Here is a 57,671-nt window from a genome sequence, read left to right as displayed (position 1 = left end):
GTTGGGCTCTTGCCCCCGCCCCCGCCGGCCGGCACCGCCTTGCGGCCATAGTGGCGCCTGCCGATGATTTCCATCTGCGCGGTCGAGGTCTCCACGCCATAGCTGCGCCGTTGCAGCATCGCGTCGAGGAGGTTCCAGCTCGTGTTCGGCATCAGTTCAAGCAGCGCCTGGTCCACGGCGGCCAGCGCCACCTCGCCGTTGGCGGCCGGCTTGCCGTCCGGCAGCTTCACCTGCACCGTCACGCGCGCCTTGCCGCGCACCGGGTAGGTGGCTTTGTCCGGCGTCACGCTCACGTCGAGCCGGTGCGCTTCATTGCCGACGCGGATCTCGGCCAGTCCGAGCCGGAACGCCGGCTTGGACAGGTCCACCAGCGGCGACGGCGCCACGTAGTCACGCCCCTCGCTGCGGAAGGCGCGCCACCAGTCCACCGGCTGGCGCCAGCCCCAGGTGAAGAACGAGTACCAGGGCACGTCACGCAGCCGCCCGCGCACGCTCAGCACGGACACATAGACGTTCGGCCCCCACTCCGGCTTCACCTTGAGCCGCACCGTGGGATCGGTGCCGTTCAGCTCCACCACCTGCGTTTCGAGAATGCCTTCCCGTTCGATGGCGACCAGCGCCGTGGCATGGCGGAACGGCATGCGCACCTGAAACACGGCGGTATCGCCGGGCGCGTAGGCGCGCTTCTCCGGCAGCACGTCCATGCGGTCGTGGTTCTCGCCGCCGAACCAGAGTTCGCCCTGGCGCGTGACCCAGACCGTGGTGGAAGCCTGCGAGACGCGGCCGTCCGCATCGCGCGCATTGGCGATCAGCTCCACCTGCCCTGCCTGCGCCAGCGACACATCGCAGCGCATGCGGCCCTGCGCGTCGGTGCGCGACTCGCACACCACGCCCAGGTCCTTGCTCTCGGTACGGTTGTCATAGCGATAGAAGCCGCCCACCACGCGCTGGCGGGCGGACGTGGTGATGCGCGCACGCGCCTTCACCTGCACCGGCGTATCGGCCACCGGCTTGCCCTGGGTGTCGAGCACCACGCCCTGCACCGACAGCTTCTGGCTCACCGACACCCAGTTGGCCGCGCGGATGCCCGCCACCACGGCAGACGGCCACACCGGCACGGTCTGGCGCAGCGTCTGGATCTCGCCATTCGGGTCGGCAAAGCCGGCCTCCAGCACGAGGTCGCCCGGCGTGGTGATCTTCGGCATGTCCTTGACCGTGACCTTGCCGTTGCCGTCCTTGTCCAGCGTGACGGGCAGCTTGTCGGCGACGAGCTTCTCGCGGCTTTCGCCCGATGTGTCCTCGCTGTCTTCGTCATCGACGGTGGCACGCTCGTCCTGCGCGCGCGGCGGCTGGAACGAGAATTCGTCGAAGTCAGCGAAGTTGACCGGCTTCTCGCGCAGCAGCGCCGACAGGCGGACCGGCAGGCCGGCCGCGCCGCCACCGTTCAGGTAATGGATCTCCACGCCGACCGGCACCTCGGCCGGCGCGACCAGCGCGCTGCCCTTGGCCTTCGGGTCCTTGGCCGTGCTCAGCGTGCCGGCCAGCACCGGCAAGCGGAACGCCTCCACGCGGAAGGTGCCGCCGTCGAGCGTGCGGCCATCGGCATAGACCAGCCCCACGCTGTAGACGCCCAGCTTGGCCGCCTGCGGGATCTGGAAGGTGCTCTCGGCGCTGCGCCCGCCCGTGGCCGTGGTGCGCCAGGCCAGCGGCAGTTCGTAGGTCTGGCCGCTGCCGTCATGCGTGACGACGGCCTTCTCCGGCATCGACGCCGGCAGCGCAAAGCCCTGCGCGGTCTCGCTGCGCAGCAGGTGCTTCATCGACACCGTCTCGCCCAGGCGCAGCAGCGTGCGGTCGAAGATGGTGTGTGCGCGCACGGTCTGCTTCGGGCTCATGTCGGTGGGCACGTTGAAGCGCCACGTCTCGATGCCACGATTCCAGTTCGACATCACGAAGGCCATGTCGGCCTTGCCGCGCGCCTTCGGGTGGTCGGCGGCAATCCGGGCGGAGACGAAATAGCCGTCCATGCCGTTGCCGCAGTCCTGGTAGCGCTGGTCCGGCAGCTTGGCGAAGCGGGCGACGCCGGTGGCGTCGGTGGTGCCTTCGCCCAGCAAGGCGCCGTCGCAGCTGCGCACTGCGATGCGGGCGTTGGCAACGGGCTTGCCGTCGTCGAGGCCGGTGACCCAGGCCAGCCCGCTCATCTCGCCGTCGGCGGTGCCGCGCGCCAGCTTGAAATGGACGCCGAGGTTGGTCACCAGCGCCGCCGTGCGCACGTACATCGGCTCGGACTTGCCGAGCAGCGCGGCGCCCAGCATCGGCGAGGCGATTTCCACCACATGGAAGCCCGGCTCGGGCAGCGGAATGCCGACAACCTCGAAAGGCCGGGGGGAGGTGTCGGACGACTTCGGGATCGCCAGCGTCTGCGCGCCCGCCACGCCGCGCAACAACGGCACCGCGCGCGTCTCGATGGCCGGGGCGTTGCGCGGGCTGCGCACCGCATAGGGCGGCTTGCCGGCGCGGATCGCGTCGATCTGTTCCTTGGTCCAGGTGTTCTCGTGCATGCGCTTGACCATGCCGAACCAGCGCAGGATGGCCGTGTCGTCATCCACCTTGAGCCGCGCCACGGTGCCGGCTTCGGCGCGCACGGACGTGGCGGGCAGGTCGGCCTCCACGTTGCGCAGCGTCACGGGCAGCAGCGGCGGATAGTCGGCCGGCGACTTGCCGCGCGGCACATCGGCGAAACGCTCCACCACGCCAAACGGCGCGGCGGCGAACTTGGCCAGCGGCGGCAGCGCGCCGGTGGTCAGCTTGATCGGGAACAGGTCCGCATTGGTCAGCGGGCGGCCGCTGTCGTCCTTGATGTCACGCGGGGCCTCGATGGTCAGGCTGGCGCGCTCGGGGAACGGCGCGGTAAAACGGACCGACTCCACCGGGGCATCGGGCGGCTGGTCCGGGTCGAAGGTCGGCGCACGCGGGCCGGAGGGGGTCTTCAGGACGATGTGTTCGGCCACCTTGCGCGGAATCGGCGCGGTGAAGGTCACGGTCATCGGGCGCAGCGGCGTGCAGGGCGCCTCGGCCCGTTCGCGCTCGCAGGTGAAGCCGGCGGCGAAGGCTTCGCGCACGGTGTAGTCGAAGCGGCGCGGCGCCGTGGTGGCGATGCCGGAGGGCGTGGCGATGCCCGCATCGAGCACGAGCTGCATGCGCGCGCCGGCCGGCAGCTTCTGCTGGCAGGCCAGCAGGTGCACCGCCTCGCCTTCCCGTTTGGCGATCTCGTTCCAGCCGACCGCCGCGATCACGTCCGTGCGCTCCTTGCCGGCCAGCAGCCGCACCGGAATGCGCTCGCCCAGGCCCTCGGCCTGGCACCACGCGTGTTCGCGGATCGACCCGGCCGTGGCCGCGCCGTTGAAACGCAGCACGAAGACCTGGTCTTCCTCCACCTGTCCGCCGGATGGCCGGGCCGAGACCACCGTGGGCCCGCCGGTCTCGAACCGGTATTCCGGCTTGCCGGTGTAGGCCTTGCCGGCCACGCTCTTGAGCCCGCTGGAAATGCGCACCGTGCAGCGCATGCCGGGCGGCAGGTCACGTTCGAAGTCGAACACCCAGTTGGTGGCGTTGACCCAGCGCCCGCTGCCGGCGGCCGCGCCGCCGGTGCAGGACACCGCCGCGGGCGGCGCGGCGTTGAGGTCGCCCATCGGCACCATCGGCTCGTCGAACCGGATTGCCACCTGCCGCACCTGGGGCACCACCCCTTCGGGCGAGAAACGCGCGATCTGCGCGGCCTGCGCTTCCCCGGCGCCCAGGCCGACCAGCCCGCCCAGCCCCGCCAACGCGGCCAGTCCGGCCAGTCCCGCGCCCAGCGCGACCCGCCTGCCAAACGTGGTGGCGTACCCGCCGCTGCGACCCGAGGTGACAATCGTCCCCATCATCCTTTCCTTGTTGGATTTGGCTCGGGGCGAGGGTGACATGCGCGGATGGCAAGCGCAAGCCTCTGCACATTTTGGATTTTGGATAGGGCTGATTCAGCGCAAATGTGACAGCGGCAACGGTCCTTCGCGCTTCAGCGCGGTCAGCACGATGTTGGACCGCACGCTCTCCACGCCGGGCACGCGCATCAGGCGCTTCATGGTGAACTCGGCCAGCGTGGGCAGGTCCGGCACCACCACGCGGACGAGGTAATCGGCCTCGCCAGCCACCGAGTAGCACTCCTGCACTTCTTCGAGCAGCAGGATTTCCTCGCGGAAGCGTTCGATGATGGTATCGCCGTGGTGGGCCAGCTTCACACTAATAAAGACCAGCACGCCCAGCCCCAGCGCTTGTGGCGAAAGATTCACACGGTAGCCGGTGATCACGCCATCGGCTTCGAGCTTGGCCAGCCGGCGGCCGACCTGGCTGGGCGAAAGGTGCACCCGTTCCGCCAGTTGATGGTGGGTGGAGCGTCCGTCCGCCTGCAAGGCAGTCAGGAGGGCAAGGTCGTAGGGGTCGAGGCTGGCAGTGTTCATGGTGCGCAGGAAATCCGCATTTTGGATCAGAAATATGCAGGTTACCTGCATGCGCTGACGAAACCAAGCCGTTTATGCGGCCTGAATGCACGCCCACACGCCTACACTGTGCATAAATTCCGCATCGCTGGAGACGCACAGATGAACGCCACCCCGGACACCACCGCCGATTTTGCCGGCACGATGACCGCCAAGCTCAGGGAACAATTCGAGGCCGGCCTGCTGTCCGGCGACGAACTGCGTCCCGACTTCACCATCGCCCAGCCAGTGCACCGCTACACCAGCACCGACCACGCCATCTGGCGCAAGCTCTACGACCGCCAGGCCTCGATGCTGCAGGGCCGGGTCTGCGACGAGTTTCTGCAAGGGCTGGCCACGCTGGGCATGGAGCGCGACCGCGTGCCCGAATTCGACCAGATCAACGAGACGCTGATGCGCGCCACGGGCTGGCAGGTGGTGGCCGTGCCGGGCCTGGTGCCGGACGAGGTGTTCTTCGAGCACCTGGCCAACCGGCGCTTCCCGGCCAGCTGGTGGATGCGCAAGCCCGAGCAGCTGGACTACCTTCAGGAGCCGGACTGCTTCCACGATGTGTTCGGCCACGTGCCGCTGCTGATCAACCCGATCTTCGCCGACTATATGGAGGCGTACGGCAAGGGGGGCCTGAAGGCGGCCAAGCTTGGCGCGCTGGACATGCTCGCGCGCCTGTACTGGTACACCGTGGAATTCGGCCTGATCCAGACCCCGGCCGGGCTGCGCATCTTTGGCGCGGGCATCCTGTCCAGCCAGGGCGAATCGATCTACAGTCTGGATTCGGACAGCCCGAACCGGATCGGCTTCGACCTGCACCGCATCATGCGCACGCGGTACCGGATCGACACCTTCCAGAAGACCTACTTCGTGATCGACAGCTTCGAACAGCTGTTCGACGCCACGCGGCCGGACTTCACGGACCTGTACCCGCAACTGCGCGCGCTGCCGACGCTGGGCGCCGGCGATGTCGCCGAGGGCGACCGCGTGCTGAACATCGGCACCCGCGAGGGCTGGGCCGATAGTGACGACATCTGACGACCACATCCGCGCCGCAGAACATTCAAAACACGAGGCCATCATGACCCCTCTTTCGCAAGACGCCCGCGCCAGCCTGCTGGCCGGGCTGCCCGGCTGGACCCCGGTCCAGGACCGCGACGCCATTCACAAATCCTTCAAGTTCGCCGATTTCAACGCGGCGTTCGGCTTCATGACGCGCGTGGCGCTGCATGCCGACAAGGTCGATCACCATCCCGAATGGTTCAACGTCTACAACCGGGTGGACATCACCCTGTCCACCCACGACGCCAACGGCCTGACCCAGCGCGATATCGATCTGGCGCGCTTCATCGAGCAGGCCTTCAGCGGCCCGCCGGCGCGTTGAAGTCACGCTATAGATAACTGCTGCCCGCTGAAGGGCAACTGAAAGGCAGCGCGTGGGGCTGCCCTGTACAATCGGCGGCATTGCCCCACAACGCCGCCGAGCCCCCTGCCATGCGTATCCTGCTGATCGAGGACGACCGTCAAATCGCCAGTGGCGTGGAGGCGGGCCTGACCCGCGCCGGCCACCAGGTACGCGTGGTCCATGACGGCGTGTATGCCACGGATCACCTGCTGCGCGAGCAGCACGACCTCGTCATCCTCGACCTGGGCCTGCCCGGCATCGACGGCATGACGCTGCTGGCCCGCTACCGCGCCCGCAACCGCACCACGCCGGTCATCATCCTTACCGCCCGCGACGAACTCGAAGACAAGCTGTCCGGCCTCAACGCCGGCGCCGACGATTACCTCGTCAAGCCCTTCGCGCTGCCCGAGCTGGAAGCGCGCGTGCGCGTGCTGCTGCGCCGCAGCCAGCATGGCGAGGCCGCGCCCGAGCGCGACGTGCGCCTGGGCCGCCTGCGGCTGTCCGGCAACGACCGCCGCATGTTCGTCGATGGCAAGCCGCTGGAGCTGTCGCCGCGCGAGTTCGCGGTGCTGGAGTTGCTGCTCCAGCGCCAGGGCCGCGTGGTGAGCAAGGCGCAGATGCAGGACCACCTGGCCACCTTTGCCCACCCGGCTGGCGAGGGCGGCGATACCGTCGGCGACACCGCCATCGAGGTCTATGTGCACCGCGTGCGCAAGAAGCTCGAGGAAGCGGATGTCGAAATCGTCACCGTGCGGGGCTTCGGCTACCTGCTCCAGATTCGTGGCGGACACTGACTCTCCCTCCCCCGCGCGTTCGCGGCAGGTCCGCGCCTCGAACCCGAGCCTGCGTGTCCACCTGCTGCGCGCGCTGGCCACGCCGCTGTTCGCGCTGGTGCTGGTCAGTGGCTCGCTCTCCTACTGGCTCGCGGCGCACTACACCACCCAGGTCTTCGACCGCGCGCTCTACGGCGTGGCGAACAATATCGCCCAGCAGATCCGCATCGCCGGGCCGCGCCTGGATCAAGATATTCCGACGATCGCCCAGACGCTGGTCGAGGCCGAAGGCTCCGACCGCATCTACTGGCGCATCCACGGCCCGGACGGGCTGATCGGCGGCATGGACACTTGGCTCGGCTACGGCACGGGCCAGACCACGCTCCACGACGCGCGCCTGTTCTACGCGTGGTTCAGCGGCCGCCAGGTACGCGCCGTGCGGCTGCCGGTAACGCTGCCGAGCCCCGCCTCGGACGAGTTCGGCACAAGTAGCGAGGGCGCGCTGTCGCGCGGGCCCATCGTGGTGGAAGTCGCCGAATTGCTAGACCGCCGGGAGACGGCGGCGAACGAGATCCTGCTGTCGGTGTCGGTGCCGCTGATCCTGCTGCTACTGGTAGGCAGCCTGATCCTGTCGCACGTGCTCAAGGAGGAACTGGTGCCGCTCCAGATCCTGACCGACAAGCTCAACCGCCAGACCGCGCGCTCGTTGGCCGCGCTGGACGAGACCCAGGTGCCGGCCGAGGTCGAACCGCTGATCCGCGGCCTGAATGCACTGCTGGCGCGCCTGCGCGATGCGCTGGACGCCCAGCGCAAGTTCATCGCCGATGCCGCGCACCAGCTGCGCACGCCGCTGACCGCCGTGAAGCTCCATGCGGACCGCGCGCTCGATGCCGATTCCCCCGACGTGGCCCGCCACGCGCTGCGCGAGGTGCAGACCGCCGCCGACCGCGCGGTGCGGCTGTCGAACCAGTTGCTGTCGCTGGCCCGGGCGGAGCCGGGGCTGTCGCTGGAGCGGCTGGGCCCGGTCGAACATTTCGATCTGGCCGAACTGGCCTTCGAGATTGGCGCGGAATGGGTGCCGCAGGCGCTGGCCCGGCGCGTGGACCTGGGCTTCGAGATCCTGCCCGGCCCCACCTTCACCGGCAGCGCGCCGGCCACGGTGCGCGGCAACCGGCTGCTGATGCGCGAGGCGCTCTCCAACCTGATCGACAATGCGGTGAAATACGTGCCGGCTGGCGGACGCATCACGGTGCGCGCGGGCGGCGAGACCATGGGCCATCGCGGCATGGCCGTGGTGATGGTGGAAGACAACGGCCCCGGCATTGCGCCGGCGCGGCGCGAGGAGGTCTTCAAGCGCTTCTTCCGGGGCGATCACACGCCTGGCGCCCAGGCGGTGCAGCAGGCTGTGCCGAGCGGCGCGGGCCTGGGGCTGGCCATCGTGCATGAGATTGTCTCGCTGCACCAGGGCACCATCCGCATCGAGGATGTGCCCGCGCCCTCCCCGACGCCGGCGCCGTCGTCCGCCCTGTCAGCCGTGGCGGCTGGCCACGGGGATCACGAGGAACGGCGCGACGCGCCGGGCGCCGAGCCGGCCCCCCGGCGCGCGTCGATGCGGTTTGTGATCCGCATCCCCTGCGAAGCGCCCGGCACGCCTGCCGGCTGATTTTCCCGACTGCTTACTTGCGTTCCTTGGGTGCCAGCATGGTGCCCCGGCACTTCGGGCTGCCGCAGCGGCACTCGTATTCCTTCTTCAGCTTCTTGGTATAGCGCGCGTCTATCACCAGACCATAGTCATAGAACAGTTCTTCGCCCTGGGCGATATCGCGCAGCGCGTGGATGAACACACGGCCCTTCTTCTCGCGCGCCTCGCAGTTCGGCTCGCAGGCGTGGTTGATCCAGCGCGCGCGGTTGCCGCCGAACTTGGCGTCGATCACGTCGCCATCGTCCAGGCTGAAGTAGAAGGTGTGATTCGGGTCGGCCGGATCGTGCGGATGGCGCTTGAGCGCCTCTTTCCACGAGATGTGCTCGCCCTTGTACTCGATCACGCGCTCGCCCTCGGCGATGTTGCCGATCGCGTATACGCCCTTGCCGTGCACGCCTGACTGGCGCACCTCGATGCGGTCACTGGCGCTCTTCTTCTTGCCCGCCTTCTTTGCCTTGCCTTGTTCCGACATGTCGCTGTTTCCCCGTCAAACCGATGACTGCCGGCCCACCCGGCGCGCCCCGGATGATACCTGCCAACCATGTCGGCGCGACACCCCTTTTCGCCCCCGGTATACCGCCGCCCATGTGGATAAACCGGCCAAAATCTGTGGATAAGCGCGCGGGTTTGGTGTGGGCGGCAAGGGGGTGACATGGGGATGGCGCAGGAACAAGTCGACGAGGTATACGTCCCGCCCTCCTCCGGATGGTTGAGTCATCCACGCCGGCCAACACCCGCTCCCTGTGCTTTCGGTATACGTAAACATCTGATCCGATTGATGTATACGCGGTTATCCACAGAAACGGGCGCCCTCTATTGACTACTACTATTCGTATACATAAAAGAAAGATGTAAACCGAAAGCACGAGAGCTGGCAGCGCAGCGAGGTATACGTCCGACACCCTCCGACTTTTGGAGGAAGGCCGTTTTGGACGTCGATGAAAATTTGAGCAGCGCTCATTTCCCCGTATACCGGCAGACAGCGCGGCAGGCAGCGGCACGCGGACGCCCTGGAAGCCCCTCAGGCGCTTTTGGCCGCGTATACATCCCCGGCCCCCTGCGCGACGCGTATACGCCTCTGAGGGGCTCTCAGCGCTTCCAGACCCCTACGGCGTGATGCGTATACCGCTTCCAGACCGCCCTGGCGCGCCCTCTTGCCAAGGCCTGGCATTGGCTGACGTAACAATCTGTTCCCGGTGCGCCTTCCCCGACACGGTATGATGTGGCCCGCGGCGTCTTTGCCGGTGCGGGTTCCAGCGGAGCCGGCGCGGCCAGGACGTCAGTGTTTTTTCAACTCGAGACGGAGTGAAGCATGACGAAAACCGAACTGATCGACGCGATTGCAGCTGGCGTGGACGGTCTGACCAAGGCCAAGGCGGAACAGGCACTCAACGTGACGCTCACCGCGATCATGGATGCCGTGGCCAAGGGCGATACCCTGAGCCTGATCGGCTTTGGCACCTTCAGCCAGGGCGAGCGTGGCGAGCGCATGGCGCGCAACCCGCGTACTGGCGAAGAAATCAAGGTGGAAGCTGCCAAGACCGTGAAGTTCAAGGCGGGCCAGAAGTTCAAGGACGCCGTCAACCAGTGATGCTTGCGGGCCGATGAATCAGCCCGGTTTGCAAGACCCCGCCGTGCCGCCACCGGACGCCGTCTCCGGCGCAGGTGCGCGCCAGGCGGGGGACGTTATCCACAACCGTATTCCCGCCTCCGTGCGCGGCAAACCGCACAGCCGCAACGCGCCGTCTGACGGCGGCCGCAATGCTCCTCGAAATGGCGTCCGGACGTGGCCAGCACTAGGATCCTCGGGCGCCGCCCTCCGTGGCCCCGCCATGCCGTCCAGCCCGCTCGCACCCAGATTTCCACAGCGTTATACACAGCGCTTTCCACACAAGGCTCCACAGCTTTCTCCACAGGCACTGACTCGGCGTTTTCTGCGTGCGGTGACACTTACCGCGGTGGCCGTGCTATGGGGTTGCAGCGCCGCGCCGCCGCGCACGGCGCGTCCGCAGGCCGTGCCGTTGCCCGACCTCGAGCGCGTGATCACCACGCCCGGCGCCACGCCGCGCGAGCGCATTGTCGAGATCGCCATGCAGGAGTGGCGCAAGTGGGGCAGCCAGACCATGCGCATTGGCCGTGACGATGCCGCCTGCGTGACGCACAGTCCCCTGCCCGCACCGGTGGCCGCCCAGCCGTTTACGCCCATCGCCCCGGAAGGCGCCCAGTCGGCGGACGATGAAACGGACGAGAACGGGCATGCAACCGATTGCATACGCTTTCCCGATGGCACCGGCCTGGAAGCCACCGCGCAAGGCTGCCGGATGGCCCAACGCTACTGGGCCATCGTGGGCGAGGCGCCCGATTGCCGCCAGGTGACGCAAGGCGCGTGGGCGTGGTCGGCCGTGTTCATTTCCTGGGTGATGCGCAAGGCCGGGCTCAACAACGACCAGTTCCTGACCGGTCAGTCCCATGCGATGTATGTGGTGGATGCGCGGGACGGCAAGCTGCCGCGCCCAGCCTTCCATATCGAGCCGATGCCGGCGCTGCCGCGCCCCGGCGATGTCATCTGCGCGCCGCGCGGGCGTGACAAGTACCTCGAGAATCTGTCCGAGATCGGCTTCGGCACCACGCCGATGCATTGCGATATCGTCGTGGCCGTGGACCCCGCCGCGCGCGTGGTGCGGGCTATCGGCGGCAATGTGCAGCAGTCGGTGACCATGAGCGAGATCGACCTCAACGATGCCGGCCAGCTCGACGCCTTCACCAACTCCCACATGCCGTGGCTGCTGGTGATGCGGAACGATTTGCAGTGATGGGACGAATCACGCGGATAAAATTCCACGTAGATTCATCTGTCCTATGAATGATTAGGCCATCGGCCCCCATTCCAAACCCACGGTTCATTCACACCATCGCTGCCACGCGTTGATCGGCAGGCGCCGACGCGGAACACTGCGCGGTCCCTCTTTATCCCGCCTGCCGCGATGCGCCGCCTGCCTCCCAGCCCTCTGCCGTCCCTGCCCACCCTCGCCCGCCGGCTGGTGGCCGAAGGGATCGGCACGGCCTTGCTGGTCGCCATCGTGGTCGGCTCCGGCATCCGCGCGGAACGGCTGGCCGATGGCGATACCGCGTTGGCGCTGCTCTGCAACGCGCTGGCCACCGGCGCGGGTCTGCTGGCGCTGCTGGTTTCGTTTGGATCGATCTCTGGCGGGCACCTGAACCCGGTGGCCAGCCTGTCCGCCTGGCTGCAAGGCCGCCTGACGGCGCGCGAGGCGCTGCCCTATGGCATGGCGCAAAGCACCGGCGCCGTGGCCGGCGCGATGGCGGCCCATGCGATGTTCGGCTTGCCCGTGCTGGAGATGTCCACGCAGGTGCGTACCGGCGGAGGAATGTGGTGGAGCGAGTGCCTGGCCACTTTCGGCCTGGTCGGACTGGCAATGGCCACCGCGCGTACCCGGCCCGCCAGCGTGCCGTTTGTCGTGGCCGGCTATATCACGGCGGGATACTGGTTCACGTCCTCGACGTCATTCGCCAATCCGGCGCTGACGCTGGCGTGTGCGCTGACCGATACGTTCACAGGAATTCGTCCGGGCGATGTGCCGGCTTTCGTGCTGGCGCAAATCGGCGGCGCGCTGGTCGCCACCCGGCTGTTCCAGTGGCTGTGCCCGGCTGAGTATCCGGCAGAGTGTCCGGTCGAGGGCCTGTTACCAGCGGCGGTTGAGCTGCACGCCGAAGATCGAGCCGCTGGTCTGCGTGGCCCAGGCTTCGGCGGGCGTGGCGAACGTGATGCCATCGACGTCGCTGGCGCGGCTGTAGGTGTAGAACGCGCGTAGGTTGGCGTTGCCGGTGGACTTGCCGAGCGTGAAGGTCGGCGCCACGGTCAGCGCGGTGCGCTGGCCACCCACGCCAAACCCGGACGAGATCTGGTCGTGCGCGACCTCGAAGTTGAGCCGGAACTGGTCGTTGGCCACATAGGCCGGACGGAAGCGCGTGGCCGCCCATTGCAGCGTGCCAACCGGCGAGCGGTCCAGCTGCAGGCTCGATTCCACCGAGCCGCCGATGCCCGAGCGGCCCTTCCACTCCATCGATTCCGCCACGCGCACGCGCGAGAGCGATGCGCCCATGCCCGTGTAGCCGGTCATGGCCATCCGCGCCCCCTGTCCATACTGCACGCCCAGCCGGTTGGTGCCCATCAGCACGCCCTTCTGCTCGTGCATGGCCGAGGCCCACCAGGCGCTGCCGGTGTCCTCCATGGCCGAGAGCGGTTCCACGCGCGTGAAGCCCAACTGGATATTGCCCTTGTCATTGGTGTCGATCGGGGCGCTGCGCAGGCTGTGATAGCTGGGCAGATGGGCGCCGTTCAGATCGTTACGTGCGGTGTATTGATAACTGAGTCCGAAATCGCCCAGCTTGGCGTTATCCACCCCAAACCGCATCGAGGGCGAGTTGGGCGGCAGCAGGCCGGACGACATCAGGAACGGGTTGCTCTCGCGCCGGCCGGCCCAGACGCTGGCGCCATCGAGCACGGACACGCCCGAGAGGCCGGTGACGGCGGTATAGAACTGCGGCACCAGCGCGTAAGGGTCCACGGCGGCGGCGTTGCCGTTGACCGAGGTGGCGTTGGTGCCCTTGGCCTGCGCCACGAGCTGGACCTGGGTGCCGCCGCCGATGTCGGCCAGCGATTCGCGGATCTTCACCTCGCCGGTGCTGGTGCAGGCCAGCCCGCCCCCCAGCCCGACCGACGGCGTGCCGCCGCCGGGGCAGGCGCGCTGCGTACTGGCGCGGTCCTCGACCGCCGCGCGGCCGCTGTAGCCCATGCGCCATACCGTGTCGCCAGCGAGATCCTCGGCCGGCAACTGGGAGCGGAGCACCGGAGGCGCATCGGAAACCGTACCCGCTTCAGCGGTATCGACTTGATCGCCGGCGTTCGTCCCATCGGCGGCAGTCGCGCGTGCCGGCTGGACCGCCTGCGCCGGGAATTCACCCAGCCGATGCGGGAACAGGACCAGCGGCGGTGGCGGGGGCGGCGGGGCGGCGGCGGATTCGGGCGGACCGACGAAGTCGGGGTCCACGGTGTTCTCCGCCGTGACGGTTGCCGGGGCGTCGGCGGGTGCCGAATTCGCCTCATTCGCCCCATTCGTCGGATCCGTCGCATTCGTCACATCGGCAGGCTTGCTCGCGCCCGGGGCGATGGTGGGCTGGATCAGGTCGTACAGCGGGTCAGTCGCCGGCGCGGCGGCAGCCACGGGCGCAGCGGTAGGACCGCTCGCCGGGGCCGAATTCGACGCCGTGGCCGTCGACGGCACCGTGCTGGCCGATATTTGTGGCGGTGCCGCCACTTGATTGCCGGTCTGCGCGCAGGCAACCATGCCCCAGGCTGCCATGACGGCAAACGTGAGACGGCGGGAACGCAGGCGAGCGAATCGGGGTACAGGCAGCAGCATGAGGCGGTGACGGCGCGCGGAGCGCCCGATGGGGGCTCCGTTTTTTAACAGGCGAACTTTTTGACCGCAAGACGGGTTACAAAATCCATCAAACCGTGCGGCATCTCACATTGCGAAAAGATCACCTCGCGCCACCGCGAGGCAGCGCGCCAGTCTCTCCGTAAACCGTTGCAGAAGTGCGAATCCCTAGCGAAAACCCGCAGTCTGGAGTGTGGTCGTGCGCAAAACGCCACCGCTATAATCGACCGGCTGTTTTGGACTTGTCCTATGGGTGGGGCAGTCAACGCACATATATCTATAAGAGGAGATGTCATGGAACGTCGTTCCTTCCTGTTGAAAGCATCGGCTGTGGCCGCTACGGGGGCCCTGGCCGCGTGCGGCAAGGAAGACAAACCCGCCGCGCCCGCGGCGTCGGCCAGCGCACCGGCTGCGCCGGCCGTGGTCGGCAGCAACCCGGCGGTGGAATGGCGCCTGGCATCGAGCTTCCCGAAGTCGCTGGACACCATCTACGGCGCTGCCGAACTGCTGTCCCAGCGTGTGAAGGAGCTGACCGACGGCAAGTTCAACATCAAGGTGTTCGCCGCCGGTGAAATCGTGCCGGGCCTGCAGGTGCTGGACGCCGTGCAGAACCAGACCGTGCAGATCGGCCACACGGCCGGCTACTACTACTTCGGCAAGAACCCGACGCTGTGCTTCGACACCACCGTCCCGTTCGGCCTGACCGCGCGCCAGCAGACCGCCTGGATGATGCAGGGCAACGGCATGAAGCTGATGCGCGAGTTCTTCAAGGAATACAACGTCGTCAACTTCATGGGCGGCAACACCAATGCCCAGATGGGCGGCTGGTTCCGCAAGGAAATCAAGACCGTGGCGGATCTGCAGGGCCTGAAGTACCGCATCGCCGGGTTTGCCGGCGTGGTGCTGCAGCGCCTGGGCGTGGTGCCGCAGCAGATTGCCGGGGGCGACATCTACCCGGCACTGGAAAAGGGCACCATCGACGCGGCCGAGTGGGTGGGCCCGTATGACGACGAGAAGCTCGGCTTCTACAAGGTGGCGCCGTACTACTACTATCCGGGCTGGTGGGAAGGCAGCGCCCAGCTGTCGTTCTACGCCTCCGCACCGGAGTTCGAGAAGCTGCCGGCGCTGTACAAGCGCGCGTTGGAGACGGCCACCATCGAGGCTCACACCAACATGATGGCCAAGTACGACACCGTGAATCCGCAGGCGCTGGCCCGTCTGCTGGAGAACGGCGTGAAACTGCGCCCGTTCTCGAAGGAGATCATGGAGGCGTGCTTCAAGGCCACGCAGGACGCGTACGCCGAGGAAACCGCCAAGAACCCGTCGTTCAAGAAGATCTATGACGACTGGCGCGTGTTCCGCAACAACGAGGCCGCCTGGTTCAACGTGGCCGAGCAGGGCTTCGCGCAGTTCAGCTTCTCCCGCAAGCTGTAAGGCATTGCGGTGATCTGATGTGATGCCATCGCCTCTCCCACCCGGGGGAGGCGAGTCTCAACGCCAATTGCGGCGTCCCGGTAGAATCCGCGCACCTACCGGACACTCCCATGCAACTCGGCATCTTCTACGCGCTGCTCGCGTACGTCATCTGGGGCCTGCTGCCCCTCTATATCAAATCCCTCCACGGCGTGGCGCCGCTCGAGATCCTGCTGCACCGGATGGTGTGGTCGCTGGTCTTCCTGGGCGCAATCCTGCTCTGGCGGCGGCATTTTGGCTGGCTGCGCGAGGTCGCGGGCAATCCGCGCCTGATCCTCGGCTTCGCGGCGAGCGCCGCCCTGCTCTGCGCCAACTGGTTCCTCTATATCTGGGCGGTGTCGGCCGACCGCGTGGTCGATGCGAGCCTGGGCTACTTCATCAATCCGCTGTTCAGCGTGCTGCTGGGCGTGCTGTTCCTGCACGAGCGGCTGCGGCCGGGGCAGTGGCTGTCCATCGCCATCGCGGCGGGGGGCGTGGTGTGGCTGACCGTGAGCGCCGGGCAACTGCCGTGGATCGCGCTGGCGCTGGCGGCGTCGTTCGGCGGCTACGGGCTGCTGCGCAAGACCGGGGCGCTGGGCGCCCTGGAGGGCTTGTCGCTGGAGACGCTGCTGCTGTTCCCGATCGCGGCCACCGCGCTGGGCGTGATTGTCTTCACCGGCCAGGACACCTTCCGCAGCGCAGCACCGGGTACGCAGGTCCTGCTGCTGCTGGCCGGCCCGATCACGGCGGTGCCGCTGCTGTTCTTTGCCGCCGGCGCGCGCCGGATTCCGCTCTCGCTGCTCGGCCTGCTCCAGTACACCGGCCCGACGCTCCAGCTGCTGCTCGGCATCTGGCTGTGGCACGAGCCGTTCCCGGCCCAGAAGCAGCTCGGCTATGCGCTGATCTGGGTATCGCTGCTGATCTACGCGCTCGAAGGGGTGTGGGTTTCCCGCCGCAATTCCCTCAAATCCATCAGGGCGACAAATGAAGCGTAGGTGTAAATCGATGGATCAATTCGTCTGGGGAATATCGGGCTAACCCCCCTCTCGGCACGCGAGGGCCGACGCACTATACTGTACGTTTATACAGTATCGACGACACGCACGCCCCCATTCGCCATGTCCAGCCCCGTCCGGCGCATCGCCCACCTCGACATGGACGCCTTCTATGCGTCCGTCGAATTGCTCCGTTATCCCGACCTGCGCGGCCAGGCGGTGGTCATCGGCGGCGGCCGCAATGCCGTGCCGGAGACGCTGCCCGATGGCTCGCGCCGCTATGCCCGCCTGCGCGACTACGTGGGGCGTGGCGTCGTCACCACTTCCACCTACGAAGCCCGCGCGCTGGGCGTGTTCTCGGCCATGGGCATGATGAAGGCCGCCAAGCTGGCGCCAGACGCCATCCTGCTGCCGACCGATTTCGATGCCTACCGCCGCTACTCGGGCCTGTTCAAGGCCGCCGTGCGCACTTTCACCGAGCAGGTGGAAGACCGCGGCATCGACGAGATCTATATCGATCTGACCGAGGTGCCCGGCGAGCCGGCCGAGGTGGCCGCGCGCATCAAGGCGGCCGTCAGCGAGGCCACCGGCCTGACCTGCTCCATCTGCGTGGCACCCAACAAGCTGCTAGCGAAGATCGGGTCCGAACTCGACAAGCCGGACGGCCTGACCCTGCTCACCCCGGCCGACATCCCCCGCCGCATCTGGCCACTCGCGGCGCGCAAGGTCAACGGGATTGGGCCGAAGGCGGCCGAGAAGCTGGCCGGTATCGGCATCGAAACCGTGGGCGACCTGGCCGAGGCCGACCAGGGCGTGCTCCAGACCCACTTCGGCCGCAACTACGCGGGCTGGCTGATCGAGGTGGCCCATGGGCGCGACGACCGCCCGGTGGTGGTCAGTTCCGAGCCGAAGTCGATGAGCCGCGAAACCACCTTCGAGCGCGACCTGCACCCGCGCGTGGACCGTCCGCTGCTGTCCGAATCGTTCACCAGGCTCTGCATGCGCGTGGGCGAGGACCTGCGCCGCAAGGGCTATGTGGGCCGCACGGTGGGCATCAAGCTGCGCTTTGACGATTTCCGCACCGTCACGCGCGACCTGACCATGCCGGCCCATACCGCCGATGGCGCGGCGATCCGGCGCGGCGCCACGGAATGCCTGAAGCGGATTCCGCTCGAACGGCGCATCCGGCTGCTCGGCGTGCGCGTGAGCGCCCTGATCCCGGCGGACGAACAGGGCGATGACCCGGCGCCGGTGCAGGAGGAGTTCCGCTTCGAGGACGAGCGGCCGGATGCACGGGAATGACCCTTCCAGCGCATCTATCTATCTCCCCGTAGAATCGGCGGCTTCGAGCAAGAAGGCGTCCCCATGACCACCTCCGCCACCGAGCGCGCCGCCGCGCCCGCCACCTGGATCACGCCGCTGCTGGCCACGGCTTGCGGCATGATCGTCGCCAATCTCTACTACGCCCAGCCGCTGATCGGCCCGATCGCCCGGTCGCTCCACCTCTCGCCCGAGATTGCCGGGCTGATCGTCACGCTGACCCAGATGGGCTACTGCGTGGGACTGGTGCTACTGGTGCCGCTGGGGGACCTGGTCGAGAACCGCAAGCTGATCCTGACGCTGATCGGCGGCTGTGCCGTGGCGCTGACGGCGGCGGCGCTGGCCACCCACGCCAGCGTGTTCCTGGTGGCAGGCTGCGCCATCGGCCTGTGCTCGGTGGCGGTGCAGGTGCTGGTGCCGTTTGCGGCGCACCTCGCTCCGGACCATATCCGGGGTCGCGTGGTCGGCAACGTCACCAGCGGGCTGCTGATGGGAATCATGTTGGCGCGGCCGGTGTCGAGCCTGATGGCCGGCCTGACGGGCGGCTGGCACACCATCTTCGCGGTCTCGGCGGTGGCCATGGTGCTGCTGGCACTGGTGCTCGCGCGCAAGCTGCCGCGCCGCCAGCCAGCGCGGGGCGTGAGTTACGGCCAGATGCTGGCGTCGATGGCGCACCTGCTCCGTACCCAGCCCGTGCTGCGCCGGCGCGCGCTGTACCAGGCCAGCATGTTCGGCGTCTTCAGCCTGTTCTGGACCACCGTCCCGCTGTACCTGGCCGGGCCCGCGTTCCGCATGTCGCAGACCGGCATCGCCGTGTTCGCGCTGGTTGGCGTGGCCGGCGCCATCGCCGCGCCGATGGCCGGCCGCTATGCAGACCGGGGCCACAGCCGCCAGATGACCGCCATCGCGCTGGCCATCGGCGCCGGGTCGTTCCTGCTGAGCCGGGTGGGCGCGGAGGGGTCGATGACCTCGCTGCTGGCGCTGACCGTGGCGGCCATCCTGCTCGACTTCGGCGTGTCGGCGAACCTGGTGGTCGGCCAGCGCGCCATCTTCACGCTCTCGGCCGAGCACCGCAGCCGGCTGAACGGCCTGTATATGGCGATTTTCTTCCTCGGCGGCGCCACGGGCTCGTGGCTGGGCGCCTGGGCCTTTGCGCGCGGCGGCTGGCCGCTGGCAAGCTGGATCGGCTTCGCGCTGCCGGCGCTCGCCCTGCTCTACTTCCGGACCGACCGGCACTGAATTCGACACCAAGCCCGGCACTGAGCCCGGCGCGCTGACCGCGCCACCCCCTCCCGAAGTCCCGTTTGCTGCACTACACTGGCCGAGCGTTGTCCTCGATCGTCACAGTTTCGTTGCAGTGCCCGCTAACGCGGGACTTGCCCGGAGGCCCCCGATGCCATGGCGCAAACTGGTGCCGCGACCGCGATGGCTACCGCGCGCGGCGGTCATGCGCCCGCAGCGGGTCGTGATCTGGTGTTTCAGCCTCGTGCTGGCGCTGACGCTCGCCGTTGGCCTGCGCGACCTCTACACGCTGCGTGAGCGCGTGATTGCCAGCCATCAGCACAATCTCGCGCTGCGCGCGATGGGGCTGGAGGCTGCGGTGTCGTCGGAGCGCTTCCGGCTGTCGTTTGTGCGCGACTACGCGCGGCAGTTGATGCGGATGGAGGCCGTGCCGGCAGTTGGTGTCTCGGACCCCGCCATCGAACGGGCTTTCGCCGCGCGCAACGCGCCGATCTGGCAGATGGAAGTCCCGCTCGGCGATGCCCCCGTGGTCGGCGTATCACCGCAGACCCTGGCCGGCCTGCCCGGCTTCGAGCGCCGCGTGGACGACCTGCGCGCCGACCTCTTCGCCGCACGCCAGCTGAGCCACGTGCTGGGGCTGACCATGGGCGTGGACGAGATTCGCAACTCGGTCACGTTCATTTCCAGCAACGGCTTCTTCGTGACCTACCCCGCGGTGCCGGCCGACAAGGCGCCCGCGTTGCTGCAACGCTTCGCGAGCATGCCCTACTACCGCGACCTCCTGCCCGACCGTAATCCGGGCCAGCAACTGCGCTGGGCGCCGCCTTATCGCCAGTTCGAAAGCACCGAGCTGCGCACCACGCTGAGCGTGCCGATCTATGTGGAGGCGCGCTTTCGCGGCGTGGTAGCGGTGGATGTCTCGCTGAAGCACATCCAGGCGCTGCTCGGCGCGCCGAGCGACGACTCCCCGGCCCTGAACCGCTACCTGATGGACAGCGCCGGCCGGCTGATCGCGGCAAACCATGACCACCCGAGCACGGACCTGCGCTGGCCTGACGTGCTGGGCGACGCGTGGCACGACGTGGGGCCGCAGACGCTGTTCGCCACCGACGGCCCCGGCATGCGCAAGGGCGAGGGCGGCTATCTGTTCTACCAGCGGCTGGGCACCGGCCAGTGGATGCTGCTGGAGGCAGTCTCGACCGCCCAGCTATACGGCGAAGTCTTCTCGCGCATCAGCAAGCCCCTGCTGTACGTATGGATCGCGCTGCCGCTGCTGATGTGGATCTCGGTGAGGCTGGTCTCGCTGCTCTTCAGCTACTACCTCGCGCTGGGCCACAAGCTCCAGCAACTGGCCGAGCGCGATCCGCTGACGGACCTCGCCAACCGGCGCCATTTCGGCGACCAGTTCGCACAGGCGGCGGCGCGGCGCGAGCGCGACGGCAGCGCGCTGTCGATGCTGATGCTCGACATCGACTATTTCAAGAAGGTGAACGACCGCTGGGGCCATGCCAGCGGCGACCATGTGCTTCAGCGCCTGGCCACGGCACTGCGCGAAAACATGCGCGCGATGGATGTGCCGGCTCGTCTGGGTGGCGAGGAATTCGCCGTGTTGATGCCCGGCGCCACCCTGGCCGAGGCCAGGGCCAGCGCCGAACGGCTGCGCGTGACCCTGGCCGCGATCCCGGTGGAGCCCGCCCCGGACGCGCCCACGTCAGCCACGCAGGGCGACCCCGGGGCGCGCATCCGCTTCACGGTGTCGATAGGCGTGGCCGAAGCCGGGAGCGACGGGGGCCAGACACTCGATGCCATGCTGGCGACGGCCGACCGCCGTCTTTATGCCGCCAAGGCAACGGGGCGAAACCGGGTTTGCGCGGAGGATGCGCGGGCCGGCAATGCAGAGGCACCGCCGGTTGCGGGGTGAGGTGCAGGCAGGTCATGGCGGTGTCCCCGGTCAGCGCAGCAGGAAGGCGATGTCCTCGACGGCAATCACCGAGACCGGGATGCCCTTGCGGCGCTGGAACAGGATGTGCTGCTGCACACGGCTGCGTTGCTCCGCGAACACGGCCGGGTCCACCGGCATGCCGCTGCGCGCGTAGTGCTGCACCAGCAGCTTGTAGGCGCGATGGCGGATCTGGAGGGTCTCGTTCTCGGCGCGCAGGCGCTGCCATTCGGCGGGGCTGAGGTCGAGGGTGTGATTGAGTTCGTCGAGCGTACGCGCGTGGAGGTCGCGGTAGAGATCGCGCTCGGCTTCGGCGCGATGCAGCTCGTCGCGCAGCGCCATGATCTTGTGCTGGAGCTTCAGTGTCTGCCCCACCGCCGCCTGCATGCCCTTGGCGGCCTCGAGCGCCTGGCTTGCTGCGGCCATGGTGCTCTTCCACAGTCCACGGTCGGTACCCGCGCCCGTATCCAGCTCCGGCGGCCACACGTCGGCAGCCTTGATCGTCGTATCCATTGTTGACCCCAGTTGACACCCATCAGGCCCGTCGCCTCGTTGTGCGCGGGTCCCTTTTTCATCGTTTGTCCGTTGCCCGTTCCGCACTGCAACGTGCGGCAGGCAACTGTGGTCAATCGTAGTGATATGTCTGACGTCAGCCAAGTCAAAGATGTTTAGATCAGACTTCCTCGCGCTTGTCTGTGGCGAAAACCATGCAGTGGGTAGTGCGCGGGCCGTCCGGCGCATGTCGGAGCGGCCAGACAAAGCAGACAACCCCCACGTAAACCCCATGCGAATTCCTGTCGGTTTGACAGGCTTTTGACAGTTACCGGCCTCTAGAATCCGGCCCACAGCTATCACTAGCTATCCATTCCAAAAAAGACAGGAGACCGCGATGCCTCGCACGCTTGCCCGCTTTGCCCATGTCGTCCTCGCCGCCGCCACGCTGGCCGCGGCCCCGGCCTACGCCGTGGACAGCCTGAAGGTCATGATCGGCGCCAACCCCGGCGGTGGCTACGACCAGACCGGCCGCACGATCGGCGCGGCGATGATCGCGGCGGGCACCGCCAAGACCGCGTCCTATGACAACAAGGGCGGCGCCGGCGGCACCATCGGCCTGACCCAGTTCGTCAACACCGACAAGGGCAACCCCAACGCGCTGATCGTGACCGGCGCCGTGATGGTCGGGGCCATCGAGACCAACCATCCGCCGGTGACGCTGAAGAACGCCACGCCGATCGCCCGCCTGTACGCCGACACCATGGTCCTGACCGTGCCGGCCAGCTCGCCGCTGAAGTCCATCAAGGACCTGACCGCGCAGCTCAAGGCCAACCCGGGCAGCGTGAGCTGGGGCGGTGGCTCCAAGGGTTCGATCGACCACATCCTGGCCGGCCTGATCGCCAAGGACATTGGCGTGGATCCGAAGAAGATCAACTACGTGCCGTTCGCGGGCGGCGGCGAAGCCTCCGCGTCGATCATGGGCGGCCACGTGACGGTGGGCATCGCCGGCGTGTCCGAGTTCCTGCCCTTCATCAAGAGCGGCAAGATGCGCGCGCTGGCCGTGACCTCGAAGGACCGCACCGCCGACATCCCCACGCTCAAGGAGCAGGGCGTGAACGTGGAGATCTATAACTGGCGCGGCGTCTACGGCGCGCCCGGCATCACGCCCGAGCAGCGCAAGGCGATGATCGACGCCGTGGTCAAGGGCACCGAGAACAACGTCTGGAAGGACGCACTGAAGAAGAATGACTGGACGCCCTTCCTGCTGACCGGCGACGAGTTCGGCAAGTTCGTGGAGGCCGAGTCGGTCCGCCTGGGCGGCACGCTGCGCGAACTGGGCGTGGCCAAGTAAGTCCGGCTGATCCCCGGTCGCTGTTAGACGACCCGCTTCACCCGCCTCACCCGCCCCACCCGCGCGCCTCAACAATAATCAGAATCGGTCACGCCAGTCGTGACCGCGCGGGTGGTGGCCATCCCTCCGGGAGCCCACCATGAAACCATCGCATGTCTCCATCGGCATCGCCGTCCTGGCTTTGTCCGCCTTTTTCCTGGCCGGACTGTCCGGCATCTCGGGCGAGGAAGGCTATGCCGGCCTGTCGCCGCGCTTCGCGCCTACGCTGGTGGCCATCGGCCTGGCCGTGTGCGGCGCGCTGCTGACCTGGCAGGGCGTACGCGGCGGCTTCCGCAATATGCCGGAGGAAGATGCCGAGCTGCCCGCGGCACCGCACAACTTCAAGGGCTTCCTGTGGGTGGCGGCGGGCCTGGTGCTGAACATGGCGCTGATCGGCACGCTCGGCTTCGTGATCTCCTCCTCGCTGATGATGGTCTGCGTGGCGCGTGGCTACGGCAGCCGCCGGCTGGTGCGCGATGCGCTGATCGGCCTGGGCCTGACGCTGCCGATGTGGGCGTTGTTCGAATTCTTGCTCGGCATCAACCTGCCGCTGCTGCCGGTCGCCGGCTTTTGATTGGCGGGAGGAATTGCCATGGATACCCTGAACCAGTTGATGCACGGCTTCGCCGTCGCCATCACACCCATCAACCTGATGTGGGCCCTCGTGGGCTGCTTCCTCGGCACCGCCATCGGCGTGCTGCCGGGCATCGGCCCGGCGCTGACCGTGGCGATGCTGCTGCCGCTGACGGCCAAGGTGGAACCCACCGCCGCGCTGATCATGTTCGCCGGCATCTACTACGGCGCGATGTACGGCGGCTCGACCACGTCCATCCTGATGAACACGCCGGGCGAGTCGTCCACCATGGTCACGGCCATGGAAGGCAACCTGATGGCCAAGAACGGCCGTGCCGGCCCGGCGCTGGCCACGGCGGCGATCGGCTCCTTCGTGGCGGGCACCATCGCCACCGTGCTGCTGTCGATGTTCGCGCCGGTGGCGGCGGACGTGGCGCTGCAGTTCGGCCCCGGCGAGTATTTCATGATCATGCTGCTGGCCTTCACGACCGTCTCGGCCGTGCTCGGTTCGTCGCTGCTGCGCGGCATGACCAGCCTGTTCCTGGGGCTCGGCATCGGCCTGATCGGCATTGATTCGCTGTCCGGCCAGACCCGTTACTCGATGAACATCCAGGAGCTTTACGACGGCGTGGACATCGTCGTGGTGGCCGTGGGCCTGTTCGCCGTGGGCGAGGCGCTGTTCAACGCGTTCTTCCCGCAACCGGCCGGCTCGTTCAACAAGCTCAGCTCCGTCCACATGAACAAGTCGGACTGGAAGCGCTCGGTGCCGGCCTGGCTGCGCGGCACGCTGATCGGCTTCCCGTTCGGGTTGATTCCGGCTGGCGGCGCGGAGATCCCGACCTTCCTCTCGTACGCCACCGAGAAGAAACTCTCCAAGCACCAGGACGAGTTCGGCAAGGTGGGCGCCATCGAAGGCGTGGCCGGCCCCGAGGCGGCCAACAACGCCGCCGTGACGGCCACGCTGGCACCGCTGCTGACGCTGGGCATTCCCACCTCGAACACCACCGCCATCCTGCTGGCGGCGTTCCAGAACTACAACCTCCAGCCGGGGCCGATGTTGTTCCAGACCTCGGGCGATCTGGTCTGGGGCTTGCTGGCGTCGCTGTACATCGGCAACGTGATGCTGCTGGTGCTGAACCTGCCCGCCATCGGCCTCTGGGTGCGCATGCTGCGCGTGCCCACGCCGCTGCTGTACGGCGGCATCCTGATCTTTGCCGGGCTCGGCGCGTACGGCATCCGCCAGTCGTGGTTCGACCTGCTGCTGCTGTTCGTGATCGGCCTGCTGGGCATGGCCATGCGCCGCTTCGACTTCCCCACCGCGCCGGTCATCGTCGGCCTGATTCTGGGGCCGATGGCCGAGAAGCAGCTGCGCAATGCGCTGTCGATTGGCCAGGGGGACTGGAGCCTGTTCGTCAAGCAGCCGATCTCCGCCACGATCCTGGCGATGACGGTGGCCGTGGTGGTGGTGCCGCGCGTGCTGCGCTGGCACGCCAGCCGCAGCAGCGCCCGCGCCGCCGCCGACAACGCGGCGTAGCCTTAGTCGTAGCCGTAGCCGTAGCCGTTACCCGCCCTCGCCGGCGGGGTCTTGCAGTGCATTACACGGGGGGCTGCGGCCCCCTGTATCATTGGCGCAAACCCGCTCGACAGGATCGCCATGCCGGAACCGACCTCCGCACCGACCGCAGCGCCCGCCTTCACCCTGGCCGATGTCGATGCCACGCTGGAACGCGTGCTCGCCCCGTGGGTGCGCCAGCTTGGCCTGCGTGCCGAGGCGGTGGACGACCAGGGCGTGACGCTGCGCCTGCCGTTCAATGAGAGCTTTCGCCATGCCGGCGGCGTGGTGTGCGGCCAGGTGCTGATGTCGGCGGCCGATACGGCGATGATCGTCGCCATCTCCCGGGTGCTCGGGGAATTCCGCCCGATGACCACGGTCAGCCTGACCACCAACTTCATGCGGCCCGTGATCGACGGCGACGTGCGCGTGCGCGCCAACGTGCTGCGGCTCGGCAAGACCGTGGTGTTCGGCGAGATCGAGCTGACCGGCACCGACGGCAAGCTGGCGGTGCAGGCCACCACCACTTACGCGCTGCTCTGACATCCAAGACATCCGACGATGATGACTGGCGCCGCGCCGACGCTCTCCGCCCCTCCCCAGCCGCTCTCCCGGTCGCGCTCCCAGCCGTTCGACCAGATCGTGTTCGCCGGCGGCGGCAACCGATGCTGGTGGCAGGCCGGCTGGTGGGACACCGTGGCGCCCGAGCTGGCGCTGCGGCCGCGCGTGATTGCGGGCATCTCGGCCGGGGCGGCCACGGCGTGCATGGTCCATGCGCACGATTCGCACCAGACCATGGCCTATTACCGCGACATCCTGGCCAACAATACGCGCAACGCCTACTGGGGCAACCTGCTGCGGCGCGAGCGCGTGTTTCCGCACTACGGCATCTATCGCAACGCGCTGCTGTCGCTGTTCGGCGATAACCGGCTCGCGCGGCTCCAGGCCGCGCCCGAGATCCGCATCGGCGTGGCGCACATCCCGCCGTGGAGCGGCCCGCGCCTGGCCGTGGCTGCCGGGCTGCTCGCGTACAACATCGACAAGCACATCCTCAAGACGCTGCACCCGCGGCTGGGCCGCAAGCTGGGCTTCCGGCCCGAGTTCGTGCGCGCACAGGATTGTGCTTCGCCCGAGGATCTGGCCGATCTGCTGTTGCAGTCGGCCTCCACGCCGCCATTCACGCCGGTGCTGAAGCGCCAGGGGCGCGCGGTGCTCGACGGCGGGCTGGTGGACAACGTGCCCGTCGATGCGCTCGACCCGGCCCCTGGCAACGTGCTGGTGCTGGTGACGCGGCTGTATCCGCGCCCGCGCCGCTTCGTGCTGGCGGAGGGGGGCCAGCGGCGGCTGTACCTGCAGCCGTCGCAGCGCGTGCCCATCTCGAGCTGGGACTACACCCGGCCCGAGGCCATGACACATGCTTACGATCTGGGCCGGCGCGACGCGGAAGCGTTCCTGCGCGACTGGCCTGCGATCCGGGACGAGGAATTGTTGCCGGCGCCCTGAGTGGTTGCGCCCAGGGGCGCCGGTCGGTCGTGTTGAATGCGGCGCTGCGCCGCGTACAAGGAGACATGGATGACAAAGCGCCAGGCAACACCCGAGACCACCACCCCGGCACCGGCCAAGGAGCGCCGCCGCGCGCGCGAGATCAGCGCGGCGCCCGTGGTGGAGAATGTGCCGCGCCGCAAGCGCAATGGCCGGCCGGGCAAGGCGCGCGAGGCGGACCTCGTTGTCATCGGCGCGGGTTCCGGCGGCGTGGCGGCGGCCCGGCGCGCGGCGGCGCTGGGCGCGCGCGTGATCCTGGTCGAACGTGACGCCATCGGCGGCACCTGCGTCAATCGCGGCTGCGTGCCCAAGAAGATGCTGTCCTATGGCGCCACCTGGGCGGCCATCCTGTCTGATTGCCTGTCGCACACGGGCGGCAAGGAGGACTGGCGCGACGCCATCGTGCGCGTCAATGCCGAGGTCGCGCGTCTCAATGCGTCCTATGCCCAGCGGCTGACCGAGGCCGGCGTGGAGATCCTGCACGGCGAAGCCCGACTGACGAGCCCGACCGAGATCGTCGTCGGCAATGAAACCCTGCGCACCCGCAAGACGCTGATCGCCACGGGCGCGCGGCCGCGCGTGCTGCCAGTGCCCGGCGGCGAGCTGGCAAGCACATCCGACGATGTGTTCACGTGGCAGACCGTGCCGGCCTCGATGGTGGTGATCGGCGGGGGCTATATCGCCGTGGAACTGGCCTCGATCCTGTCGCGCTACGGGGTCAAGGTCGACCTGCTCGTGCGCGAGGACCGGCTGCTGCCGCGCTTCGACCACGACGTTTCCGCCGCGCTGGCCGGGGCGCTGGCCGCCAAGGGCATCCGCCTGCATTTCAATACCGAGGTGACGCTGCTTTCGCAGGCCAATGGCGCGACGGAGGTTTGCTACACGCAGGATGGCAATCCAGGCCGTACCCAGACCGTGCGCGCGCAGGCGGTGCTGGCGGCGATCGGCCGGCAGGCCAACGTGGAGGGGCTGGGGCTCGAAGACATCGGCATCGAACTGGGCGAAAAAGGTGGCATCCGCGTGGACCGCCAGTTCCGCAGCTCGGAGCGCGCGCTGTACGCGGTGGGGGACTGCATGGCCGAGAACCTGCATCTGACACCGGTAGCTATCGCACAGGGCCGCTGGGTGGCGGACCGCCTGTTCGGCAAGCGCGGCGACCTGGCCGATTTCGACATTGTCCCGACCGCCGTGTTCTGCGAGCCAGCCATCGGCGTGGTGGGCATGACGGAAGCGCAGGCCATCGAGGATGCGGGGAAGCCGGAGCGCATCCGCACCGAAATCAAGCGATTCGTCTCATTGGAGAACCGCTTTGGCGGCAGCTCGCAACAGTCGATGATCAAGCTGGTGCTGAACGCGCGTAGCGGCCGGGTGCTCGGCGTGCATCTGATGGACAACGCCGCGCCCGAGATCATCCAGGCCCTGGCGGTGTCGCTGCGGCTGGGCCTGAAGGCCTCGCATCTGAAGACGACCCTGCCGCTGCATCCGACGGTGGCCGAGGAGATCTTCGGGTAAACGGCACGTGGCGCGGCATTGCAGCCGCGCCACGTGCTGACGCCGGAGCTCAGGGGTCAGGGAATGACGACGTCCCAGCGGATGCTCAACTCGTGGAGCTTCTTGGCGTTGATGTGCCAGGCGTGCGCCGTCAGCGTCAACGGTGTGTCCGCCGGCGAGACATAGTGGCCGGCCGGCAACGCCGCGTTCTTGGCCGGGTCGAACGCCACGACCAGCGTGTCCGCGCAGTTTTTGGCGTGATTCCCGCCGTCGTTCATGGCGAACTGCCAATGTCCGTATCCGCAGTTTTGCTTGTATCCGTCCAGCACCATCTCGAAACGTTCATGGGTATCCACGTTTTCGACGAGGGCTGTCAGCCGCGCCGGGCTTTTGTCGTACGCCCATTTGCCGGCCCCAGGGCCTTGCCGCCCGTCCTTTGCCATGAAGAAGATGCTCGAGTTGGGATACTGGAAGCCGGCCCTCTGGAATGGGAAGGCGGTCGCCGTGACCTGCTCGGGGCGGAAGAACGAGACATGGATCCTGAGATCATCGACAACCGCATCGTGCGATCCCTGCCGCGCGTGCACATCGAGCACCACCGGCTCCTCCGTCGCGTAGTAGCCCGCCGGCAGGTCCGGATTGTCCTCCATCATCGCCCAGACGGCGATGCGCTGGAAATTGCTGGTGGTCTGTGCAGGCGACGCGGGAGTGTCGATCGGTGACAGGCTGATCCCCGAGGTCGTCTCGTGGGTGCGTGCCGCCCGCACGATGACCGCGCGGGTCTGGCCGTCCGGGCCTTTCATCGGCACGACGAGCCGGGTGTAGGCATAGAAGCCACTGGCGGCGGACGCCGTGGCCGGCGTGGCCGAGCCCCCTGCGCGCAGCGTGGCGTACATCTCCGTGCCCGGTTGCGGGTACCACGACACGTCCGCGGCCTGCCGCCCGCAGGGCGCCTGGATGCACATGTCGCTGAGATGGATGTCCGCAGCATGGCCGATGCTGTCCTGGCCCATCTCCTGAACGGTGGGCAGGCTGCCAGCCGGCGCCAGCTGGCGTGTGAACAGTGCCGTGCTCTGCGTCAGCGTGATGGCGGGATAGCCTTGCGCAGCCTCGTAGAGGGTGGCGGCCACCGGATGGTCATCCAGCGCCACATTCATCGAAAAGTGCTTGAGGTCGGTGGGGAGCGTGAGCTGCCTCTGGGGGATCAACGTATATTCACGGTGGCCATCCGCGAATCGCACTTCAACGAAGTATCGTGCCCCCTGGTAGGCGGCCGGCAGTCCCGCCGCAAACGGATTCGGCATCACGAAGGTGTTGCCGCTTGCCGCGTACAGCGCCGGATAGATCTGGCGCGCGTCCGGTGCCGTGCTGGCGGCCAGCGTGCCGATCAGGGTCAGGACAGGCACATTGACGCGTGCGGGCGCCAGGGCGTCAGAGGCCGGCGTGGTCCGCAGGTACGTTCCGCTCTGTTCGTCCTGCGCATAGACGCCGGCCTGATGATCCTGCTCGCGCAGGGTCGGAGTCTGCTTCATCCATTGCTGGAACTTGCGTGCGTGATAGGCCGTGTAGGGCGGGAAGCAGGACTGGGCATCGGACCGCTCGCCGCCATTCATGGGGTCGCGCTTGCCGGCAAGGCCGTTGGCCGTATCGCCTGCCACGGGCGTTCCGGCAACCTTGTACCAGGTACGGAACGCATTGCGAACCACGTCCACCGGCTGCGGATGCGTGGGCAGCCAGGTGCCATCCTTCGGATACTCTTCCGCGATTTTCCAGTTGGCCGCGGTGCCTCCGGTAAAGTGGCCAAAGGTGTAGGAATGGCCGACTTCATGCGCAAAGGCGTTGCCGCAGTCGGTGTTCCACCAGATGGCCGACCAGCCGGTCCAGCCGCCGGCGGCGCCGATGTCGTCCATGTCGATGAGCGCGCCGCTGCTGTTGCGGTACCGGCCCTGCCCGACATAGGTGCCGAAGCTGTAGGGCGAACTGTCGCCATAGATGCCGGTCAGCAGGCCGCGTCCGGTGTTGGCCATGCTGGTCCGGATGGTCCACTGCTTCAACGAGCCGTAATAGCTGCTGTTTCCTGCGGCGCGGAAGGCCGCGTCCGATGTCACACGCGTGGGCGGCGTACTGCCGGACTGCGCAATCATGTAATCCCAGTGCACGGGCGCGTAGTCGACAAGCCGCAGTTGCGTGACTGGCATGACGGCGAAGTAGTCGCGCATGAGTTTGCGTGCGTTGACCGTGTCGGTGTTCTCCGTGCCGTCGCCGAACATCGTGAACTTGACGCGGCCCAGCGTCAGGGTGGTGGCGGGTGTCAGGGCAGGCATTGCCGTGCTGGTGCGCCAGGCGTCCACGGTTTGCCTGACGTGCGAGACATCGTCATAGCCGACGGACAGCGTCACATCCGCGCGCACCCAGCCGGCCGGCACCAGCCCGCTCCATGCCTTGTCCGAGTAGGACGGCAAGTCCACCGGCGTGAGTCGGCTCTCGACGAAACGGGGCAGCTGCTCGGGCGGTTTCAATGCATACCGACCCAGCGACCGGCCATTCTCGATGGCTTCGATAAACATCGGCTTGCTGCTCGGGATGGCCGATGTCGGCGTGAACAGCACCATCGTATTTCGACCAGTTGAGAGCGATGGCGCAATGCGCGTTTCTTTGCTCTCGACCATATGGGTTTGGCCAAATTCGAACTTTCCGGCGAGCGTGTGCGTGCGCGTGTCGTAGCGCGGCTCCGGGGCGGGAAGGACGTCGATGGGGCCGCTGTCGCTGATGCTCGGGGGGGAAGAGGCTGGCGTGGTATTGGCATCGTCGACGCCGCCGCCGTCGCCACCGCCGTCGCCGCCGCATCCTGCAATCAGTGCGCAGAGCAGCAGGCTTGCCAGGGCGCCTTGGGTGCGTGTGGGGGAGTGGAAGGGAGACTGGAACATCGGAACACCGCCTTTTGGGAACGCGTTTTAGCTTGGGCGGATTAAATACCGGATGCTCTCTAGTCTCTATCGTAGTTCGCTTAGTTTTGGGCGATGCTCGCCGGCAAGTGTCGTGCGGTTGCGTATCGCAACTCGACGAAGTTGCGCGTGATGCAGAATACTGCCGCACCAACGCAAAAACGGACGCCGAAGCGTCCGTTTTCTTGTATCTGGTGGCCTGGGACGGAATCGAACCGCCGACACAAGGATTTTCAATCCTCTGCTCTACCGACTGAGCTACCGGGCCAAAGAAGCGAAACTATATCAGCGTGAAATCCGCCAGTCAAGCGTTGCGTGCGTCACTGCCGGTCATTGTTCGGTGGGCTCGGGCTTGTTGCGCCCGAGTTCCACCCCAAGCTGCTTGAGCTTGCGGTACAGGTGGGTCCGCTCGAGGCCGGTCTTCTCGGCCACGCGCGTCATGCTGCCGTGCTCGCGCACCAGGTGGTATTCGAAATAGGCGCGTTCGAACAGGTCCCGCGCCTCGCGCAGTGGCATGTCGAAGGAGAAGTGCATCTCGGCCTCGGGCAGGCGGGCCGGATTGCCGTTCGCGGTGGTTTCCGCGGGCGCCTCGGCGGGCGCCAGCGCGGCCGCGGCGGCTTCGCCCGTGGCAGCGGTGGCGGCAGGCGCCGCGCTGGCCGCCGTTGGCGCCGTACGCGGGCGCTCGATGCCGCGCGCCAGGCCTTGCTCCACGGCGGACAGCAGCTTCTGCAGCGCGATGGGCTTCTCAAGGAAGTTCAACGCGCCAATCTTCGTGGCCTCCACGGCCGTGTCGATCGTGGCGTGGCCGGACATCATGATGACCGGCATCGTCAGGTAACCCTGTGCCGACCATTCCTTGAGCAGGCTGACGCCATCGGTATCCGGCATCCAGATATCGAGCAATACCAGATCGGGCGTCCCGGCCGCACGGTACTCGCGTGCCTGCTGGGCGTTTTCCGCCACTTCGACCACATGGCCTTCGTCACTCAGGATCTCCGAGAGTAATTCCCGGATGCCCATTTCGTCGTCGACTACGAGGATGGTTGCCATACTTCCCCTCTTAACCCCACCGCAGCGCCACCGGACGGTGACGCAGTTTGACTATGCCAGTTTAACGAACAGGATCGAGATCTGCGCCCCGATGATCTCGGCGCCATCCATGCGATTGCGCAATTCGATGCGCGCGCCGTGTTCGTCAATGATCTTCTTTACCATCGCCAGCCCGAGACCCGTACCCTTGGCTTTCGTGGTCACATACGGTTCGAACGCCCGACTGAGAATTCGGGGTGCGAATCCGGGACCATTGTCCGCGATGGACAGCTTGACGGCCTGCCGGTCTTCGCCGGCAGAATCTTTGTATTCTACAGTCTCGGTGTGCAGAGTGATATGGGGCGCCGCCCTACCGGCCGCCACGTTGTCCGCCACCGCATCCTGCGCATTCTGCAGCAAGTTGTGGATCACCTGCCGCAACTGGGTCGGATCGCCCTTTATCTCGGGCAAATCGGGCCCCAGCGCCGAATGGATCACGGGATGCTCATGCACCCCGGGCTCGTCGATCCCATACAGATGCAAGACTTCTGCCACCAGGTGATTCAGCGCCAGCGTCTGCACCACGGCGGGCGGCGTGCGCGCGTAATCGCGGAAGTCGTCCACCATGCGTTTCATTGCCGCCACTTGGTTAACGATCGTTGCGGCCCCGCGCTTTAGCACTTCCGCATCGGAAGTCTCCAATTTCGGCGAAAGTTTCATCTGCAGGCGCTCCGCCGAGAGCTGGATCGGGGTGAGCGGATTCTTGATTTCGTGGGCCAGCCGGCGCGCCACCTCGCCCCAGGCGACCGAGCGCTGGGCCGAGATCACATCGGAAATATCGTCGAAAACCACCACGTAGCCGGGCTCGTCGCGGCTGCCGCCCGGCAGGTGGGCACCGCGCACCAATAGCGTGAGCGGCTGTTCCTCGTCGCCCTGCGGCAGTTCGATCTGCTTCTGCCAGTGCCGCGCGCCGCCCAGCACTTCGCTGGTGTTCTGCTCGGAAAACGCCTGGCGCACGATCTCGGTGAACTCGCCCAGCCCCGGAATCTGCTCGGCCGGCTGGCCCAGCACGCCCGCGAAGGGCTGGCGGAAGATGCGCTCGGCGCCGGGGTTGGCGGTCAGCAGTGCAAAGCGCCGGTCGAACACCAGCACGCCGGCGGTCAGGTTCTGCAACACGCTTTCCAGGTAGGCCTTCGACTGCTCGAGAGCGGTGCGGTTTTCCTCCACGGCAATGCGGGCCTCGGACAGCTGGCGCGTCATCGCGTTGAACTGCTGCGTCAGCATGCCCAGTTCGTCGCGGCTCTTGAGTTCACGCTTGGGCGAGAGGTCGCCTTCGGCCACCTCCTTGGTCCCCTGCAGCAGCATCAGCAGCGGCCGGGCCAGCTGGCCGCCCAGCAGCAGGGCCAGCATCACGGCGATGAACACGGCCAGGAACAGCGTCAGGGTCAGCGTGCCGATGTACATCTTGCGCAGGCCGGTGCGGCCCAGCGCCTTTTCCTGGTACTCCTGGTAGGCCCGCTGCACCTCGTCGGCATTGCGCGCGAGCACGGCCGGCACCGGGTGCAGCACCTGGAGGTAGCGCTCCTCGCGCACCGTATCGCCCATCAGGCCGAAGCCGGTGGCCGGTGCGTCCTCGGGGCGGCGCTCCACGGACAGCCCCGACCCGGCCCAGCGGGCGCCGGGCGCGGACATGCCGGCACGCGGCGGGCGCTGGGCGCGCTGGACCGCAGCGGCCGCAGCCACGGCGGCCGCCTGCGCCTCCGCGTCGGTTGCGTTCTGCGACGGCGCCGGCCCGAGCGGAATGATCACGCGGATGCGGTACAGGTGGGTACTGTCGATAGGGCCCGTGCGCTTGCCGTCCACCGAGGGCTCGGTGCCGCCCTCCACGGCCGCATAGCCGCCGGCCAGCCGCGCCTGCTCGGCGAGCATGCCCGACGGCAGGTCCGGCACCAGCGAGGCGTAGCTGCTCGACGCCGTGGCCATCACACGGCCGCTGCCGGTGAAAATCGCGGCCTCCTGCACGCCGTATTGCTCGCGCAGCCGGTTCAGCTGCAGCGACGTAGCCATGCCGGACGCCCCCGTGAGCTGGTCCGCCATCAGCCGGGCCTTGCTCTGCAGATCGGCCAGCTGGCTGTCGATGGTGGACCGGCCCAGGTTCAGCCCCGCCTCAAGCGCCGTTTCCACGCGCACGTCGAACCAGGATTCGATGCTGCGCGAGACGAACTGCAGCGAGACCAGGTAGATCAGCACGCCCGGCAGCACGCCCACCACGCCGAAGAACACGGCCAGCTTGGTCATCAGCCGCGTGCCGAACTTGCCGCGCCGGTAGCGTACCCACAGCGTCACGGCCAGTGCGCCCACGGTCAGCACCAGCAGCGCGCCGACGACCAGGTTGACCTTGAACAGCAGCGTGAAATAGCGATCGAAGAATTCGGTGTTGGCCGATGCCCCGGCCAGCAGGCCCACCAGGACCAGGGCCAGGAAGACGATGATCCCCACCACGACGCGATAGAGCACGCGGCGGAATCGGCTGTCCCAGATTGCTCCGTTCATGGCTGGCTCGATGCGGGCTGTACCAGTTGGCTCGGAGACAGGACCGTGGAGACGGTCTGCGAGAACGGCGTGCGGGCATCCGCGGACGGCGCGGAGGCCGCGGCGGGCGCGGAGCCGGGAATGGCCGGCGCAGCGGGTGGGGCCGGGGGCGCCGCCGGCGGTGGGGCGGGCACCGGGGCCGGCGGCGTGGGCAGCGGCTGGGGCGCGTCGAGGTTGGTCGGCACCGTGTAGTTGAAGCGCTTCCACTCGGACGACAGGTTCCACTCGCGCGTGTTCACCGCGTTGATCTGGAACGGTTTCGGCAGCTGGGAGAGGTCGAGCCGCATGCGTAGCTCGGCGTGATAGGTTTCGCCGCGCCGCACGTCACCACGCTCGAACACGCGCCAGCCACGCACCTGCTGGATAAATTGCAGCGCGCCCTTGAGGCGGTTGAACGGCAGTTGCAGCCCGCCCGTGGAGACACGGTACTGACGCGTCAGCGGCTGATACGACAGGCGCACGCTGCGGCTGGTGTTCACCGGCTTTTCGTCGAACCAGTACCAGCGCGGGCGCGTCAGCTGGAACTCGACCACGAAATAGAGCGGGATGCCCTTGTGCAGCGCGTCTTCCAGTGCCGGGGGCAGGTCGAAATCGAACGCGGCGGCCAGCTCGAAGTCGCCGTCCTGATATTCGATCTTCGCTTCGGAGTTCTCGATCAGCTGCGCGGTCGCCCGGGGGCTATGCCCGAGCCCGAGGGCCAGGAGCAGGAAGGCCGCGATGGCCCAGGTGCGCAGGATCGTGGCCAGCGCGAGCGCCGGCGCCTCGCGCGTTGCGCGGCCCGGGACTCGGTGGACGAACAAGCGCAGCGGGCTCGGCATCGGTGGGATCAGGCGCGTTTCTGGAAGCGGGCGTAGTAGAAACCATCGTGGTCGGTAGGCAGACCCAATGGCGAACCGGTCGGCAGGCTGGCCGTTTCAGGCGCCTTCGTACCGGGCAGCAGTTGTCCCGGCGCTTGCAATCGTATCGCATCTGGTAGCTGCGCACCAAACCAGAGCGCCTGCTCCTCGCCTTCCGTTGGGAAAATAGAACAGGTCACGTACACCAGAATGCCGCCCGGCTTCAGCAGCGGCCAAAGTTGAGACACGATGCGACGCTGCTCATTGACTAGGCGCGCAATATCTGTCTCGCGCCGCAGCCAACGGATATCGGGATGGCGCCGCACGATGCCCGACGCCGAGCACGGCACGTCCGCCAGGATGCGGTCGAACGGCTGGCCGTCCCACCAGTCCTGGGGCCGGCTCGCGTCGCCGACGATCACATTGGCGCGCTGGCCCAGGCGGGCGAGGTTGTCGTGGATGCGGGCGGCGCGTTGCGCGTCGCTCTCCACGGCGGTGACGTCGATATCGGCCAGCTCCAGCAGGTGGCCGGTCTTGCCGCCGGGGGCCGCGCAGGCATCGAGCACGCGCATGCCATCAGACAATTCGCACAGGGGCGCAGCCAGTTGCGCGCCGGCGTCCTGCACCGACACGTCGCCTTCGGCAAAGCCGGGCACCTGCGAGACCGGGAAGGCGCGGACCAGCCGCACCGCCTGGTCGCCCACGGCCGTGCCGGCCATGCCGGCGTTGGCCAGTTCGGTCAGATACTGCGGCACCGATGTGCGCCGCGTGTTCACGCGCAGCGTCATCGGCGGCCGGGCGTTGACGCTATCCGCCAGCGTGGTCCACTGGTCCGGGTACGCCTTGCGCAGTTGCGCCAGCCACCAGGATGGCAGGTTGTAACGCGCTTCCTCGTCCTGGTTGACGGCCTGCATCAACGGCTGGCGTTCACGCAAAAAGCGGCGCAGCACGGCGTTCACCAGGCCGCGCGCGTGGGCGGTCTTCGGCTCGGAGGCGGCCGCGCTGACGGCCTGGTCGACCACGGTGAAATCGCTGTAGCCGCCGCGCCCCACCTTGCTGCCATCGCCCTCCTCGCCCTCCAGCAGCAGCGCCAGCGCCACCGCCAGCAGGGAATCGACGAGCGCGCCGGGTGGGCGCGTCACCAGTTCGGTGACCAGGGCGCGGGTGGTGCCGAACTGGCGCACGGTGCGATAGGCCAGGTCCTGCACGGCGCCGCGCGTGGCGGCGTCGCGCACGCGGTCGAGCCGCAGGTGCGTGGCGACGTCTTCGATGGCCTGCGGCAGGGCCGTGCCTTCGTTGACGCCGCGTACCGCCGCGGCGGCGCCGAGCATCTGGAAGGCAAGTGAATCGTGTTGCAGGCGCATGGAATACGAGAAATCTGAAAATGCTGTGAATGACAGTGATCCGGCACGGCGTGCCGGTCACAAAAAAGCCCGCCGGTTCCGGGGAACACAGCGGGCAGTTTACCCGGAGTCGGGGCGCGCGGCCGGCCTCAGGCGGGATAGGTGCCCGTCTGCGCCATGTGCATCAGCCGCGCAATGCGCTCCTCGGTGGCCGGGTGGGTCGAGAACAGGTTGGCGATGGCGCCGCCCGAGAGCGGGTTCATGATCATCATCTGCGCCGTGGCCGGGTGCTCCTCGGCCGCCTGGAACGGGATGCCCTGCGCATAACGGTGGATCTTGTCCAGCGCGCTGGCCAGTGCCTGCGGGTCGCCACTGATCTCGGCGCCGCCCCGGTCTGCCTCGAATTCACGCGCCCGGGAAATCGCCATCTGGATCAGCGAGGCCGCCAGCGGCGCCAGGATCGCCACGGCGATGCTGGCAATCGGATTGGACCGATTGCCGTTCTCGTCGCGCCCGCCGAAGAACATCGCCATGTTGGCCAGCGCCGAGATCGCACCGGCCATCGTGGCCGCAATGGTCGAGGTCAGGATGTCGCGGTGCTTCACGTGCGCCAGTTCGTGCGCCATCACGCCGCGCAGCTCGCGGTCGGACAGCACGCGCAGGATGCCCGTGGTGGCCGCCACCGCCGCGTGCTCGGGGTTGCGCCCCGTGGCGAAGGCGTTCGGCGCGTCCTCGTTGATCAGGTACACGCGCGGCATCGGCAGGCCGGCGCGCTGGGACAGCTCCTGCACCATGTTGTAGAACTGCGGCGCCGTGCCGGCGTCCACTTCCTGCGCGTTGTACATGCGCAGGACCATCTTGTCCGAGAACCAGTAGGAAAAGAAATTCATGCCCAGCGCGATCAACAGCGCGAACATCATCCCGCTGCGGCCCCCGATCATGCCCCCGATGACGATGAACAGCGCCGTGATGGCGGCCATCAGCATGAAGGTCTTGACCCAGTTGAACATGGAAAAGTCTCCCAAATCGACAATCGACGTACTGCCCCGCGTACCCGCCCCTGCGGGACGCGTTGACGGTTAGATCGGGTCCGATTGCCGGAAATTCAATGTCCGTAGCAGGGTTTTTGCAGGCTGAAGTGGAGATTGCATCACGCTGGCACGAGGCAGCGCGTGCCCGGCGGCAGCGGCTGCCCCTGCAGGAACTGCTGCGCCGGCTGGCGGCGGCCGCCCGGCTTCTGGAGTTCGGTGACCTGGAGCGCGCTGCCCTCGCCGCAGGCGATGATCACGCCGCTGGCGTCGGCCGCCAGCACGGTGCCGGGCGGGTGCGGCAGCGGGGTCGAGGCGGCCAGCGGCAGCGCCTGCCAGCACTTGATGACGGTGTCGCCCACCTGCACTGTGGCCCCGGGGAAGGGGTTGAAGGCGCGCACCTGGCCGGCCAGCGCCGTGGCCGGGCGGCGCAGGTCGAGCGGGGCTTCGTCCTTGGCGATCTTCTCGGCATACGTCACGCCGGCCTCGGGCTGGGGCGTGGCGGCCAGCGGCTGGCCGGCCGCCAACTGCTGCAGTGCCGCGACGATCATCCGCCCGCCCAGCGCCGCCAGCGTGTCATGGAGCGTGCCGGTGGTGTCCAGTGGGCCGATCGGCACGGCTTCGCGGGAGAGCATGGCGCCCGTGTCGAGCCCTTCGTCCATCTGCATCAGCGTGATGCCGGTCTCGGCGTCGCCGGCCTCGATGGCGCGGTGGATCGGGGCCGCGCCGCGCCAGCGCGGCAGCAGCGAGGCGTGGATGTTCAGGCACCCATAGCGCGGCAGGGTCAGCACCTCGGCCGGCAGGATCAGGCCGTAGGCGGCCACCACCATGACATCGGGCGCCGTGGCCGCCAGCGCATCGACAGCCGCGCCGGCTTCCTCGGGATACTTGCCCTGGCGGCGCAGCGAGCGCGGCTGGAGCACGAGCCCCAGGCCGGCATCGAGGGCGAACTGCTTGACCGGGCTCGCCTGCAGCTGCATGCCGCGGCCCGCCGGGCGGTCAGGCTGGGTCAGCACGGCCACCACCGGAAAGCCTGCGGCGTGGATGGCCTCCAGGGCGACGCGCGCGAATTCCGGGGTGCCGGCAAAGGCAACGCGCAGTGGCTGGGCTTGGGTCATGGCAGAGTTCCGCGATAAAAATGCCACCGGCCGCATGGTGGCGGCCGGGTGCATTGGGTGCTTCGGAGGGGTTAACGATAGCAGACGGCGCCGGCGCGGCGGCACCGCTGTTACATCCGCGCGCGCTTACATCCGCGAACGGACGCGCTTCTGGAGCTTCTGCTTGATGCGGGTGACCTTGAGCGGCGACAGGTACTCGACGAACACCTTGCCCATCAGGTGGTCCATCTCGTGCTGTATACATACAGCGAGCAGGTCGTCGGCCTCGAGTTCGAAGGTTTCGCCCTTTTCGTTCAGCGCGCGCACGCGCACGCGGTCCGGGCGCTCCACGCGGTCGTAGACCTCGGGCACGGACAGGCAGCCCTCTTCCCAGACCTTGCGGTTGTCGCTGGCCCAGACGATTTCCGGGTTGATGAAGACCTGCAGGGCGTCGCGCGTCTCGGAGAGGTCGATCACGATCACGCGCTCGTGCACATCCACCTGCGTGGCGGCCAGGCCGATGCCCGGCGCTTCGTACATGGTCTCGGCCATGTCGCGCACCAGGGTGCGGATGCGGTCATCCACCACCTCCACGGGCTTGGCCACTTTGTGCAGGCGGGGATCGGGGTAGGTGAGGATGTCGAGTTTTGCCATGATGCTCGGGCGCAACGCCAGGTGCTGTCTACTGCCCGGCCGCGTTGCGGCGACGGGTGTTTACATGCAGAATCGGGGCGCAAGTACAAAAAATCAAGGCGGGCCGCAGCAGGCACGCTCTCTAGGGTCAATCCGGTCGCTACACCGACCGGTTCACGAAAATGCGCGATCTTACCAAAGAACAAGCGGCGTCGGGCCGCAGGCTGCACGCGTTCACCCTCTTCATGCTAAGTGTCGCCGGCATCACTGCCGGGGCGGGCATGACCGTCCAGGCCGCGGACCTCAGTGTCTCGCCGGCGCAGCAGGCGCAAGCCGACCGGACGGCACAGCAAGGCATTCCCGTTGCCGATCTGGCGCCCAGCGCACCGGGCCAGTACACGGTGCGCTCTGGCGACACCCTGTGGGGTATCTCGGGCCGCTACCTGCGCCAGCCCTGGCGCTGGCCCGAGCTGTGGGGCATGAACAAGCAGCAGATCCGCAATCCACACCTGATCTATCCCGGCCAGATCCTGTATCTGATTACCCGCGATGGCCGCGCCTACCTGAGCACGACCGCACCGGGCGGCGCAGGCGGCGATGGCCGCCTCTCGCCGCGCGTGCGGGGCGAAGGCACTGACGGCGACGCGATCCTGAGCATTCCGGCGGCGGACATCGAGCCGTTCCTGATCCGCCCGCTGGTGGTGGACAAGGGCACCGTCGATACCTCGGCGCGGCTCGTGGCCCTGCCCGATGCCCGCGTCTACATGGGCCGTGGCGATACCGGCTACGCGCGCGGCATTGGCCCCGGCGAGGCAGCCATCGGCAGCGACTGGCAGGCCTTCAAGCCGGCCCTGCCGGTGCGTGACCCGGTTACCAACAAGGTGATTGGCTTCGAGGCCGAATACCAGGGCAGCGTGCGTGTCTCGCGTCCGCCCGAGGGCCCGGACGCCGTGACCACGGTGCAGGCCACCCAGTCGCTGCAGGAAATGGGCCCCGGCACGCTGCTGCTGCCCCAGCCCCCGCGCGAACTGGTGCGCTACGTGCCGCATGCGCCCGAGGCCGACGTGAACGCCCGCATCGCGGCCGTGTATGGCGGCGTGCAGTACGGCGGTGCCAAGCAGGTGGTGGTACTGAACGTGGGCACGGACGCCGGGCTCGAGCCGGGCCATGTGCTGGCGCTTTCGCGCGACGGTGGGCTGGTCAAGGATCCGACGGACAGCAACCGTACCATCAGGCTGCCCGACGACCGTTACGGGCTGGCCTATGTGTATCGCGTGTTCCCGGGTATCTCGTACGCGCTGGTCACCGATGCCACGAACCTGATGAAGGTTGGCGACATCGCCACGACGCCACGTTGACCGGTAGGCGCGCGCCGGAGGGCGCGCAAGTCTCCGGGCCGGCCCTGGGCAGGGATGCGGGGCTGGCCGACGTTGCGGCGTGGCTGCGGCTGATTGCCACGCCAGGACTGACCGCGGCGGCCGCGCGCCGGCTGCTGGGCGCGTTCGGCCTGCCTTCGGCGGTGCTGGCGCAGCCTGCTGCCCGGCTGCATGGGCTGGTGCCGCACGCCATCGCCCAAGTCCTGACCGCCCCGCCCGATGCCACGCTGGCGGCGCTGATCGCGCGCACCGAGGCGTGGCTCGCCGCACCGGGCCATCACCTCGTCACGCTCGCCGATAGTGACTATCCGGCCCGGCTGCTCGACCTCGCCGATCCCCCGCTCCTTCTCCACGTCAACGGCCGGCGCGATGCGCTGGCGGCGCCTTCCATCGGCATCGTCGGCGCGCGCAAGGCCACCGTGCAGGGGGCGAAGGATGCCCACGCGTTTGCCGCCGCCTTGTCCGGGGCGGGATTCATGGTGGTGTCCGGCCTCGCGCTCGGCATCGACGCAGCGGCCCATGCGGGGGCGATGTCCGGCGCCGGCGGCACGATTGCCGTCATCGGTACAGGTGTCGATGTGGTGTATCCGGCACGTCATCACGCGCTGGCACACGAGATCGTGGACCGTGGCGGCGCCATTCTCAGCGAGTTTCCCCTTGGAACGCCGCCATTGAGCCACCACTTCCCCAGGCGTAACCGGCTGATCGCAGCATTGGGCCAGGGCGTGCTGGTGGTCGAGGCAGCCGAGCGCTCGGGGTCGCTGATCACGGCGCGGCTGGCCTCCGAGCTGGGGCGCGAGGTGTTCGCGATTCCCGGGTCGATCCACGCGCCGCTCTCGAAGGGCTGTCACCGGTTGATCCGGCAGGGCGCGAAGCTGGTGGAAAGCCTCGAGGACATCGTGGAAGAGTTTCCCGACCTCGCCGCGCCATCGGCCAGACCCGCCGGGGCGAACGCGGCGACCGACCCGCTCCCCGCCGACGCATTCGGCGCCGCGCTCGCCTATGATCCTGTGACGCTCGACGCCTTGTGCGCCGGCAGCGGATTATCGGCAGAAGCGGCGTCGGCAGCGCTTTTACAGCTGGAAATGGCCGGCGCGGCGGAGCGATTGCCGGGCAACCGCTACCGGCGGCTCGGGTAAGGGGCGCCAAACTCTATACAATCTGCCGGCATTGCCGCGGCTGGTGCCGTAGGCTGCTCATGTTTTGACTGCGATGACCGTTTACTTTCCCGAACAAGACGCCGCGGCGCTGCGCCAGGCGCTGGCCGCGCGGCCGGCGGGCCGGCTGGTGGCCTGCCTGTGCGCGGACTGGTGCGGGACGTGCAAGGACTATATGAGCGGCTTCGCGGCGCTGGCGGCGCGCTATCCCGGCGACTGCTTTGTCTGGATCGATATCGAGACCCACGCCGACCGGCTCGGCGAGGACATCGATATCGAGAACTTTCCAACGGTGCTGATCCAGCCCGTGGCCGGCGGCGATCCGCATTTTTACGGCACCGTGCTGCCTCATCTGGAAGTGTTGGAGCGCATGCTGGACCGTGGGGCGTCGATGCCCACGGCCGCATCGGAAATTCCTGAAGTGCTCGACTGGTTGCTCGAGAGCCACCCCGGCTGATGCCATGTGCTGCCTGAGCCCCAGGCGGCGTTTGCTTGCACCGCCGACGGATGCGCGCTTATTATTGGCGCCTCAAAGCCCAGGCGTGCTGTTTACATAATTAGCAGTGCCAATCAAGAGGCGCTGGCTTCCCCTGACGGGAGCCGTGCCGCAAGGACCCGTTCAATGTCTAAAGCCCTCATCATCGCGGAAAAGCCATCGGTCGCCGCCGATATCGCGCGCGCCCTCGGGGGCTTTACCAAGCACGACGAGTACTTCGAGAGCGATGACTACGTGCTGTCTTCGGCCGTGGGCCACCTCGTGGAGATTGCCGCGCCGGACGACTACGAGGTCAAGCGCGGCAAGTGGAGCTTCGCCAATCTGCCGGTGATTCCGCCGCATTTCGACCTGCGCCCGATCCAGAAGACCGAGTCGCGGCTGAAGGTGCTGAACCGGCTGATCAAGCGCAAGGACGTGACCGGCCTGATCAACGCCTGCGATGCGGGGCGCGAGGGGGAGCTGATCTTCCGCCTGATCGCGCAACAGGCCAAGGCCAAGCAGCCGGTGCGCCGGCTGTGGCTGCAGTCGATGACGCCGCAGGCCATCCGCGACGGGTTTGCGCAGCTGCGCGACGACCAGGAAATGATGCCGCTGGCCGATGCCGCGCGCTGCCGGTCTGAGGCCGACTGGCTGGTCGGCATCAACGGCACGCGGGCGATGACCGCGTTCAACAGCAAGGGCGGCGGTTTCTTCCTGACCACGGTGGGCCGGGTGCAGACCCCGACGCTGTCGATCGTGGTGGAGCGCGAGGAGAAGATCAAGCACTTCGTGCCGCGCGACTACTGGGAAGTGCACGCCGAGTTCATCGCCGCCAAGGGCCTGTATGAAGGCCGCTGGTTCGACCCGAAGTTCAAGAAGAACGAGTTCGACCCCGAGGCGCGCGAATCGCGCCTGTGGAGCGAGGCCGAGGCCAAGAGCATCGTGGCGGCCTGCCGCGACAAGCCGGGCACCGTCACCGAGGAATCGAAGCCGTCGACGCAACAGTCGCCGGCGCTGTTCGACCTGACCACGCTCCAGCGCGAGGCTAACTCGCGCTTCGGCTTCTCCGCCAAGAACACGCTGGGCCTGGCCCAGGCGCTGTACGAGAAGCACAAGGTGCTGACGTACCCGCGTACCGACGCCCGCGCGCTGCCCGAGGACTACCTGGAGACGGTCAAGGAGACCATGGGCATGCTGGCCGACAGCTCGCCCAACTACCTGACGCACGCCAAGAAGATCCTGGCCAGCGGCTGGGTGAAGCCGAACAAGAAGATCTTCGACAACAGCAAGATCAGCGATCACTTCGCTATCATCCCGACGCTGCAGGCGCCCAAGAACCTGTCCGAGCCCGAGCAGAAGCTGTATGACCTGGTGGTGCGCCGCTTCCTGGCGGTGTTCTTCCCGGCCGCCGAGTTCCAGGTGACCACCCGCATCACCGAGGTGGCCGGCCATCACTTCAAGACCGAGGGCAAGGTCCTGGTCAACCCGGGCTGGCTGGTCATCTACGGCCGCGAGGCGCAGGGCAAGGACGACAAGGACGCCAACCTGGTGCCGGTGGACAAGGGCGAGCGCGTCAAGACCGACAAGGTCGAGTCCGTCGGCCTGACCACGCGCCCGCCGGCGCGCTACAACGAAGCCACGCTGCTGTCGGCGATGGAAGGCGCGGGCAAGCTCGTCGACGACGACGCGCTGCGCGAGGCCATGGCCGGCAAGGGCCTCGGCACGCCGGCCACGCGCGCGGCCATCATCGAAGGGCTGCTGACCGAGAAGTACCTCGTGCGCGAGGGCCGCGAGCTGATCCCGACCGCCAAGGCGTTCCAGCTGATGACGCTGCTGCGCGGCCTGGGCGTGCTCGAACTGACGCAGGCCGAGCTGACCGGCGAGTGGGAGCACAAGCTGTCGCAGATCGAGCGCGGCCGGCTCAAGCGCGACGAATTCATGCGCGAGATCGCGCAGATGACGCAGCAGATCGTCAAGCGCGCCAAGGAATACGACAGCGACACCATTCCGGGCGACTACGCCACGCTGGACACCCCGTGCCCGCAGTGCGGCGGCCAGGTCAAGGAGAACTACCGCCGCTTTGCCTGCACCGCGTGCGAGTTCTCGATCAGCAAGATCCCGGGCGGCCGCCAGTTCGAGATCGAGGAAGTCGAGGAACTGCTGCTGAAGAAGGAAATTGGCCCGCTGCAGGGCTTCCGCAGCAAGATGGGCCGGCCGTTCGCGGCCATCCTGAAGCTGGCCAAGGGCGACGACGGCAACTGGAAGATGGAGTTCGACTTCGGCCAGAACGACGACGATGCCGATGGCGAGCCGATCGACTTCAGCGCCCAGACCCCGGTGGGGTCGTGCCCGAAGTGCAGCGGCGCGGTTTACGAGCACGGCATGAAGTACGTCTGCGAGAACGCCGTGGGCAGCGAGAAGACCTGCGACTTCACGACCGGCAAGATCATCCTGCAGCAGGAAATCTCGCGCGAGCAGATCGGCAAGCTGCTGACGGCGGGCAAGACGGACCTGCTGACCGGCTTCAAGTCGTCGCGCACGGGCCGCAACTTCAAGGCCTTCCTGGTGAAGCAGCCGGACGGCAAGATCGGCTTCGAATTCGAGGCCCGCGAGCCGAAGGCCGGCGCCAAGGGCGCCGCAGCCAAGTCTGCCAAGGGGGCCAAGACCACCGAAGCCACCGGCGCCACCGAAGCAGCCGAGACCGAAGCCGCGCCGGCCAAGCCGGCAGCGAAGAAGGTAGCCGCCAAGAAGGCACCCGCCAAGAAGGCGGCCACCAAGACTGCAACCAAGACTGCAACCAAGACCGCCGCAGCCAAGACCCCGGCGGCCAAGAAGACCCGCGCCGCCACCAAGGCGACGGCCGACGCCGAAGAGTAATTCCGCGTACGGCGTTCACCCCTCTCCCGGCATGCGGAGAGGGGTTTCGAACCTTCCTTCTTATTTCCCCTACTTCTGCCCGCTGGCTTCCCCGGCCCGCTTCGTGCCTTCCTCGAGCAGGAAGTCGATGAAGGCGCGCACCTTGGTCGGCAGGAACTTGCGGCTGGGGTAGACCACGCTCACGTCGCGGCGCGGCAGTTGGTATTGGGGCAGGATGTGCGTCAGGCGGCCGGCTTCGATGTTGGGCCGGGCCAGGTAGGAGGACAGCATGGCGATGCCCATGTTGGCCAGCGCGGCCTGGTGGGCCAGTTCGGCGTTGCTGCACAGCAGGCCGGGCCGGATCGGGACCGTGACGTCGCCTTCGGGGCCGGAGAGCGTCCATTCGTGCTCGGCCGTGGGCAGGCGCATGGCGATGCAGCGGTGGCTGGCCAGGTCCTGGGCGTTACGCAGCGGCGGGTGCGCGCGCAGGTAGCCGGGCGAGGCACAGAGGATGACCTCGGCCGAGATCAGCGGCCGTGCCACCAGGTGCGAGCCGAGGCCCAGGTCGGACAGCATCACGCCCACGTCGCGGCCTTCTTCCACGATATCGACGATGCGGTCCGAGAGCAGCACGTCGAATACCACGTCCGGGTAGAGCTGCTGGAAGCGTTCCAGAGTCTGCGGCAGCAGGTGCAGGCCGAACATGACCGGCGCCACCAGCCGCAGCGTGCCCGAGAGCGACTGACTGCGCGCCGTGACCACCGACTCGGCTTCTTCCACATCCTCGAGGATCTGGCTGCAGCGCTGGAGGTAGGTTTCGCCGGCGTCTGTCAGCGACAGGCTGCGCGTGGTGCGGTTCAGCAGCCGGGTGCCCAGGTGGCTTTCCAGGTCCGCCACATAGCGCGTGACCACGGCATTGGACATTTCCAATTGCTGCGCCGCACGTGCAAAACTGCCAAGTTCCACCACCTTGGCGAAGACGCGCATCGATTGAAGCCGATCCATGACATAGTCTCCCGATTCACCCGTGAACTTTTACACGATCCGGGGGATTTATTGTGAAAAGCACAATCAATCATTGTGGATGGCAATATTTATTCATATCAGGGGAATGCCTAATATCGCATCACCTGATGCCGCATCGCACCATCCACATTCCGAGCGCCGGCATCCATCGAATAAAGAAAGGATTCGCCATGAAGCGCCAATTTGCCCTGACCGTTGCCCTGGTTGCCGCCCTCTCCGCCGCCCCGGCATTCGCCAAGACCACGTTCGACCCGTACACCGACGGTGCCCGCGCCACCAAGTTCGACGCCTTCACCGATGGTGCCCGCACCGGCAAGTTCGATTCCTTCGGCGAAGGCGCCCGTGCCGGTAACTTCGACGTCTACACCGACGGCGCCGCGCTCTGATCTAGCCGCCAGTCGCCAAAAAGCCCGTACCTGACCAGTACGGGCTTTTTGTTTATGCGCGCGATGCTTGCCGCGCGCCATGGAAAAACGGGCCTTCAAGCCCGTTTTTTCGTTGCCAGCCAATGACTTAGTCGTCGTGGCGATGACGATGGCGGCGATGCTTGCTCTTCTTGTAGTAGCGGCGATCGTCGTCGTACGAGTTGCTGCGCGAGACGTTGCCGCCCAGCGCTGCACCCGCCGCGCCGCCCAAGCCTGCGCCAACCAGGCCGCCGGTGCGGCCGCCCATGGCATTGCCGGCTGCTGTGCCGGCGCCGCCACCCAGGGCGCCGCCGATGATGGCACCGGTGCGCTCGCGCTTGCTGGAGGTCAGCGCGCCGCCGGCACCGCCGCCCACCGCGCCGCCGATCACGGAGCCGGTGCTGCCGCCCAGCGCGCCGCCCACGGCTGCGCCAGCTACGCCGCCCAGGCCACCGCCGAGTGCATTGTTCAGGTCACCCCCTGCGAACGCCGGCAGCGCAGCCGCCGAGAGGGCAAGGGCCAGAGTGAGGGTGCGAAGATGGCGAGACATCGTATTTTCCTTTATCAGTCGTGCATCTGGAACCGGAGTGTAGAGAACGGGCCGTGCCGTTGCTGTAACCAGTTGTGAGGCCCTGTAACCCGCTCCAGAAACGGTATCTATTGGTTAAAAATCGCGGTGTAAACGCAACACCTGATTATCCGGGATGAAAAAAGCGACCCCGGAGGGTCGCTTTCGTCACGTCATTGTGGGTGACGTCAGCAGCACTTGCCCTGCCCGCCGCCGTACCGGGCTTCCTGACGTTCGCGGAAGAATTCCTCGTACGTCATTGGCGCGCGGTCCGGGTGGGTGGACTCCATATGGGCCACGTAGGTCTGGTAGTCGGGCAGCCCGACCATCAGCCGCAGCGACTGGCCGAGGTAGCGGCCCATGGTCCCGATTTGATCCAGCATGGTGGCCTCCTGTGGATGGCGATCAAGGTGCTTGATCAGTGCTGCGCGGCCGAGGTGCCGGCCGGCAGCGGCTCGAACGGCGTCTCGCTGTCCGTGCGCTTGGTGATGCCGCGTGCCTGCAGGGCCGTCCTGAAGCCGTAGAAGACAATCGACAGCACCACGAACATGAACAGCGCGCACAGGCCGGCGTCCAGGTAGTCGTTGAAGACGATGCGGTGCATCTGCTCCATCGTCTTGGCCGGGGCCAGCACCTTGCCCTGGGCGATGGCGTCGCTGAACTTGGCCGCGTGGGTCAGGAAGCTGACCTTCGGATCGGCATCGAACAGCTTCTGCCAGCCAGCAGTCAGCGTGCAGATCAGCAGCCACACGGTCGGCAGAGCGGTCACCCACGCGTACTGGCCGCGCTTCATCTTCACCAGCACGCAGGTGCCCAGCACCAGCGCCACGGCGGCCAGCATCTGGTTGGAGATGCCGAACAGCGGCCACAGCGTGTTGATGCCGCCCAGCGGATCCACCACGCCCTGGTACAGGAAGTAGCCCCAGGCCGCCACGGTCAGCGCGGTAGCGATCAGGTTGGCCGGCAGCGATTCCGTGCGGCGCATGGACGGCACGAAGCTGCCCAGCAGATCCTGCAGCATGAAGCGGCCGGCGCGGGTGCCCGCGTCCACGGCGGTCAGGATGAACAGCGCTTCGAACAGGATGGCGAAGTGGTACCAGAACGCCATCATGGCCTGGCCGCCCACCACCTGGTGCAGGATGTGGGCGATGCCCACGGCCAGCGTCGGCGCACCGCCGGCGCGCGAGATGATCGTGTTCTCGCCGACATTCTTGGCGGTTTCGATCAGCACGTCAGGGGTGATGACAAAGCCCCACGTCGACACCACCTGGGCCACGGCTTCCGGCGTGGTGCCAATCACGGCCGCCGGGCTGTTCATCGCGAAGTACACGCCCGGCTCGATCACCGAGGCGGCCACCAGCGCCATGATGGCGACGAAGGACTCGGCCAGCATCGCGCCGTAGCCGATGAAGCGCGCGTGCGACTCGTTCTCCAGCAGCTTGGGCGTGGTGCCCGACGAGATCAGCGCGTGGAAGCCGGACACCGCGCCGCAGGCGATGGTGATGAAGAGGAACGGGAACAGGTTGCCCGACCACACCGGCCCGCCGCCCTGGGCGAACTGCGTGAACGCCGGCATCTTCAGCTCCGGCGCGACGATCACGATGCCGATGGCCAGCGCGATGATCGTGCCGATCTTCAGGAAAGTGGACAGGTAGTCACGCGGCGCCAGCAGCAGCCACACCGGCAGCACGGCGGCGATGAAGCCGTAGATGATCAGCATCCACGTCAGGGCCTTGCCGTCGTAGGTGAACAGCGGCGCCAGCGTGGCGCTCTCGTGCACGTACTGGCCGCCGATGATGGCCAGCATCAGCAGCACGAAGCCGATGACGGAGACCTCGCCGATGCGGCCCGGGCGGATGTAGCGGGTGTAGATGCCCATGAACAGCGCGATGGGGATGGTCACCGCCACGGTGAAGGTGCCCCACGGCGAGCCGGCCAGCGCCTTCACCACGATCAGCGCCAGCACCGCCAGGATGATGATCATGATCATGAAGCAGCCGAACAGCGCGATCATGCCGGGCACCGTGCCCATTTCGGACTTGACCAGATCGCCCAGCGAGCGGCCGTCGCGGCGCGTGGAGATGAACAGGATCATGAAGTCCTGCACCGCACCGGCGAACACCACGCCGGCCAGGATCCACAGCATGCCGGGCATGTAGCCCATCTGCGCGGCCAGCACCGGGCCCACCAGCGGGCCGGCGCCGGCAATGGCGGCGAAGTGGTGGCCGAACAGCACCGCCTTGTTGGTCGGCACGTAGTCCAGGCCGTCGTTGTGGCGCCACGCGGGCGTCATGCGTTTGGGGTCGAGCTGCATCACCTTGTCGGCGATGAAGCGGCTGTAGTAGCGGTAGGCGATCAGGTAGATGCAGAGCGCGGCAACCACGATCCACAGCGCACTGACGGCTTCCCCGCGCGACAGCGCGACGGTGGCGAAGGCAAACGCGCCGAGCACGGCGACGGCCAGCCACAACAGGTGTTGTCCGATGCGATTCATGTTGAAGGGTCTCCTCAGACCGGAAATGAAAAACCTGGCGACGCGGATGGCGGGCAGAGGTGGGGGTGCCGGGGCAGCGGCGGACGATCCTGCGAGGAAAGGGGGTCTCCTGGATGTCTGCGGCGTGCCCGGTCTGTTCTCGTCTGTTCCGGATCTGGTCGGCAGGCAGGAGCGCACCGGGCCGCGGGCGCGGCGCGCTGACTGCAACGGATTGAGCGGCGCAGGGGCGCACCGCCAATCCGGCGTGTAGTATTGACACCCGCTCCAGCCGGCACAAGCGCGTAACTACGCAATGGGCTTGCGTAGTACTACGTAAGGCGACGCTGCGACGCGGCCTTGCCGGCATCGGTGTTTACCCCCGGTCCAAATGAAACTCCGTCAGAAGATCCTGTTGCTCGCCGTGGCGCCGCTGGCGGTGGCCATGTTCGGCATCGCCTTGGCCGTGCGCTATCAGGCCACCGCGCTGGCCCGCCACGAGCGCGCGCTGGTGGAGGCGGCCTACCTCCAGAGCAAGGAAATGGAGCTGCGCCACTATGTGGAACTGGCGCAGAGCGCCATCGCGCCGATGGTCGACTCCGGCCGCAACGATGCCGACACCCGCCGCGCCGCCATGGAGGCGCTGGCGCGGCTCGACTACGGCCCGGACGGCTACTTCTTCCTCTATGACCTCCAGGGCCGCAACCTGATGCACCCGCGCCAGCCCGAACTGGTTGGCCAGGATTTGTGGCTGATGCGTGACCCGCAGGGCGCGCTGACCATCCAGCAGCTGATCGCGGCGGCCAAGGCCGGCGGCGGCGCGGTGCGCTACCAATGGAAGAAGCCGTCTTCCCAGCAACTCGCCCCGAAGCTTGGCTACGTGGTGGCCGTGCCCGCGTGGAACTGGATGCTCGGCACCGGTATTTATCTGGACGATGTGGAGCGTACGCTACGCCAGCTCGACGCGCGTGCCGAAACCGACATCCGCGAGACCATGGCGTGGATCGGCGTGATTGCCGGCATCAGCATCCTGTTGGTGGCGGCGGGCGGCCTCGCGCTCAACGTGAGCGACCACCGCGAGGCGGACGCCAAGCTCCACCAGTTGGCCCGGCGGGTGGTGCAGTCGCAGGAAGAGGAGCGCGCGCGGCTCTCGCGCGAGCTGCACGATGGCATCAGCCAGTTGCTGGTGTCGGTGAAGCTGGTGCTGGAGGCCGCCACGAACCGGCTCAAGCTGGCGCCGGCCGAGGGCGCGTCGGTGGCGCCGGTGCTGGGCATGGCGCTGAACCGGCTCGACTCCGTGTTCAACGAGGTGCGACGCGTGGCGCGCAACCTGCGCCCCGCCCTGCTGGACGACCTGGGTTTGTTCGCTGCGCTGCAGCATCTGGCGCGCGAGATGCAGGCCGGCAGCACGCTGGAGATCCACGTCACCCAGACCGGCCAGCCCTGCGAGTTGGCCGACGAGCAGGCCACCGCGCTGTTCCGCATCGCCCAGGAGGCGCTGACCAACGTGGAGCGCCACGCGCATGCGCGGCGCGTGGAGGTGGCGCTCGCCTTTGAAGACAAGCAGACGCGGCTGACCGTGCGCGACGATGGCACGGGCTTCGACGTCGCCCGCATGCAGTCAGACCCGCAGCGCGGCATCGGGCTGCGCAACCTGCGCGAGCGCATGGCCGCGCTCGATGGCCAGTTTGTGCTGAGTTCCTCGCCGGCCGGCACCCGGCTGGTGGCCACGCTGCCGACGCGTCTTTCCGCCCAGCCGCCCGCCCCGCCGCCCGCCCCAGCCCCCGTATCGGAAATTTCGCAGTCATGACCGCTTCGCACGACGACGCCACGACCTCCCCGGCGCCTTCCTCCGCGCCTTCCTCCGCACTCGCCTCGCCGGCCCGCGTGCTGTTGATCGACGACCACGCGCTGGTGCGCGACGGCATGCGCATGCACCTGACGCTCCAGCCCGGGCTCGAAGTGGTGGGCGAGGCCGATGGCGGCGAGGCGGCGCTCGGCTGGCTGGCCGCCGCCGGCCCCGAACGGCGCCCGGACCTGGTGATTACCGACATCGGCATGCGCGGCATGGGTGGCATCGCGCTGGCCGGCGCGCTGCACGACCGTTATCCGGAACTCGCCGTGCTGATCGTGTCGATGCACGACAACCTCGAATACGTGCGTCAGGCGATGCGTGCCGGCGCGCGTGGCTACGTGCTCAAGGACGCCCCGGCCGACGAACTGCTGGCCGCCATCCAGGCCGTGCTGGCCGGACGCGTGTTCTACAGCGCCCGGATCGCGCGCGGCATGGCCGAGCAGACCGTGGGGCCGGTGGACGCGCTCACGCCCCGCGAGCGCGACATCCTGGCCGGCATCGGCCGGGGGCTGGCCAACAAGGAAATCGCGGCGCAACTCGGCGTGTCGGTGCGCACCGTGGAGACCCACCGCCTCAACCTCAAGCGCAAGCTCGGCATCGAGGGCCGCGCCGGGCTGGTGAAGTACGCCGTGCAATCGCTCGCCGGCGAGCAGGACGGCAACTAGCCTTTTCCCGCTTCCCCCCTTTTTTCCCTTTTCCTGCTTTTTCTTCATTGCCGACTGCGGCCTGCCGCACGCGGAATCGGGTATCCCCTACATTGTTGGCGCGATGCCTGTTGCCTAACATTCAGACAACTGAAGGTCGGGGGAATGTCTCATATTGTCCGCACTCGCATGCTGCGGACCCTTCCCACTGCCTCGCGCTACCTCTTTCCTTCCACTGTTCTCAGCCGTGCGTGCAGGCGCCATGCCTGCGCGCACGGGTGTCCGTGCGGTTCGTCGATTGGTCCATCCAATACAGATAATGGGGAGACAGTCATGGCAGCAAAGCAGAAAGGCAGCGCGGTGTCACGACGCAAGTTCATGGGCGGTGCAGGCGCCGCCGCCGTGGGTACCGCGACGATGGGCTTCCCTGCCATCGTCAAGGCGCAAGGCCCCGTGACGATGCGTTGGCAGAGCACCTGGCCCACCAAGGATATTTTTCACGAGTTCGCGGGCGACTTCGTCAAGAAGGTCAACGACATGTCCGGCGGCGAACTCAAGATCGAGCTGCTGCCGGCGGGCGCCGTGGTCAAGGCGTTCGACCTGATCGACGCGGTCAGCAAGGGCACCCTCGACGGCGGCCACGGCGTGATTGCCTACTGGTACGGCAAGAACTCGGCGCTCGCGCTGTGGGGGTCGGGGCCGGCCTGGGGCATGGACCCGAACATGCTGCTGGCCTGGCACAAGTACGGTGGCGGCAAGGAGCTCCAGGAGGAGATCTACCGCAGCCTGAACCTCGACGTGGTGTCCTTCCTCTACGGCCCCATGCCCACGCAGCCGCTGGGCTGGTTCAAGAAGCCGATCACCAAGCCGGAAGACTTCAAGGGGCTCAAGTTCCGCACCGTGGGGCTGTCGATCGACATCTTCACCGGTCTGGGCGCGGCGGTGAACGCGCTGCCCGGCGCCGAGATCGTGCCGGCACTGGACCGCGGGCTGCTGGACGCGGCCGAGTTCAACAACGCGAGTTCGGACCGCGCGCTGGGCTTCCAGGATGTGTCGAAGGTCTGCATGCTGCGCAGCTTCCACCAGTGTTCGGAACAGTTCGAGATCATCTTCAACAAGAAGCGCTACGACGCCCTGAACCCGAAGCTGCGCGCCCTGATCGCCAATGCCGTGGACGCGAGTTCGGCGGAGATGTCGATGAAGGCCATCGACCGCTACTCGAAGGACTACCTGGCGCTGCAGCAGCAGGGCGTGAAGTTCTATGCCACGCCCAACTCGGTGCTGCAGGCGCAGCTCAAGGTCTGGGACGAGATCGTGGCGCGCAAGGAAAAGGAAAATCCGATGTTCAAGAAGGTGAACGATTCGATGAAGGCGTTCGCGCAGCGCAGCACGCGCTGGCAGAACGACACCAACGTCGACTATCGGATGGCGTCTTCCTACTACTTCGCGCCGAAGAAGGGCTGAGTTCGAGGCTGGGTCCACGCTAGAAGGCAGGTGGCGGGGCGCGCGTGATCGCGCGGGCCCGCCGCCGGCCGTCCTCCTCACCGTTCCCTGAAAAGGCATCTCCGTGCAAAAGCTCCTGTTCGGGATCGACAGGATCAGCACCTTCGTCGGCCAGGCGGCGTCGTGGCTGATCATCGTGCTGACACTGATCATCAGCTACGAGGTTTTTTCCCGCTACGCGCTGGGTACGCCCCATGCGTGGGTGTTCGACGTGAGCAACATGCTCTACGGCACGCTGTTCATGCTGGCTGGCGCCTACACGCTGGCCAAGCGCGGCCATGTGCGCGGCGACATCCTCTACGGCTTTCTTTCGCCGCGCGCGCAGGCGGGCATCGACCTCGTACTCTATTTACTTTTCTTCTTCCCGGGCGTGATCGCGCTGGCCTGGGCGGGCATCGACTTCTTCGAGGTCTCGCTGGCGCAGAACGAGCATTCATCGATAGCGGCGGATGGGCCGCCCATCTACCCGTTCAAGGCCATGATTCCCGTGGCGGGCGCCTTCCTGTTGCTGCAGGGCGTGGCCGAGGTGATCCGCTGTGTGGTCTGCCTGAAGCAGGGCAGCTGGCCGGCGCGCGAGGATGACGTGGAGGAAGTGGATGTGGACAAGCTGCGCCAGATGGTGAGCAGCGAGGACGTGCTGGCGACGCCCGCACCGGCCAAGACTTCGGAAAAATACGAGGGCATCGCGCGATGAGAAAGGAACTGTGGTTCGGCCTGACGCTGATGGCGTTGATTGTCGGCGCCGTGTTCGTGTTCATGCCCTCGCCCGCGGACTGGACGAACGGCCATCTCGGGCTGCTGATGCTGGCGCTGATCGTGGTGGCGATCATGCTCGGTTTTCCGACCGCCTTCACGCTGATGGGCATGGGGGTGCTGTTTGCCTGGCTCGCGTACCGGCACGCCAATCCGGAAATCGCCGTGGCGCAGACGCTGGACCTGATGGTGCAGCGCGCCTACGCGGTGATGACCAATGATGTGCTGATCTCGATCCCGCTGTTCGTGTTCATGGGCTACCTGGTGGAGCGCGCGAACCTGATCGAGAAGCTGTTCCGCAGCCTGCACCTGGCGCTGGCGTGGATCCCGGGCTCGCTCGCGGTGGCCACGCTGATTACCTGCGCGGTGTTCGCCACGGCCACGGGCATCGTCGGGGCGGTGGTCACGCTGATGGGGCTGCTGGCGTTCCCGGCCATGCTGCGGGCCGGGTACAGCACGTCGATCTCGGCCGGCGCGGTCACGGCGGGCGGGTGCCTGGGCATCCTGATTCCGCCGTCGGTGCTGCTGATCGTCTATGGCGCCACGGCTGGGGTGTCGGTGGTGCAGCTCTACGCGGGCGCGTTCTTCCCCGGGCTGCTGCTGGCGGGGCTCTACATTGTGTATGTGGTTGTGCTGGCGAAGCTGCGGCCGGCGCTGGCGCCGCCGCTGTCGGCGGAGGAGCGCACGGTGCGCCTGTCGCCGCTGGCCACCACGCTGCGCGACACCGTGAGCCGGCGCGCGCTGCCGGCGCTGCTGGTGGGGCTCAAGGGCCGGCGCAATGTCGATGTGCCGATGCGCGACGTGGCGCGCCAGCTCGGCGTGGTGCTGATGCCGGCGATCTTCGTGGCGGTGTCGATGAGCCTGATGTACGCGGCCGTAACCTCCCCGCTGGTGACCGCCGGCACGGGCGGACTCGAGGAAATGGGTGCGGTGTCGTCGTCCTCTTCCGAGGGGGAGGCATCCTTTGACAGCCTCCAGGCGCCCCCCGAGGAAGCCAGCCCTGCCCCCGATGCGCTGACGCCGGCCACGCCCGCCGCGCCGCCCATCGCCCAGGTACCGGCCCCGGCACCCGCCGAGGCCAAGCCGACGCTGGCGACGCCCGCCGCCGATGTGACTGCCGCCGCCGACGTCACCGGCGAGTCCCGGCCCGCCCCCACGTGGTTCTGGGTCACGCTGGCCGTGGTGGCGCTGCTGCTGGTGTATTTCTACTGGCGGTTCGACTTCGCGCGGCTCGAAATCTTCAAGATGCTGCTGTCGTCGTTCTTCCCGCTCGCGGTGATGATCCTGGCGGTGCTGGGGTCCATCGTCTTCGGCCTGGCCACGCCTACCGAGGCGGCGGCGGTAGGCTCGCTCGGCGGGGCCCTGCTGGCGCTGGCCTACGGCCAGCTCAACTACAGCGTGGTGCGCGACTCGGTGTTCCTGACCGCCAAGACCAGCGCGATGGTGTGCTGGCTGTTCGTCGGCTCGTCCATCTTCTCCGCTGCCTTCGCGCTGCTGGGCGGCCAGGCGCTGGTCGAGGAGTGGGTGCTGTCGCTGAACCTGACCCCGGTGCAGTTCATGATCCTGGCGCAGGTCATCATCTTCCTGCTTGGCTGGCCGCTGGAATGGACCGAGATCATCATCATCTTCATGCCGATCTTCATCCCGCTGCTGGACAACTTCGGCATCGACCCGCTGTTCTTCGGCCTGCTGGTGGCGCTGAACCTGCAAACGGCCTTCCTCTCCCCGCCGGTGGCGATGGCGGCGTTCTACCTGAAGGGCGTGGCCCCGCCCCACGTCACCCTGAACCAGATCTTCGCCGGCATGCTCCCCTTCATGGCCATCCAGATCCTGGCGCTGGCCCTGCTCTATATCTTCCCGGGGATTGGACTGTGGCTGCCGCAGGTGTTGTATCGGTAGGGGGTGATCGCAATTTCCTCGTTCCTGAGCGGAGTTGCGCCATCTCAATAGTGCGCTGGTGCTGAGTCGGTAGCGTCGGGCCTCTCTTTTCATGGGAGGAATCCGATGGCTCAGGCAGACGAGATGGACGGCTTGCGCGTGGTCATGAGCGCGCCGCAACTGGCGGCGGTGCTGGCGCACCGATCGATCAGTCCTACGGAGATGATGTCCAACCGCCTATGGGGCGGGCTGGACATCGTCGGCGGCGTGTTGGAGATGGTGGGTGCCGGGGTGCTGTGCATTGCGCCGGAACCGACTGGCGTGACGAAAGCTGGCTGTATCGCGTTCGGCATGCATGGCGCGGACACGGCCTGGCGCGGCATGCGACAAGCCTGGACCGGGCACGACACTGCAACACTGACCCAGCAGGGCGCAACGAAGCTCGCAGAGACCATGCGGGCGCCGCCGGACATGGCCGGCAATATCGGGCTGTCGCTGGATATTGGTGTGGGATTCGGCCTCGCTGGCATGCTGAAGGCGGCGCGGGTGGCGAGTATTACCACAGGGCGGATTTACTTGGTGCAGCACGAGGCGAAGACCGCCGGCGGATCGGGCGGCCATACGATTCGGAAGCACGTTGGAAAGACTGACGCGCAACTGCGGGAGAGACTTGTCAGGGAACCGGGTCTGGACAGGGCTTCAACGTTCACCAACTTACGCGCGGCGGAAGAGGCGATTTCAGACGTGATGCGTGCGCAAAGCAAACAGATTGCGGCATGGGCCTCCGGCAGTGCTTCCACGTTGAGGCTTAAGGGGATCTTGGGAAAGCCAGTGGGAAGAGTGTTGCTACGAAGTACGGGAAAATCGCACGATGCACGGACTGTAACCGTTGTGCTGAAACGCGGGCAGCACAACGACATGCCGTTCTATATTCTTACCGCATACACGAATATCTAACTGTCATGGACGAGACGAGATACACGGAGCTATCCCATTTCCTCGGAATATATTTTGGTCAGGACTATGATTTGTGGGGCCAGAACGCGGAGGAGTTGATTCGTGCTTATATCTGCGAATCAGACGCGACTATGTGGAAATCGATGCTTCTGGAAATCGAAGCATTCAGAAAGAACCATATTGCGGACCTCGACGCGGCATTCCAGCGCGAGTTCGACTGTGCGATTGACTTGACCGTTTGGGGATTCACAATCGAATCCTTCCTCGAGGAAGTCCAAAGGCATCTGAAAGAGGCCATATAAAAAAGGCCGGGATTCCAACCCGGGCGGGGAGAGGGGAGCGATACGCTGGCGTCAGCGATCGTAGTCCTCTCGAAATTTCCTTGTTCCC

Annotated in this window: 46 protein-coding genes, 1 tRNA gene and 1 pseudogene (1 of these 48 running past the window's edge); 30 read left to right on the top strand and 18 right to left on the bottom strand. The window is 67.2% G+C overall.

From position 1 onward, the window contains the following. Positions 1–3,920: the 5' portion of an MG2 domain-containing protein gene (locus tag SB751_RS26365; protein ID WP_410748712.1), read on the bottom strand. It extends 2,119 nt beyond the left edge of the window; only the first 3,920 of its 6,039 coding nucleotides appear in the window; its start codon is at positions 3,918–3,920; the stop codon falls past the left edge of the window. A gap of 96 nt (positions 3,921–4,016) precedes the next feature. Beyond that, positions 4,017–4,496 carry an Lrp/AsnC family transcriptional regulator gene (locus SB751_RS26360; protein ID WP_144202722.1) on the bottom strand — a complete coding sequence of 160 codons (480 nt, stop codon included), beginning with the start codon at positions 4,494–4,496 and terminating at the stop codon, positions 4,017–4,019. A gap of 141 nt (positions 4,497–4,637) precedes the next feature. Between SB751_RS26360 and phhA the strand changes: the two genes are divergently transcribed. The 4 genes from phhA (at position 4,638) to SB751_RS26340 (ending at position 8,364) form a co-directional block, all read left to right on the top strand. Continuing rightward, on the top strand, positions 4,638–5,561 hold the full coding sequence (gene phhA, locus SB751_RS26355) for a phenylalanine 4-monooxygenase (protein ID WP_144202719.1): 924 nt from the start codon (positions 4,638–4,640) through the stop codon (positions 5,559–5,561). Between the two features lie 7 nt (positions 5,562–5,568). After that, positions 5,569–5,907 (top strand): 4a-hydroxytetrahydrobiopterin dehydratase, encoded by a 339-nt coding sequence (locus SB751_RS26350; protein ID WP_281287561.1) that lies wholly within the window; start codon positions 5,569–5,571, stop codon positions 5,905–5,907. 110 nt (positions 5,908–6,017) lie between these two features. Beyond that, complete coding sequence (locus SB751_RS26345; protein ID WP_092290948.1) at positions 6,018–6,722, top strand: response regulator transcription factor; 705 nt, start codon at positions 6,018–6,020, stop codon at positions 6,720–6,722. Then, complete coding sequence (locus SB751_RS26340; RefSeq protein WP_144202717.1) at positions 6,661–8,364, top strand: sensor histidine kinase; 1,704 nt, start codon at positions 6,661–6,663, stop codon at positions 8,362–8,364. Before SB751_RS26345 ends, SB751_RS26340 begins: the two co-directional genes overlap by 62 nt. A gap of 13 nt (positions 8,365–8,377) precedes the next feature. On the opposite strand, the gene SB751_RS26335 is transcribed toward SB751_RS26340, so the two are convergent. Further along, entirely contained in the window at positions 8,378–8,875 is a 498-nt protein-coding gene (locus tag SB751_RS26335) for an SET domain-containing protein (RefSeq protein ID WP_144202715.1), read from the bottom strand. 840 nt (positions 8,876–9,715) lie between these two features. On the opposite strand from SB751_RS26335, the gene SB751_RS26330 reads away from it, so the two are divergent. The 3 genes from SB751_RS26330 to SB751_RS26320 all read left to right on the top strand — a co-directional run bounded on the left by SB751_RS26330 (position 9,716) and on the right by SB751_RS26320 (position 12,236). Then, entirely contained in the window at positions 9,716–9,994 is a 279-nt protein-coding gene (locus SB751_RS26330; RefSeq protein WP_092290955.1) for an HU family DNA-binding protein, read from the top strand. A 241-nt stretch (positions 9,995–10,235) separates the two neighbouring features. Further along, on the top strand, positions 10,236–11,216 hold the full coding sequence (locus SB751_RS26325) for a DUF2272 domain-containing protein (RefSeq protein WP_410748711.1): 981 nt from the start codon (positions 10,236–10,238) through the stop codon (positions 11,214–11,216). Positions 11,217–11,387: 171 nt separating this feature from the next. After that, on the top strand, positions 11,388–12,236 hold the full coding sequence (locus SB751_RS26320; protein WP_186296976.1) for an aquaporin: 849 nt from the start codon (positions 11,388–11,390) through the stop codon (positions 12,234–12,236). On the opposite strand, the pseudogene SB751_RS26315 reads toward SB751_RS26320, so the two are convergent. Beyond that, positions 12,180–13,220: pseudogene (locus SB751_RS26315) on the bottom strand (carbohydrate porin); the annotation flags it as partial. The gene SB751_RS26320 and the pseudogene SB751_RS26315 sit on opposite strands and share 57 nt — an antisense overlap. Positions 13,221–14,159: 939 nt before the next feature. Here SB751_RS26315 and SB751_RS26310 point away from each other — a divergent pair. The 5 genes from SB751_RS26310 to SB751_RS26290 all read left to right on the top strand — a co-directional run bounded on the left by SB751_RS26310 (position 14,160) and on the right by SB751_RS26290 (position 20,795). Next, entirely contained in the window at positions 14,160–15,299 is a 1,140-nt protein-coding gene (locus tag SB751_RS26310) for a TRAP transporter substrate-binding protein (RefSeq protein ID WP_144202708.1), read from the top strand. 110 nt (positions 15,300–15,409) lie between these two features. Further along, positions 15,410–16,312: an EamA family transporter RarD gene (gene rarD / locus SB751_RS26305; protein ID WP_211943808.1), complete on the top strand. Its 903-nt coding sequence runs from the start codon at positions 15,410–15,412 to the stop codon at positions 16,310–16,312. A gap of 123 nt (positions 16,313–16,435) precedes the next feature. Continuing rightward, positions 16,436–17,614, top strand: a complete 1,179-nt coding sequence (gene dinB / locus SB751_RS26300) for a DNA polymerase IV (protein WP_144202703.1) — start codon at positions 16,436–16,438, stop codon at positions 17,612–17,614. A gap of 63 nt (positions 17,615–17,677) precedes the next feature. Further along, entirely contained in the window at positions 17,678–18,871 is a 1,194-nt protein-coding gene (locus tag SB751_RS26295; RefSeq protein WP_144202701.1) for an MFS transporter, read from the top strand. Positions 18,872–19,025: 154 nt separating this feature from the next. Further along, positions 19,026–20,795 (top strand): diguanylate cyclase, encoded by a 1,770-nt coding sequence (locus SB751_RS26290; protein WP_144202699.1) that lies wholly within the window; start codon positions 19,026–19,028, stop codon positions 20,793–20,795. Between the two features lie 30 nt (positions 20,796–20,825). Here SB751_RS26290 and SB751_RS26285 read toward each other — a convergent pair whose 3' ends face one another. Beyond that, positions 20,826–21,326, bottom strand: coding sequence for a hypothetical protein (locus SB751_RS26285; RefSeq protein WP_144202697.1), 501 nt, complete (start codon positions 21,324–21,326; stop codon positions 20,826–20,828). Between the two features lie 376 nt (positions 21,327–21,702). Here SB751_RS26285 and SB751_RS26280 point away from each other — a divergent pair, with 376 nt between their 5' ends. The 6 genes from SB751_RS26280 (at position 21,703) to SB751_RS26255 (ending at position 27,877) form a co-directional block, all read left to right on the top strand. Further along, positions 21,703–22,659: a tripartite tricarboxylate transporter substrate binding protein gene (locus SB751_RS26280; protein ID WP_144202695.1), complete on the top strand. Its 957-nt coding sequence runs from the start codon at positions 21,703–21,705 to the stop codon at positions 22,657–22,659. Between the two features lie 139 nt (positions 22,660–22,798). Then, the gene (locus SB751_RS26275) at positions 22,799–23,272 is read left to right on the top strand and encodes a tripartite tricarboxylate transporter TctB family protein (RefSeq protein ID WP_144202693.1); all 474 of its coding nucleotides are present in this window, start codon (positions 22,799–22,801) and stop codon (positions 23,270–23,272) included. Positions 23,273–23,290: 18 nt separating this feature from the next. Continuing rightward, positions 23,291–24,805 carry a tripartite tricarboxylate transporter permease gene (locus SB751_RS26270; protein WP_092290978.1) on the top strand — a complete coding sequence of 505 codons (1,515 nt, stop codon included), beginning with the start codon at positions 23,291–23,293 and terminating at the stop codon, positions 24,803–24,805. Between the two features lie 120 nt (positions 24,806–24,925). Beyond that, positions 24,926–25,366: a PaaI family thioesterase gene (locus SB751_RS26265; protein ID WP_144202690.1), complete on the top strand. Its 441-nt coding sequence runs from the start codon at positions 24,926–24,928 to the stop codon at positions 25,364–25,366. 21 nt (positions 25,367–25,387) lie between these two features. Further along, positions 25,388–26,326 (top strand): patatin-like phospholipase family protein, encoded by a 939-nt coding sequence (locus tag SB751_RS26260; protein ID WP_244844973.1) that lies wholly within the window; start codon positions 25,388–25,390, stop codon positions 26,324–26,326. 69 nt (positions 26,327–26,395) lie between these two features. Further along, entirely contained in the window at positions 26,396–27,877 is a 1,482-nt protein-coding gene (locus tag SB751_RS26255) for a dihydrolipoyl dehydrogenase family protein (protein ID WP_144202688.1), read from the top strand. A 56-nt stretch (positions 27,878–27,933) separates the two neighbouring features. Here SB751_RS26255 and SB751_RS26250 read toward each other — a convergent pair whose 3' ends face one another. From SB751_RS26250 to def, 9 genes are all read right to left on the bottom strand, one after another. Further along, entirely contained in the window at positions 27,934–30,783 is a 2,850-nt protein-coding gene (locus SB751_RS26250) for a M66 family metalloprotease (RefSeq protein ID WP_410748710.1), read from the bottom strand. A 210-nt stretch (positions 30,784–30,993) separates the two neighbouring features. Beyond that, positions 30,994–31,069 (bottom strand) — tRNA-Phe (locus tag SB751_RS26245). A 62-nt stretch (positions 31,070–31,131) separates the two neighbouring features. Then, positions 31,132–31,851 (bottom strand): response regulator, encoded by a 720-nt coding sequence (locus tag SB751_RS26240; RefSeq protein ID WP_144202683.1) that lies wholly within the window; start codon positions 31,849–31,851, stop codon positions 31,132–31,134. 51 nt (positions 31,852–31,902) lie between these two features. After that, positions 31,903–34,383 (bottom strand): sensor histidine kinase, encoded by a 2,481-nt coding sequence (locus SB751_RS26235; RefSeq protein ID WP_144202681.1) that lies wholly within the window; start codon positions 34,381–34,383, stop codon positions 31,903–31,905. After that, positions 34,380–35,240, bottom strand: coding sequence for a DUF4390 domain-containing protein (locus SB751_RS26230; protein ID WP_144202678.1), 861 nt, complete (start codon positions 35,238–35,240; stop codon positions 34,380–34,382). Before SB751_RS26230 ends, SB751_RS26235 begins: the two co-directional genes overlap by 4 nt. A gap of 8 nt (positions 35,241–35,248) precedes the next feature. Further along, the gene (rsmB, locus tag SB751_RS26225) at positions 35,249–36,622 is read right to left on the bottom strand and encodes a 16S rRNA (cytosine(967)-C(5))-methyltransferase RsmB (protein WP_144202676.1); all 1,374 of its coding nucleotides are present in this window, start codon (positions 36,620–36,622) and stop codon (positions 35,249–35,251) included. A 128-nt stretch (positions 36,623–36,750) separates the two neighbouring features. After that, the gene (htpX, locus tag SB751_RS26220) at positions 36,751–37,611 is read right to left on the bottom strand and encodes a zinc metalloprotease HtpX (protein WP_144202674.1); all 861 of its coding nucleotides are present in this window, start codon (positions 37,609–37,611) and stop codon (positions 36,751–36,753) included. Positions 37,612–37,751: 140 nt separating this feature from the next. Then, positions 37,752–38,747 carry a methionyl-tRNA formyltransferase gene (gene fmt / locus SB751_RS26215; RefSeq protein WP_144202671.1) on the bottom strand — a complete coding sequence of 332 codons (996 nt, stop codon included), beginning with the start codon at positions 38,745–38,747 and terminating at the stop codon, positions 37,752–37,754. Positions 38,748–38,873: 126 nt separating this feature from the next. Further along, positions 38,874–39,380, bottom strand: a complete 507-nt coding sequence (gene def, locus SB751_RS26210; RefSeq protein ID WP_144202669.1) for a peptide deformylase — start codon at positions 39,378–39,380, stop codon at positions 38,874–38,876. A 161-nt stretch (positions 39,381–39,541) separates the two neighbouring features. On the opposite strand from def, the gene SB751_RS26205 reads away from it, so the two are divergent. The 4 genes from SB751_RS26205 to SB751_RS26190 all read left to right on the top strand — a co-directional run bounded on the left by SB751_RS26205 (position 39,542) and on the right by SB751_RS26190 (position 45,244). After that, positions 39,542–40,717 carry a LysM peptidoglycan-binding domain-containing protein gene (locus SB751_RS26205; RefSeq protein ID WP_144202667.1) on the top strand — a complete coding sequence of 392 codons (1,176 nt, stop codon included), beginning with the start codon at positions 39,542–39,544 and terminating at the stop codon, positions 40,715–40,717. Further along, positions 40,714–41,874: a DNA-processing protein DprA gene (dprA, locus tag SB751_RS26200; RefSeq protein WP_410748709.1), complete on the top strand. Its 1,161-nt coding sequence runs from the start codon at positions 40,714–40,716 to the stop codon at positions 41,872–41,874. The genes SB751_RS26205 and dprA overlap by 4 nt, the downstream gene beginning before the upstream one ends. 73 nt (positions 41,875–41,947) lie before the next feature. Beyond that, on the top strand, positions 41,948–42,349 hold the full coding sequence (locus SB751_RS26195) for a thioredoxin family protein (RefSeq protein ID WP_144202662.1): 402 nt from the start codon (positions 41,948–41,950) through the stop codon (positions 42,347–42,349). A 165-nt stretch (positions 42,350–42,514) separates the two neighbouring features. Continuing rightward, positions 42,515–45,244 (top strand): DNA topoisomerase III, encoded by a 2,730-nt coding sequence (locus tag SB751_RS26190; RefSeq protein WP_144202661.1) that lies wholly within the window; start codon positions 42,515–42,517, stop codon positions 45,242–45,244. 69 nt (positions 45,245–45,313) lie between these two features. On the opposite strand, the gene SB751_RS26185 is transcribed toward SB751_RS26190, so the two are convergent. Continuing rightward, positions 45,314–46,228: a LysR family transcriptional regulator gene (locus SB751_RS26185; RefSeq protein ID WP_144202659.1), complete on the bottom strand. Its 915-nt coding sequence runs from the start codon at positions 46,226–46,228 to the stop codon at positions 45,314–45,316. A 191-nt stretch (positions 46,229–46,419) separates the two neighbouring features. On the opposite strand from SB751_RS26185, the gene SB751_RS26180 reads away from it, so the two are divergent. Beyond that, complete coding sequence (locus SB751_RS26180; protein ID WP_211944201.1) at positions 46,420–46,635, top strand: hypothetical protein; 216 nt, start codon at positions 46,420–46,422, stop codon at positions 46,633–46,635. Between the two features lie 127 nt (positions 46,636–46,762). On the opposite strand, the gene SB751_RS26175 is transcribed toward SB751_RS26180, so the two are convergent. The 3 genes from SB751_RS26175 to SB751_RS26165 all read right to left on the bottom strand — a co-directional run bounded on the left by SB751_RS26175 (position 46,763) and on the right by SB751_RS26165 (position 49,715). Next, complete coding sequence (locus SB751_RS26175; protein ID WP_144202654.1) at positions 46,763–47,203, bottom strand: hypothetical protein; 441 nt, start codon at positions 47,201–47,203, stop codon at positions 46,763–46,765. Between the two features lie 206 nt (positions 47,204–47,409). After that, positions 47,410–47,604, bottom strand: a complete 195-nt coding sequence (locus SB751_RS26170) for a YbdD/YjiX family protein (protein ID WP_092291010.1) — start codon at positions 47,602–47,604, stop codon at positions 47,410–47,412. A 35-nt stretch (positions 47,605–47,639) separates the two neighbouring features. Then, the gene (locus tag SB751_RS26165; RefSeq protein WP_144202652.1) at positions 47,640–49,715 is read right to left on the bottom strand and encodes a carbon starvation CstA family protein; all 2,076 of its coding nucleotides are present in this window, start codon (positions 49,713–49,715) and stop codon (positions 47,640–47,642) included. A gap of 367 nt (positions 49,716–50,082) precedes the next feature. On the opposite strand from SB751_RS26165, the gene SB751_RS26160 reads away from it, so the two are divergent. The 7 genes from SB751_RS26160 to SB751_RS26130 all read left to right on the top strand — a co-directional run bounded on the left by SB751_RS26160 (position 50,083) and on the right by SB751_RS26130 (position 57,583). Beyond that, complete coding sequence (locus tag SB751_RS26160) at positions 50,083–51,501, top strand: cache domain-containing protein (RefSeq protein WP_144202650.1); 1,419 nt, start codon at positions 50,083–50,085, stop codon at positions 51,499–51,501. Then, on the top strand, positions 51,498–52,211 hold the full coding sequence (locus tag SB751_RS26155; protein ID WP_280527779.1) for a response regulator: 714 nt from the start codon (positions 51,498–51,500) through the stop codon (positions 52,209–52,211). The genes SB751_RS26160 and SB751_RS26155 overlap by 4 nt, the downstream gene beginning before the upstream one ends. Positions 52,212–52,523: 312 nt before the next feature. Then, a complete protein-coding gene (locus tag SB751_RS26150; RefSeq protein ID WP_144202647.1) occupies positions 52,524–53,654 on the top strand; it encodes a TRAP transporter substrate-binding protein in 1,131 nt (376 codons plus the stop codon). Positions 53,655–53,757: 103 nt separating this feature from the next. Then, positions 53,758–54,387, top strand: coding sequence for a TRAP transporter small permease subunit (locus SB751_RS26145; protein WP_144202645.1), 630 nt, complete (start codon positions 53,758–53,760; stop codon positions 54,385–54,387). After that, positions 54,384–56,345 carry a TRAP transporter large permease subunit gene (locus tag SB751_RS26140; RefSeq protein WP_144202643.1) on the top strand — a complete coding sequence of 654 codons (1,962 nt, stop codon included), beginning with the start codon at positions 54,384–54,386 and terminating at the stop codon, positions 56,343–56,345. The genes SB751_RS26145 and SB751_RS26140 overlap by 4 nt, the downstream gene beginning before the upstream one ends. Positions 56,346–56,450: 105 nt before the next feature. Further along, on the top strand, positions 56,451–57,281 hold the full coding sequence (locus SB751_RS26135; protein WP_144202640.1) for an RNase A-like domain-containing protein: 831 nt from the start codon (positions 56,451–56,453) through the stop codon (positions 57,279–57,281). Between the two features lie 5 nt (positions 57,282–57,286). Beyond that, positions 57,287–57,583, top strand: a complete 297-nt coding sequence (locus tag SB751_RS26130; protein ID WP_186296975.1) for a contact-dependent growth inhibition system immunity protein — start codon at positions 57,287–57,289, stop codon at positions 57,581–57,583. The last annotated feature ends 88 nt before the right edge of the window (positions 57,584–57,671 follow it).

The organism is Cupriavidus sp. SIMBA_020, from assembly GCF_046535395.1.
GTDB classification, from domain to species: Bacteria; Pseudomonadota; Gammaproteobacteria; order Burkholderiales; family Burkholderiaceae; genus Cupriavidus; species Cupriavidus campinensis.
Note: the sequence above shows the minus strand (reverse complement) of the source record. Positions and strands in the feature narration are given on the sequence as shown.

Coding starts and splice junctions, on each gene's coding strand:
- SB751_RS26360 (WP_144202722.1), bottom strand. CDS start 4,496: ATGAACACTGCCAGCCTCGACCCCTACGACCTTGCCCTCCTGACTGCC.
- phhA (WP_144202719.1), top strand. CDS start 4,638: ATGAACGCCACCCCGGACACCACCGCCGATTTTGCCGGCACGATGACC.
- SB751_RS26345 (WP_092290948.1), top strand. CDS start 6,018: ATGCGTATCCTGCTGATCGAGGACGACCGTCAAATCGCCAGTGGCGTG.
- SB751_RS26340 (WP_144202717.1), top strand. CDS start 6,661: ATGTCGAAATCGTCACCGTGCGGGGCTTCGGCTACCTGCTCCAGATTC.
- SB751_RS26335 (WP_144202715.1), bottom strand. CDS start 8,875: ATGTCGGAACAAGGCAAGGCAAAGAAGGCGGGCAAGAAGAAGAGCGCC.
- SB751_RS26330 (WP_092290955.1), top strand. CDS start 9,716: ATGACGAAAACCGAACTGATCGACGCGATTGCAGCTGGCGTGGACGGT.
- SB751_RS26325 (WP_410748711.1), top strand. CDS start 10,236: ATGCCGTCCAGCCCGCTCGCACCCAGATTTCCACAGCGTTATACACAG.
- SB751_RS26320 (WP_186296976.1), top strand. CDS start 11,388: ATGCGCCGCCTGCCTCCCAGCCCTCTGCCGTCCCTGCCCACCCTCGCC.
- SB751_RS26310 (WP_144202708.1), top strand. CDS start 14,160: ATGGAACGTCGTTCCTTCCTGTTGAAAGCATCGGCTGTGGCCGCTACG.
- rarD (WP_211943808.1), top strand. CDS start 15,410: ATGCAACTCGGCATCTTCTACGCGCTGCTCGCGTACGTCATCTGGGGC.
- dinB (WP_144202703.1), top strand. CDS start 16,436: ATGTCCAGCCCCGTCCGGCGCATCGCCCACCTCGACATGGACGCCTTC.
- SB751_RS26295 (WP_144202701.1), top strand. CDS start 17,678: ATGACCACCTCCGCCACCGAGCGCGCCGCCGCGCCCGCCACCTGGATC.
- SB751_RS26290 (WP_144202699.1), top strand. CDS start 19,026: ATGCCATGGCGCAAACTGGTGCCGCGACCGCGATGGCTACCGCGCGCG.
- SB751_RS26285 (WP_144202697.1), bottom strand. CDS start 21,326: ATGGATACGACGATCAAGGCTGCCGACGTGTGGCCGCCGGAGCTGGAT.
- SB751_RS26280 (WP_144202695.1), top strand. CDS start 21,703: ATGCCTCGCACGCTTGCCCGCTTTGCCCATGTCGTCCTCGCCGCCGCC.
- SB751_RS26275 (WP_144202693.1), top strand. CDS start 22,799: ATGAAACCATCGCATGTCTCCATCGGCATCGCCGTCCTGGCTTTGTCC.
- SB751_RS26270 (WP_092290978.1), top strand. CDS start 23,291: ATGGATACCCTGAACCAGTTGATGCACGGCTTCGCCGTCGCCATCACA.
- SB751_RS26265 (WP_144202690.1), top strand. CDS start 24,926: ATGCCGGAACCGACCTCCGCACCGACCGCAGCGCCCGCCTTCACCCTG.
- SB751_RS26260 (WP_244844973.1), top strand. CDS start 25,388: ATGACTGGCGCCGCGCCGACGCTCTCCGCCCCTCCCCAGCCGCTCTCC.
- SB751_RS26255 (WP_144202688.1), top strand. CDS start 26,396: ATGACAAAGCGCCAGGCAACACCCGAGACCACCACCCCGGCACCGGCC.
- SB751_RS26250 (WP_410748710.1), bottom strand. CDS start 30,783: ATGTTCCAGTCTCCCTTCCACTCCCCCACACGCACCCAAGGCGCCCTG.
- SB751_RS26240 (WP_144202683.1), bottom strand. CDS start 31,851: ATGGCAACCATCCTCGTAGTCGACGACGAAATGGGCATCCGGGAATTA.
- SB751_RS26235 (WP_144202681.1), bottom strand. CDS start 34,383: ATGAACGGAGCAATCTGGGACAGCCGATTCCGCCGCGTGCTCTATCGC.
- SB751_RS26230 (WP_144202678.1), bottom strand. CDS start 35,240: ATGCCGAGCCCGCTGCGCTTGTTCGTCCACCGAGTCCCGGGCCGCGCA.
- rsmB (WP_144202676.1), bottom strand. CDS start 36,622: ATGCGCCTGCAACACGATTCACTTGCCTTCCAGATGCTCGGCGCCGCC.
- htpX (WP_144202674.1), bottom strand. CDS start 37,611: ATGTTCAACTGGGTCAAGACCTTCATGCTGATGGCCGCCATCACGGCG.
- fmt (WP_144202671.1), bottom strand. CDS start 38,747: ATGACCCAAGCCCAGCCACTGCGCGTTGCCTTTGCCGGCACCCCGGAA.
- def (WP_144202669.1), bottom strand. CDS start 39,380: ATGGCAAAACTCGACATCCTCACCTACCCCGATCCCCGCCTGCACAAA.
- SB751_RS26205 (WP_144202667.1), top strand. CDS start 39,542: ATGCGCGATCTTACCAAAGAACAAGCGGCGTCGGGCCGCAGGCTGCAC.
- SB751_RS26195 (WP_144202662.1), top strand. CDS start 41,948: ATGACCGTTTACTTTCCCGAACAAGACGCCGCGGCGCTGCGCCAGGCG.
- SB751_RS26190 (WP_144202661.1), top strand. CDS start 42,515: ATGTCTAAAGCCCTCATCATCGCGGAAAAGCCATCGGTCGCCGCCGAT.
- SB751_RS26185 (WP_144202659.1), bottom strand. CDS start 46,228: ATGGATCGGCTTCAATCGATGCGCGTCTTCGCCAAGGTGGTGGAACTT.
- SB751_RS26180 (WP_211944201.1), top strand. CDS start 46,420: ATGAAGCGCCAATTTGCCCTGACCGTTGCCCTGGTTGCCGCCCTCTCC.
- SB751_RS26175 (WP_144202654.1), bottom strand. CDS start 47,203: ATGTCTCGCCATCTTCGCACCCTCACTCTGGCCCTTGCCCTCTCGGCG.
- SB751_RS26170 (WP_092291010.1), bottom strand. CDS start 47,604: ATGCTGGATCAAATCGGGACCATGGGCCGCTACCTCGGCCAGTCGCTG.
- SB751_RS26165 (WP_144202652.1), bottom strand. CDS start 49,715: ATGAATCGCATCGGACAACACCTGTTGTGGCTGGCCGTCGCCGTGCTC.
- SB751_RS26160 (WP_144202650.1), top strand. CDS start 50,083: ATGAAACTCCGTCAGAAGATCCTGTTGCTCGCCGTGGCGCCGCTGGCG.
- SB751_RS26155 (WP_280527779.1), top strand. CDS start 51,498: ATGACCGCTTCGCACGACGACGCCACGACCTCCCCGGCGCCTTCCTCC.
- SB751_RS26150 (WP_144202647.1), top strand. CDS start 52,524: ATGGCAGCAAAGCAGAAAGGCAGCGCGGTGTCACGACGCAAGTTCATG.
- SB751_RS26140 (WP_144202643.1), top strand. CDS start 54,384: ATGAGAAAGGAACTGTGGTTCGGCCTGACGCTGATGGCGTTGATTGTC.
- SB751_RS26135 (WP_144202640.1), top strand. CDS start 56,451: ATGGCTCAGGCAGACGAGATGGACGGCTTGCGCGTGGTCATGAGCGCG.
- SB751_RS26130 (WP_186296975.1), top strand. CDS start 57,287: ATGGACGAGACGAGATACACGGAGCTATCCCATTTCCTCGGAATATAT.